A 45,213-nucleotide genomic window follows, 5' to 3' on the forward strand; every position below is an offset into this window, starting at 1 on the left:
TTGAGTTTCGCCTCTCAGCCGAGGATAAAGCGGTTATTGAGGCGGCTGCCAGCCTTTCAGGAACCAGCGTTTCGCAATTCATTGTCGATGCCTCCCGCGCTCGTGCCCGAACGCTGCTTGATGAACACCGCCGCATTCAGCTAACCGAGCAGGGCTGGCAGGATGTTATGGCTGCGCTGGATAATCCCCCTGCGCCCAATGAAAATCTTAAACGTGCTGTTGAAAACCTGAACAACGGCGAATTCTGGGAATGAAACTGAAAAAAGGTGTTTTTCCTTTTTCGCCGGAGCAGGGCTGGAAAACCGCCGCGTTCGACTGCGGTTGCCGCGCGCTTAATGATTTCTTACACCAGCGCCTGGCGCGCCAGCAACAGCGCAATGTCCTGCGCGCTTATGTTGTTATCACGAGCGAGCCAGAGCCAGCGGTAGTGGGTTATTACACGCTCTCTGGGGCATCTTTCGAAAAAGTGCTGCTGGGCGACCAGCAACGGCAGATCCCTTATGCGAGCGCCCCATGCGTTTTACTGGGCAGGTTGGCGGTGGATAAGACATTTGCAGGAAGGGGCATCGGATCGATGCTGGTGGCTGATGCAGCAAGGCGAGTTTATCAAGTCGCCCGAACCATAGGTGTCTATGCGATGTTCGTTGAGGCCAAAGATGAATACGCGGCTCAGTTTTATGAGCGCTTAGGCTTTTTGCCAGCGGAAGGCTCCGATGGACGTCAGCGGCTCTTTTTCCCGGTCAATGCCCTCGCCACATTATTCCCGACGGCAGAATAAAACAGCGGGCCGATCTCCTGCCCGCGTTTAAGTATCAAAACTCGCTTTTCGCAAAGCCGGTCATCTCTTTCAGGCCCATTTCACGGCCCAGCGCGGTCATCGGGTGAACGACCACCAGCCCGCGCACGCTTTTCTTCAGCTTGCCCATATCGGCCTGCTCTTTTTTGGTGATAGCGCGTTTAAACGGCATCGCCATCAGCTTCTGCGCTTCTTTGCTGAGCTTGTCCGTACGCACATCTTTCAGGCGCGCGATTTCCGCTTCCAGCGTGGCGATCTCCTGCTCCAGCTCCGCGTATTTATCGGCGGCTTCTGTCAGGGAAACGGCGGCCTGCTGGTGACGCAGGGCATCAAGGCGGTCGCTCAGGCGTTTAATTTCAGCTTTTTCGATCTCTTTCATTCACACAAACCATCAGAAAAGGGGGTATTGCTGCAAAGGATACACTAATTGCGGGGGACGAATGAAAAAAGCGGGAAAAGTCTCCCGCCCGAAGGCGGGAGAAAAGGGAGATACCAATGAGGTTAACGCTTACTCTTTGTCGTGCTCTTCCCAGGCCATGGCGCGTTTAACCGCCTTGCGCCAGCCTTCGTAGCGGTAGTTACGCTCGGTGGTTTCAATACCGGGGCGGAATTCACGCTCAATCACCGCTTTTTCCTGCAGTTCGTCCAGATTCTGCCAGTAGCCGACCGCAAGACCCGCCAGATAGGCTGCGCCCAGCGCGGTGACTTCACGGACTTCCGGGCGCTCCACGCGGGTGCCGAGAATGTCAGACTGGAACTGCATCAGGAAGTTGTTCGCCACCGCGCCGCCATCCACGCGCAGGGCATGCAGACGAATGCCGGAGTCCGCCTGCATCGCTTCCAGCACGTCGCGGGTCTGGTAGGCGATGGATTCCAGCGTGGCTCGAATGATGTGATTCGAGTTCACGCCGCGGGTGAGGCCGAAAATCGCGCCGCGGGCATACGGGTCCCAGTACGGTGCGCCGAGGCCGGTAAACGCCGGTACCACATAGACGCCGTTGGTGTCTTTCACTTTGGTGGCGAAATATTCGGAGTCAAACGCGTCGCTGATGAGCTTCATCTCGTCGCGCAGCCACTGGATTGACGCGCCCGCCATAAACACCGCGCCTTCCAGCGCATAGTTCACTTCACCGCGCGGGCCGCAGGCGATGGTGGTCAGCAGGCCGTGGGTGGACGCCACCGCTTTTTCGCCGGTGTTCATCAGCATAAAGCAGCCGGTGCCGTAGGTGTTTTTCGCCATCCCTTCTTTCACGCAGAGCTGGCCAAACAGCGCAGCCTGCTGGTCGCCCGCGATACCGGCGATAGGAATACGGGTGCCGCCTTTACCGCCAATGTTGGTCTGGCCGTACACTTCAGACGACTTACGCACCTGCGGCAGCATGGCGCGCGGAATATCCAGCGCCTCCAGCATTCTGTCATCCCAGTCAAGCTCATGGATGTTGAACAGCATGGTGCGCGAGGCGTTGGTATAGTCGGTCACATGCACGCGGCCCTGGGTCATTTTCCAGATAAGCCAGGTATCGACGGTGCCGAACAGCAGTTCGCCGCGCTTCGCGCGTTCACGGGCACCGTCGACGTGGTCAAGGATCCACTTCACTTTGGTGCCGGAGAAGTACGGGTCAATGACGAGGCCGGTCGCCTGGCGCACGTAATCTTCCATGCCGTCGCGTTTCAGTTTTTCGCAAATCTCTGAGGTACGGCGGCACTGCCAGACAATAGCGTTATGAATCGGTTTGCCGGTTTCACGCTCCCAGACCACCGCCGTTTCGCGCTGGTTGGTAATGCCGATAGCGGCAATCTGATCGGAACTGATATCTGCTTTCGCGAGGGCTTCTACCAGCGTGGAGCTCTGGGAGGCCCAGATTTCCATCGGGTCGTGTTCTACCCAGCCTGGACGCGGATAGATCTGTTCAAATTCACGCTGGGAGACGCTGACGATGTTGGCGTCATGATCCAGCACGACGGCGCGGGAGCTGGTCGTGCCCTGGTCGAGCGCAACGATATATTTTTTTTCTGTAGTCATCATTTTTATCCCGTAAATCGGTTACAGCGAAGCTTTCTGTTGTGCGCTGCTGGCAGAAGGTTTATCCGCTTCTGGCTCGCAGGTGTCGCACGGTAAATGGCGGCCAATCAGTTTGCGGTAGCCAAACGCGCCAAGCGCCGCGCCGACGACCGGGCCCAGGGCCGGCACCAGGAAGTAAGGAATGTCACGCCCGCCGGTAAAGGCCACGTTACCCCAGCCAGCGAGCCATGCGAACGCCTTCGGTCCTAAATCGCGCGCCGGGTTCATGGCGAAGCCGGTGAGCGGGCCCATTGACGCGCCAATAACCGCAATCAGCAGGCCAATCAGCAGCGGTGCCAGCGGACCACGCGGAATGCCGTTGCCGTCGTCGGTCAGCGCCAGGATAACGCCCATCAGAATGGCGGTAATGATCATTTCAACCGCAAACGCCTGAACCAAGTTGATATGCGGGTTTGGATAAGTCGAGAAAATACCGGCCAGATCGAGACTTTCGACGCTGCCGCGAACCATGTGGTGAGTCTGTTCGTAATCGAGGAAGAGATTGTAGTAAAGCCCGTAAACTAACGCCGCTGCGCAAAAGGCGCCGGCAAACTGAGAAATAATAAAAGGAACCACTTTGCGCCCGTCGAAACAGGCAAACAGCCACAACGCGATGGTTACCGCCGGGTTAAGATGCGCGCCGGAAACGCCTGCGGTCAGGTAGATGGCCATCGCCACGCCCAGACCCCAGATGATGCTGATTTCCCACTGACCGAAACTGGCTCCTGCCACTTTCAGCGCCGCCACGCAGCCCACACCGAAGAAAATCAACAACCCGGTACCGAGGAATTCGGCGATGCACTCGCCTTTTAAGGTTGATGTTTGACTCATAATCGGGTCCTGAAGGCTAATTGATGATTATTGTATGCATGGTGTCGAAGACGACCACGATGTCATGTAGACATGGTGTTAACTTATCGTTAGCGAACAAAAACGAGAAATATCGAAATTAAAATGTGTGTGTCACGTCAAGAAAATGAGCGTTTTCGCGCTCGATAGCGTGTTTTTCGGACAGGATGAAGTGAGAGCTGAATCATTTCATTAACGCATATGTTAACAATTTACCGTAGCGTGTCGTGAATACACTCGGTTTAGACTGAAAAAGCGCGCAAACCGCAATCCGTGCGGGTTGTCGCTGGACAGGGGCACAAGGGCTTCATACAATCGGGACTAGTGTTGTGCGCACAGATTAATTTAAGGCGTCGCCGGGCACCGGGACGAGGATAGTTATCCATCAACGCCTTGCAATTCAGGAGAGGTAGGACGATGTCATTTGAAGTGTTTGAGAAACTGGAAGCCAAAGTTCAGCAGGCTGTTGATACTATCACCCTGCTGCAGATGGAAATCGAAGAGCTGAAAGACAAGAACAATCAACTTGCTCAGGAAGTTCAGAACGCCCAGGGCAGCCGCGAAGCGCTGGAGCATGAAAACCACCAGCTGCGCGAACAGCAGCATGTCTGGCAGGAACGCCTGCAGGCGCTGCTGGGAAAAATGGAAGAAGTGTGATTACCGCACTTTGAACCAAAAAGAACGGGCGCTCAGGGCGCCCGTTTTTGTTACTCGATATCCAGCGGATCTTCAGAAAGGATAATACCGGTATTGTCAGCGTAAAGATGATCGCCGGAGAAGAAGGTCACCCCGCCGAAATTGACGCGCACGTCGCTTTCGCCGATGCCTTCGCCCGCAGCACCCACCGGGATCGCCGCCAGCGCCTGGATGCCGACATCCAGCTCCGCCAGATCGTCCACCTGACGCACCGCGCCGTAGACGACAAGCCCTTCCCATTCATTCTGCACCGCAAGGCGCGCCAGTTCCGCATCGATCAGGGCACGGCGTACCGAACCGCCGCCATCTACCAGTAAAACGCGTCCGCGGCCATTTTCTTCGAGCAGCTCATACAGCAACCCGTTGTCCTCGAAACATTTCACCGTGATGATTTGCCCGCCAAAAGAAGAGCGACCGCCGAAGTTGGAGAACAGAGGCTCCACAACGTTGACCTCTTCTTGGTAGATGTCACAAAGCTCAGAAGTATCGTATTTCATAGGTTTAACGTTCAGTTGCTGCAAGAACTGTCAGTATATCGCTTAACGCGCGCTGTTGGCAAAATCATCAATTGTTAATTGATGCGGGTCAGTTAACGCAGCTGCTGGCTGACGATAAGCCCGATGATAAACAGCAGATTAACCAGCAGCGCCGCTTTCACGGTGCGCTCAAGCATTGGGCGCATCGCGGCAGGCTCGGTTTCGCGCAGCACAAAGCGCGCCTGACGCGCCAGCAGCGGGCTAGAGAGCAGGAACAGCCAGCCCCACAGGCTGTGCAGCCACAGAAGATTAAACGCCGCGAGGCAGACCAGCGCGCCCGCCAGCAGTGCCACGTGGTAACGGCGGGCGACGACGGGGCCGAGGCGCACCGCCAGCGTGTTTTTGCCGTTGCGGCGATCGCTGTCGATATCGCGCAGGTTGTTGATATTAAGCACTGCCGCCGCCAGCAATCCGCAGGCGGTCGCAGGCAGCCAGACCGGCGCAATCAGCGTATGGGCCTGGAGATACCAGCTGCCGAGCACGCTCAGCCAGCCGAAGAAAATCAGCACCGAGACATCGCCAAGCCCCATATAACCGTAAGGACGCGTGCCGACGGTGTAGGTAATGGCGGCGAGGATAGAGAGCGCGCCAAGCGCCAGGAACCCGAGCACATCGGCCATGCTGTGACAGGCGACATAAACCAGCGCCAGCCCGGAGATGCAAATCAGCGCCACGGTGAGCTGAATGGCGCGCTTCATCTGCGGTGCGGTTATCGCGCCTTTCTGCATGCCGCGCAGCGGGCCGAGGCGGTCCGGCTGATCGCTGCCTTTGACGGCGTCGCCATAATCGTTGGCAAGGTTAGAGAGAATTTGCAGCAGCCCGGCGGTCAGCAGCGCCAGCAGCGTAATCACGGGATCGAAATAGCCCTGCCAGCTGGCGAGCGCGCTGCCGACGAGAATGGCGGAAAACGCCAGCGGCAGCGTGCGTGGCCGCAGGCTTTCAAGCCAGGCCTGAGTGCGATTTACTGCGTGTGTCGATGTATTCATAAGCGGATCTGAGCCAATAAAAATGAGGGCTTGCCTGCCTGACGAAGCTGCGGATGGCTGGCGTCGTCTGCATAACCCGGCGCAAACGCCGGGAACAGACTGACCGCCTTACCGCACCTCACATCGGCGGGCAAAAGCCCTCACCAAAAGTGATGAAAATGCGTTGAGCGCGATTATAAGATAAAACGGCTCAGATCTTCATCTGCGACCAGCGCATCCAGGTGTTTGCTCACATAATCCGCGTCGATAGTAATCGTCTGGCCGCCCAGATCGCTCGCGTCATAGGAGATATCTTCCATCAGACGCTCAAGCACCGTATGCAGACGGCGCGCGCCGATGTTTTCCGTGGTTTCATTCACCTGCCACGCCGCCTGCGCGATGCGCTTAATGCCGTCGTCGGTGAATTCAATATGCACGCCTTCGGTTTCCATCAGCGCTTTGTACTGCACGGTGACAGAAGCGTTCGGCTCGGTCAGGATGCGCTCGAAATCTTCCGCGGTCAGCGCCTGCAGCTCAACGCGGATCGGCAGACGACCCTGCAGTTCAGGGATCAGATCGGATGGGCTCGCCACCTGGAACGCGCCGGAGGCGATAAACAGGATGTGGTCGGTTTTCACCATGCCGTGTTTGGTGGAGACGGTGCAGCCTTCCACCAGCGGCAGCAGGTCGCGCTGTACACCTTCGCGGGAAACGTCCGGGCCGGAGACATTACCGCGCTTACAGATTTTATCGATCTCGTCGATAAACACGATGCCGTGCTGCTCAACGGCTTCGATAGCCTGCTCTTTCAGCTCTTCCGGGTTCACCAGTTTGGCGGCTTCTTCTTCCACCAGCAGTTTCATCGCGTCTTTGATTTTCAGCTTGCGCGGTTTTTGCTTCTGGCCGCCCAGGTTCTGGAACATAGACTGCAGCTGGCTGGTCATCTCTTCCATGCCCGGAGGCGCCATAATTTCGACGCCCATCGGCGCCGCGGCCAGATTGATTTCAATCTCTTTGTCGTCGAGCTCGCCTTCACGCAGTTTTTTGCGAAACGCCTGACGCGCCGCGGACGGCTCTTGCTGCTGCTCCGGCTGGCCCCAGTTGTTTTTAGCCGGCGGGATCAGCACGTCGAGAATGCGCTCTTCGGCCATCTCTTCGGCGCGGTAGCGGTTTTTCTCAATCGACTGCATGCGCACCATTTTAATGGCGGAATCGGTCAGATCGCGGATGATGGAATCCACTTCTTTACCGACATAACCGACTTCGGTGAATTTCGTCGCTTCCACTTTGATGAACGGCGCGTTGGCGAGTTTCGCCAGACGACGGGCGATTTCGGTTTTACCGACGCCGGTCGGGCCAATCATCAGGATGTTTTTCGGGGTCACTTCATGACGCAGCTCTTCGTTAAGCTGCATACGGCGCCAGCGGTTACGCAGCGCGATAGCAACAGAACGCTTCGCCGCGTCCTGGCCGATAATGTGTTTGTCGAGTTCGCTGACAATCTCGCGTGGGGTCATTTCAGACATGTGAGGTCCTTACGCTTTGGAGTTCAATTCTTCGATGGTGAGGAAGTGGTTGGTGTAGATGCAGATATCGCCTGCAATCCCCAGCGACTTCTCGACGATGTCACGAGCGCCAAGCTCGGTGTTTTCCAGCAGCGCGCGTGCCGCAGCCTGCGCGTAAGGCCCGCCGGAGCCAATGGCGATCAGATCGTTTTCCGGCTGCACGACGTCACCGTTGCCGGTAATAATCAGCGAGGCGTTTTCGTCGGCCACCGCCAGCAGCGCTTCGAGGCGGCGCAGCATACGGTCGGTACGCCAGTCTTTCGCCAGTTCCACGGCGGCTTTCACCAGATGGCCCTGGTGCATTTCGAGTTTACGTTCGAAGAGTTCGAAGAGGGTAAAGGCGTCGGCGGTGCCGCCCGCGAAGCCCGCGATAACTTTATCGTTATACAGACGGCGGACTTTTTTCACGTTGCCTTTCATTACGGTGTTGCCCAGGGTGGCCTGGCCGTCGCCACCGATCACTACCTGGCCGTTGCGGCGCACACTTACTATTGTTGTCACGAGCAAACCCCTTATTGCATAAGCTGAAGACAGCGCCCTGCGAGTGATGCAGGGCAGAATGCAATTATAGATGGGGGATGTTTCGGGGGTTTCAACCCCCGGAGGCGAGACGAATGCAGTTTGAGTGACCCGCCATCTTCAGGCGGTTGAGCGTGCCGTCGGCGTTGTCTTTGCCTTTGATAGGGCCAATGACCACACGGTTCCAGCCATTGTTGGACGTAATGCGTGAGTCGAACCCTTCAAACGCCAGCTGCGCGCGCACGGTTTCGGCCTGCTCTGTGCCTTTAAACGAACCGCACTGCACCATCCAGCGGCGCTCGTCTTTCTTCTCGGCGGGCTTCGCGGCTTCCGTCTCGCGCGTTACCGGCGCGGTTTGCGCGGGCTTGCTCTGGGCGGTTTCACGCTGCGTGGTATGCGGCGGCGTCTGGAGCAGATCCTGATACGGCGCGTTGGTTGTCTGCTGCTGGCGCGGCGGTTGAGCAGGCTGCGTGGTGGTACGCGCGGGCTGCTGCGTCTGCACGGTGCGGGTCTGCGGCTGCTGATATCGCGTTTCTGTGCGCGGGGCTTCCGTGCGCGGCGTTTCCACACGCGGCGCGGTGCGTACCGGCTGCTGCGCGGTGTTATTCCACTGCTGCATCTGCTGCTGTTGCTGAAGCTGCTTCTGGCGTTGCAGCGTCTGCTGGCGCTGCGCCGGGGTCTGTTCGTTCCACGGCACTTCGCTAAGCTGCGTCGGCTGACGACGCATATCTGCCTGCATCTGGTCGAGCAACTGACGCTGTTCGTCGGTCAGCTGATCCTGATTCATGATTTCGCCACCCGCGGATGGCTCGGTCGGCTTCAGCACGCCTGGCTGGCGGCTTTCCAGCTCTTTGATATAGCGCCAGCGCTCTTCGGGCTTGGGCGGCAGACCGTTGCCGGTGACTTTATGGCCCGGCAGGGTTTCCGACTCTTCTTTTTTATGATGCGTAATAAAGTACAGACCGCCAATAAAGGCGACCAGCGCCGCCGCTGCGATAGCGACCATCGCCGGTGAAACAGCAGGCAGGTTACGTTGCTTTTTGCGGGTGTTAGTTTTCTTGCGCCGCGCGGGCGTCGGCTGTCCGCGGCGTACATAATCTCGTTGTGCCACTATCGTTTCGCTGTATCCATTCGTTAACAGCCCGCCATGTTACTTAAGGGACGGGCCTTTGACCAGATAAGGAGTCTTAAAGGCGGTTAATTTCGCGGCTTCGGCGCGCGCGTGGTGCCGCGCAGCACCAGTTCGCAGTCCAGCAGACGCGAGCCGCTGCTGACGGTGTGTCCGTTGAGCTGGCTGAGCAACAGCAGCATCGCCTCCCGACCAATATCAAAACGCGGCTGCGCCACGGTGGTGAGCGGCGGATCGCAAAACTCGGCTAACGCAATGTTATCAAAGCCAATAATGGAGAGATCGTCAGGCACGCGAAAGCCGCGGCGTTTCGCCATCGACAACGCGCCAAGCGCCATCACGTCGCTGTGGCAGAAAATCGCCGTCGGCGGTTGCGGCAGGCTTAGCAACTGTTCCAGCGCGTTCGCGCCCGCTTCATAGGTAAAATCGCCGCGGGCGATATAGTGCGGATCGACCGTCATACCGCTGCGGCGCAGCGCCTGAACGTAGCCCTGCAGACGGTAATGACACAGCGGCATCTCTTCCGGCCCGGCGATACAGGCGATCCGCTGATGCCCCAGTTCATGCAAATAATTGACGGCGTTGAACGCGGCGGTGAGGTTGTCGATATGCACCGTCGGCAGCTCCAGTTCCGGCGCGAATTCGTTCGCCATGACCATGGGTGGCAGATTGCGCTGCTCTTCTTTGCTGGCGTCAAACGGCAGGCGCGAGCCCAGCAGCAGCATGCCGTCTATCTGTTTGGTGATGATGAGGTCGATGAAGGTTTTTTCCTGCTGATTCTGGTGCGCGCAGTCGCCAATCAGCACCAGATAGCCCTGGTCCGCCGCGGTGACTTCTATGCCGCGAATGATTTCGCTGAAAAACGGATCGCAGATGTCCGGGACAATCACCAGAATGGTGCGCGATTCGTTGCGCTTCAGGTTGCGGTTGAGCGAACCGGGCAGATAACCCACGTCAATGGCGGCCTGCTCCACACGGTTGCGGGTGGCCTGTGAGACTTTCTCGGGATTCATTAACGCACGGGATACCGTCGCCGTTGAAACCCTGGCACGAACGGCGACATCTTTCATGGTTGCGGCAGCAACCTGCTTTCTGGACTTCACTTCATCTCCTCGTAGCGGTCCGCGGGCGCAGACTCGTCCTGTAATCTGACACGCCTCACATTCTTATCAGATATTAGGCGTGTCGGTTACAAAAATTACATCGGAGATGTGACGGATATTAAATTTTACGATCCGTTTCGCAGAAGCGGGGCGCGGTTCAGCCTTCGGTCGGGTCGACGTCGAGCGTCCACTTCACTTTACGCGCGGCGGGCAGCGTACCTATCAGCGGCAGGCTGCCGGAGACAATACGCTGGAGCTGCAAACGAGACGGGTGTTGCAGCAGCAACTGCCAGCGATAGCGTCCGCCGCGTTTGGGCTGCAGCGCAGGCACCGGGCCGAGCAGCCAGAGTTTCTGATCCGCAAGCGGGCTTGCCTGGAGCAGATTGCGCAGTTGCTGGAGAAACGCGGGAGCGTCCTGGTTATGGTGATCTTCCGCGCGGATCAAAATATGGCTGCTGTAGGGCGGAAGCGAGACGCTGCCGCGTTCGGCGAGCGCCTGATCGGCAAAGGCGTCATAACCCTGATGCAGCAGCGTCTGCAATAAAGGATGTTCCGGGTGGTGCGTCTGGAGAACCACTTCGCCCTGTTTCCCTGCGCGTCCGGCGCGGCCCGCCACCTGCGTGTAGAGCTGGGCAAAACGCTCCGCCGAGCGGAAATCGGCGCAGAACAGCGCGCCGTCGACATCCAGCAGCGCCACCAGCGTCACATCCGGGAAGTGATGGCCTTTGGCGAGCATCTGGGTGCCGATAAGAATACGCGCGCCGCCACGGTGAACTTCCGCCAGTTGCTCTTCAAGCGCGCCTTTGCGGCTGGTGGTGTCGCGGTCGATACGCGACAGCGGCACGCCGGGGAACAGCGGCGCCAGGCTCTGTTCCAGCTGTTCGGTGCCAAGCCCTACCGGCACCAGATGCGTGGAGCCGCACTGCGGGCACTGGCGCGGCACGGGGCGCTGGCTGTCACAGTGGTGGCAGCGTAGCTGATGCTGGGACTGATGCAGCGTGTAGTAGTGATCGCAGCGGGGGCATTCGGCTATCCAGCCACAGTCGTGGCAGAGCAGCGCGGGCGCGAAGCCACGGCGGTTAAGAAACAGAATGACCTGATTATCCGCCTGCAAATGCTGGCGCATCCGGGCGACCAGCGCAGGCGCAAGGCCCGCTTGGAGCGGCTGGCCTTTCAGATCCAGCACGTGCTGCTGCGCCGGGCGCGCGTTGCCCGCCCGGTGCGTCAGCTTCAGCACGCGGTATTTACGCTGGCGCACGTTGTGCAGCGTTTCGAGGGCGGGCGTCGCGGAGCCTAAGATAATCGGGATCTGCTCGCTGTGCGCCCGGTAGACTGCCAGATCGCGCGCGTGATAGCGCCAGCCTTCCTGCTGTTTATAAGAGCTGTCGTGCTCTTCATCGATAACAATCACGCCGAGATTTTTAAAGGGCGTGAACAGCGCCGAGCGCGTGCCGATGACAATCGCCGCCTCGCCGCTTTTGGCTTTCAGCCAGGCCGCCAGCCGTTCGCTGTCGTTGAGCGCCGAGTGCAGCACTTCGACGGGCGCGTTGAAACGCTCGCGAAAGCGGGCGATGGTCTGGGGTGTCAGGCCGATTTCCGGCACCAGCACCAGCGCCTGTTTGCCCTGCGCGAGCGTGTTTTCGAGCACGCTTAAATAGACTTCGGTTTTGCCGGAGCCGGTCACGCCCGCCAGCAGCCAGGCGCAGAAGTTATCGGCTTCGCCGCGAATGGCACCGACCGCCGTCGCCTGCTCGGTGTTAAGCCGCAGCCTGTCGCCGGATACCGAAAACTGACCGCGCCAGTCGGCGACCGGCGGCAGCTCGCTGCCCAGTTCGCACAGCCCTTTGGCGCGCAGCGCCTGCAGCGCGGCGTCATTAAACGCCATCTGCGCCACTTCATGCCGCCAGAGTCTGCCCTGGCGCAGCGCCGCCAGCGCCTGCTGCTGCTTTGGCGAACGCTTCAGGCTGTTGAGATCGACCGCCTGGCCCTCTTCGGTGGCGAACCAGTACCAGAGCGGCGCATGGCTTGCGGGTTTGCCCTGGCGCAACAGTACCGGCAGCGCGTGGAACAGCACTTCGCCAATCGGGTGATGATAATAATCGGCCGCCCACAGCAGCATACGCCAGAGCACAGGCGGGTAGAGCGATTCGCTGTCCAGCACCTCCACCACGCTTTTCAGCTCATCAAGCGGCAGCTCGCTCTCATCGCCTACCGCCACGACCACACCGACGCGCTGCTGGCGACCGAACGGCACGCGCACGCGACAGCCTGCCGCCGCCGTCATGGCATCGGGCAGCAGATAGTCAAAGGTGCGGGCAAGCGGAACGGGCAGAGCGACGCGGGCGACAGGCATGAAGGCATCCGGGCTGATAAAAGTAGCGTGATAGTGTACACTGTGTGTTCATAAATTTGCGGATCAGTTTGCATGAGGCGGTTATTTTCTGTATGATTCGCCGCCTTTGATGCCCTTTAAAAGTATCAAACCGACTTTATCAACATCGCGTGGTGTCTGGCGTAAGGGCTGGAAGAGCGACGCGGCCTTAACTGAGGTTTCCCATGAAAAAAGATATTCACCCGAAATATGTTGAAATCACCGCTACCTGCTCTTGCGGTAACGTGATCAAAACTCGCTCCACCGTTGGCCACGACCTGAACCTGGACGTGTGCGGCAACTGCCACCCGTTCTTCACTGGTAAACAGCGTGTTGTTGATACCGGTGGTCGTGTTGAGCGTTTCAACAAACGCTTCAGCATCCCGGGCAGCAAATAAGTTTCCCGAAAAAAGGCGCCAGACGGCGCCTTTTTTGTTGCTCCCGAGCATAAAACAAAGGCGCCTGTGGGCGCCTTTGTCGTTGATGCGAATCAGTATTCCCAGGTATCCGGGTCGATACCCATTTCACGCATGATTACCTTGGCCTCTTCGGGGATCTCATCGCTGCGCTCTTTGCGCAGGTCATCGTCGTCCGGCAAGGGCTGGCCGGTAAAGGCGTGAAGGAAAGCCTCGCACAGCAGCTCGCTGTTAGTGGCATGGCGCAGGTTATTCACCTGACGACGGGTGCGTTCATCGGTGAGGATTTTTAACACCTTCAGAGGAATGGAAACCGTAATTTTTTTGACCTGTTCACTCTTCTTGCCGTGCTCAGCGTAGGGGCTGATATATTCGCCGTTCCATTCAGCCATGAGATACCTTTAATCCTCTCAGTCATTAGAAAAAGATTAAAACCGGATAGGTCTCACGGTCTTAACCCGATAGTCTGTTGTTCAGCAGCGTAGAATAATACCGTGACTTCCGTACCGATGCTGCATCACTACCCTATAAAACACATAATTTTAACGGCTAATCCTGTTTTGCTCAATCTATACGCAAAGAAGTTTAGATGTCCAGATGTATTGACGTCTATATTGGCAATGTTTACTCTGTCCCTCACTTTTCTCCGATAATGCCAGGAAACGACTCCTCATGACGCGTAAACAGGCCACCATCGCAGTGCGCAGCGGGCTCAATGACGACGAGCAGTACGGCTGCGTCGTTCCGCCGATTCACCTCTCCAGCACCTACAACTTCACCGGTTTTAATGAGCCGCGCGCGCATGACTACTCCCGTCGCGGCAACCCGACGCGCGATGTGGTTCAGCGCGCGCTGGCGGAGCTGGAAGGCGGCGCGGGTGCCGTGCTGACTAACACCGGCATGTCGGCAATCCATCTGGTGACGACCGTTTTCCTGAAGCCCGGCGATCTGCTGGTGGCCCCGCACGACTGCTACGGCGGTAGTTATCGCCTTTTTGACAGCCTCGCGAAACGCGGCTGTTATCGCGTCAAATTTGTCGATCAGGGTGATGAGGCGGCGCTGAAAGCGGCGCTTGCCGAACAACCGAAACTGGTGCTGGTGGAAAGCCCGAGCAATCCCTTGTTGCGCGTGGTGGATATTGCGAAAATTTGCGAACTTTCGCGCGCGGCCGGAGCCATAAGTGTGGTGGATAATACGTTCCTGAGTCCGGCTCTGCAGAATCCGCTGGCGCTGGGGGCCGATCTGGTTCTGCACTCCTGCACCAAATACCTCAACGGGCACTCCGATGTGGTGGCGGGCGTGGTGATTGCAAAAGATCCTGACACCGTTACCGAGCTTGCCTGGTGGGCCAATAACATCGGTGTGACCGGCGGCGCGTTCGACAGCTACCTGCTGCTGCGCGGCCTGCGTACATTGAGCCCGCGTATGGAAGTGGCACAGCGTAACGCCAGCGCGATTGTCGATTTCCTTAAGCAGCAGCCGCGGGTGAAAAAGTTGTATCATCCGTCGCTGCCGGAGAATGCGGGGCATGAGATAGCCGCACGTCAGCAAAAGGGCTTCGGCGCGATGCTGAGTTTTGAACTGGATGGCGACGAACAGACGCTGCGCCGTTTCCTCGGCGCGCTGGAGCTGTTCACGCTGGCAGAATCGCTGGGCGGCGTGGAGAGCCTGATTTCTCACGCCGCGACGATGACCCACGCGGGCATGGCACCGGAAGCGCGCGCCGCGGCGGGCATCTCCGAGACGCTGCTACGTATTTCGACCGGTATTGAAGATAGCGAAGATTTAATTGCCGACCTGGAAAAAGCATTCCAGGCGGCGGGCTAAGGGGTAAGCATGAGTGTTACAGCGCCTGCAGGGACGAACGGTCGTCAGCTGCACAAATTTGGCGGCAGCAGTCTCGCCGACGTGAAATGTTACCTGCGCGTGGCGGGTATCATGGCCGACTATTCCCGCGCCGGGGATATGATGGTGGTGTCCGCGGCGGGCAGCACGACCAACCAGCTGATTAGCTGGCTGAAGTTAAGCCAGAGCGATCGTCTCTCCGCGCATCAGGTGCAACAGGCGCTGCGCCGTTATCAGAGCGAGCTTATCGCCGGGCTGCTGCCTGCCGCGGTTGCCGACGGGCTTATCAGCGAATTTATTCACGATCTTGAGCGCCTGGCCGCGCTGCTGGACGGCACCATCACCGACGCGGTTTACGCGGAAGTGGTCGGCCACGGCGAAATATGGTCCGCGCGCCTCATGGCCGCCGTGCTCAATCAGCAGGGGATCGACGCCGCCTGGCTCGACGCGCGTGATTTCCTGCGTGCAGAGCGCGCCGCGCAGCCGCAGGTAAACGAAGGCCTTTCTTTCCCGCTGTTGCAGCAGTTGCTGGTGCAGCACCCGAATAAACGTTTAGTCGTCACCGGGTTTATCTGCCGTAACGACGCGGGCGAAACCGTGCTGCTCGGCCGTAACGGCTCCGACTATTCAGCGACGCAAATCGGTGCGCTAGCGGGTGTCTCGCGCGTCACCATCTGGAGCGACGTGGCGGGCGTTTACAGCGCCGACCCGCGCAAAGTCAAAGATGCCTGCCTGCTGCCGCTGCTGCGCCTTGACGAAGCGAGCGAGCTGGCGCGTCTGGCCGCGCCTGTGCTGCACGCCCGCACGTTGCAGCCGGTTTCCGGCAGCGATATCGATTTACAGCTGCGTTGCAGCTACAGCCCAGAGCAGGGTTCCACGCGCATTGAGCGCGTGCTGGCCTCCGGCACTGGCGCACGTATCGTCACCAGCCATGACGACGTTTGCCTTATCGAATTCGAAGTGCCGTCGCACCAGGATTTCAAACTGGCGCATAAAGAGGTTGATGCGCTCTTAAGACGCGCACAGCTGCGTCCGCTGTCGGTCGGCGTGCATCCCGACCGCCGCCTGCTGCAACTCTGCTATACCTCAGAAGTGGTTGGCAGCGCGCTCAAACTGCTGGAAGACGCCGCGCTGCCGGGCGAGCTGCGCCTGCGTGAAGGGCTGGCGCTCGTGGCGCTGGTAGGGGCGGGCGTGTGTCGCAACCCGTTGCACAGCCACCGTTTCTGGCAGCAACTCAAAGATCAGCCGGTAGAGTTTATCTGGCAGTCGGAAGAGGCCATTAGCCTGGTGGCGGTGCTGCGTACCGGCCCGACGGAGAGCCTGATCCAGGGGCTGCACCAGTCGCTGTTCCGCGCGGAAAAACGTATCGGGCTGATGCTGTTCGGCAAAGGGAATATCGGCTCGCGCTGGCTTGAACTGTTCGCACGCGAGCAGGAGACGCTCTCTGCCCGCACCGGCCTTGAGTTTGTGCTGGCGGGCGTGGTGGACAGCCGCCGCAGCCTGCTCAATTACGACGGTCTTGACGCGAGCCGAGCGCTGGCGTTCTTCAATGATGAAGCGGTGGAGCAGGATGAAGAGTCATTGTTCCTGTGGATGCGCGCGCACCCGTATGACGATTTAGTGGTGCTGGACGTAACCGCAAGCCAGGATCTGGCGGACCAGTATCTCGATTTCGCCAGCTACGGTTTCCACGTCATCAGCGCCAATAAACTGGCGGGCGCGAGTAACAGCCAGAACTACCGCCAGATCCGCGACGCGTTTGCGAAAACGGGCCGTCACTGGCTCTATAACGCGACCGTTGGCGCCGGGCTGCCGGTCAACCACACGGTGCGCGATCTGCGCGACAGCGGTGATTCGATTCTCTCCATCAGCGGGATTTTCTCCGGCACGCTGTCATGGCTGTTTTTGCAGTTCGACGGGACAGTGCCGTTTACCGAGCTGGTGGACCAGGCGTGGCAGCAGGGGCTGACGGAGCCAGATCCGCGCGTGGATCTCTCCGGTAAGGATGTGATGCGCAAGTTAGTTATCCTGGCGCGCGAGGCGGGCTACGATATCGAGCCCGATCAGGTGCGCGTGGAGTCGCTGGTGCCGGCCGGGTGCGAAGAGGGCTCGGTGGATCACTTCTTTGAATATGGCGACGCGCTGAACGAGCAGATGGTGCAACGTCTTGAGGCGGCGCGCGAGCTGGGCCTGGTGCTGCGTTATGTGGCGCGCTTTGACGCCAACGGCAAGGCGCGCGTCGGCGTCGAGGCGGTGCGTCCAGAGCATCCGCTGGCGTCATTGCTGCCGTGCGATAACGTGTTCGCCATTGAAAGCCGCTGGTATCGCGATAACCCGTTAGTTATCCGCGGGCCCGGTGCCGGGCGCGACGTGACCGCCGGGGCGATTCAGTCGGATCTTAACCGGCTGGCGCAGTTGCTCTGATTTTATTGTGGTGGGTGCGCTGCGCTTACCCACCCTACCTAACTCATACGTTTTGTTGTGTAGGGTGGGTAAGCGCAGCGCACCCGCCATGCCAGATAACACCCCATGCCTTTCTTCCGCTGTACAACCTTTGCGCATTTCCCCGTCATGAAGCTTTTTCAACTTCGCTGAAAAATACTCACATCAAGTGATGATTTACCTGTTGACGCCATCCGGCTTTTCCGTCATTTTTACATCTGGACGTCTAAACGTATAGAAGTCAACACACGCGACCACGACACAGCGATTGATGAGGTAAGGTATGAGCTTTTTTCACGCCAACCAGCGGGAGGCCCTGAATCAGAGCCTCGCAGAAGTGCAGGGACAGATTAACGTCTCCTTTGAGTTTTTCCCGCCGCGCACCAGTGAAATGGAGCAGACCCTCTGGTCCTCTATCGATCGCTTAAGCAGCCTGAAGCCGAAATTTGTGTCGGTCACCTACGGCGCTAACTCTGGCGAGCGCGACCGCACCCACAGCATCATCAAAGGCATTAAAGACCGCACCGGCCTTGAAGCCGCGCCGCACCTCACCTGCGTCGACGCGACGCCTGATGAGCTGCGTACCATCGCGCGCGACTACTGGAACAACGGCATTCGCCACATTGTCGCGCTGCGCGGCGACCTGCCTGCTGGCAGCGGCAAACCGGAAATGTACGCCAGCGATCTGGTGGCGCTGTTAAAAGAGGTGGCCGATTTCGATATCTCCGTCGCGGCGTACCCGGAAGTACACCCGGAGGCGAAAAGCGCGCAGGCGGATCTGCTGAATCTGCGCCGTAAAATCGACGCGGGCGCTAACCGCGCCATCACCCAGTTCTTCTTTGATGTCGAAAGCTATCTGCGCTTTCGCGACCGCTGCGCGGCTACAGGTATCGATGTGGAAATCATCCCTGGCATTCTGCCGGTCTCTAACTTTAAGCAGGCGAAAAAGTTTGCCGACATGACCAACGTGCGCATTCCGTCCTGGATGTCGCAAATGTTTGCCGGGCTTGATGACGACGCCGAAACCCGCAAGCTGGTTGGCGCTAACATTGCGATGGACATGGTGAAGATTCTAAGCCGCGAAGGCGTAAAAGATTTCCACTTCTATACGCTTAACCGCGCGGAAATGAGTTACGCCATCTGCCATACGCTGGGTGTAAGGCCGGCGCTGGAACTGAAAACAGCGTAATGCTATTGCGAGGATGACAAGGAGGCGCGAGCCTCCTTTTTTGTCTGGCGCTAACCAGAGTGTTACAAAATATATATTTCAGGGTTTTTATAAACCTGTACAAGAGAAATATGCATTGTACAGGTTATTTTTTCTTAAGCTAAATCACCGTGCTTTTTACCTTTGCGGGCAGGCGTTTTAAACCCGTCACTGCTATTTATGACGCTTAGCCTGCATATTATTATTGCTGGTTTTTTATTATTAAAAATACCAGGGCTGGTAGCTATCGTAGCGATATAAAAATACACGTTATGCCTTATTCATTATTGCCGATATGCTGTGTAAGAAACCTTCCTGGACAGCAATAATGATTAGCAAGATAACGAATATTTTAAAAAACGACGCGGCGTTCTCAGCGATAAAAGCGCATATGGCGGTTATTCTTTTCCGCCCCGACGGCACGATTGTGGAAGCGAATCCGGCTTTCCAGGCGGCTATGGGATATTCGCTTAATGAACTGGTGGGTAAGCATCATCGTATGTTCTGCGCGCCGGAATATGCCGCCAGCCCTGAATATAAGCAGTTCTGGCAACGGCTTGGGCGCGGCGAAACCTTCAGCGATAAATTCCAGCGCTATAAAAAAGATGGCAGCGAAATGTGGCTGGAGGCGAATTATATTCCGGTCCTCGGTAAAAATAACAACGTAGAGTATGTTCTTAAACTGGCGCGTGATATCTCAGGAAGGATCCATGACGCGCTGAACAAAGACGCCATCCTCAAGGCGGCGCACCGCTCTATGGCAATCATTGAATTTACGCCGGACGGACATATTGTCTCGGCGAACGAGAACTTCTGTAAGGCTTCCGGATACACGCTGAACGAAATTATCGGCAAGCATCACCGTATCTTCTGCGAGCGCGACTACGCGATGAGCGCAGAGTATGCCGATTTCTGGCGCAAACTGAACCACGGGGAATTCGCCTCCGGGGATTTTCGCCGCGTCACTAAACATCGTCATGAACTCTGGCTGCGCGCCAGTTACAGCCCCGTTTTTGACGATAAAGGCCGCCTTTATCGCGTGGTGAAATTCGCCTATGACGTGACGGCGGAAGTACAGAAAAGCCGCGATGAGCGTCAGGCGACGGAAAGAGCGGAAGCGGTCTCCCGCGAGACGCTGACCAAAACGGTTGAGATCAGAAAGACCTTAGATGACTGCGTCACGGCAATGGAGAATATCCAAAGCAATATGGAGCAGGTTATCGGCATCGTCACCAACCTGAAAAACGACTCGGAAAGCATTATGGACCTGTCATCGGTGATTGCGCAGATAGCGACGCAGACCAAATTGCTGTCACTCAACGCCTCGGTGGAGGCGGCGCGCGCGGGCGATTCCGGTAAAGGTTTTTCTGTGGTCGCAACCGAAGTGAAATCACTGGCTGACCGTATCGATGACGCGACCGGGAAAATAACGCGCATCACCGAGAAAAACGATAACCTGACGAAAAGCGCGCTGGATTCTATCTGCCGCAGCGGTAAAGAGGTGGCGTCCACGACGGCTATTTCGCGCGAGGCGCTGATGCTGACCAAAGAGATTGAAGGCTACGCTAAAAATATTCTCGAAGCCGTTAACGCGATTGGCAAAGTCATTAACGCCTAACGCCAGCCCGCGTCGTCGCGCATAACCGTCATGTCTGTCGTGGCATAACGACTTATTTTGTCAGTGCGAATCGTCAACATCTCGGTTCCGTTTATCACCGGAACCGGTTGTTTATTTTAACGAAATGATTCGTCGCTATTTGTGTATTTTTCTGCGAAACGTCTGATATAACCGCACGCTTTTTGCGGTTGTTAATTTTTTGTTTTAATAATTTTAAAAGTTTAATTGATGCGTTAAAATAATCAGCTAAATTTTCAATGATAGTTGATTGTGATGTCTAAAATAACGCTCAGCAGAAAGCACGCACCGGCTTTCTCGCTTATTGCTTTACTTGTCAGTTCAGCCGCTTATGCGGAAAACACCACGGAAAAAACCGATGTCCTGCTGATTGGCGGCGGCATCATGAGCGCGTCGCTCGGTACGGTCCTTCAGGAAATCCAGCCAGACTGGAAACAGCTGATGGTAGAAAAACTGGACGGCGTGGCGCTTGAATCCTCCAACGGCTGGAATAACGCAGGTACCGGCCACTCGGCGAACATGGAGCTGAACTACACGCCGGAGCGTGAAGACGGTTCGATTGACGTGACCAAAGCGCTGGAAATCAATGAAGCGTTTATGATTTCTCGTCAGTTCTGGTCTTCTCAGGTGAAACGCGGCGTACTTAACGATCCGCACTCCTTTATTAACTCCACGCCGCACATGAGCTTTGTCTGGGGCGATAAAAATGTGGAGTACCTGACCAAACGTTACCAGGCGTTGCAGCAGACCACGCTGTTCCAGGGGATGCAGTTCTCCACCGATCAGCAGCAAATCAAAAAATGGGCACCGCTGATTATTGAAGGCCGCGATCCGAAGCAGAAAGTCGCTGCGACCTGGACGCCGGTCGGCACCGACGTCAACTACGGCGAAATCACCCGTCAGCTGGTGGGCAGCCTGAAAAAAACCAGCAACTTCAAGCTGGAAACCTCTTCTGAAGTTACTGATTTCAAACGCAACGCCGATAACTCCTGGCACGTCACGATAACAGACGTGAAGAGCGGGAAAGAGCACGCCGTGGACGCGAAATATGTGTTCATCGGCGCCGGCGGCGGCGCGCTGAAGCTGCTGCAAAAAACCGGCATTCCTGAAGCGGATAACTACGCAGGCTTCCCGGTTGGCGGCTCGTTCCTGGTGTCTGAGAACCCGGAAATCGCCCGCCAGCATGGCGAAAAAGTCTATGGTCAGGCATCCGTTGGCGCGCCGCCGATGTCCGTGCCGCACCTCGACGCCCGTTTCCTGGATGGCAAACGCGTGGTGCTGTTCGGGCCATTCGCGACGTTCTCCACCAAATTCCTGAAAAACGGTTCGTTCTTCGATCTGCTGAGCACCACCACCACCAGCAACTTTATGCCGATGACCGATGTGGGCCTCGATAATTTCGATCTGGTGAAATACCTGATTGGTCAGGTCATGCTGAGCGATGAAGACCGCTTTGAAGCGCTGAAAGAGTACTACCCGACGGCGCGTAAAGAGGACTGGAAGCTTATCCAGGCGGGCCAGCGTGTCCAGATCATCAAAAAAGATCCGGAGAAAGGCGGCGTGCTGAAGCTTGGCACCGAAATCGTCACCGACCAGCAGAAAACCCTGGCGGCGCTGCTTGGCGCGTCTCCGGGCGCGTCCACGGCGGCCCCTATCTCTATCAACGTCATCAAGCAGCTGTTCCCGGAGCAGTTCAAATCTGAAGCCTGGCAGAGCAAACTGCGTGAGATCGTGCCGAGCTATGGTCAGAAGCTGAACGGCAACGTGGCGCTGACCCAGCAGGTATGGGACGAGACGGCAGCGACGCTGCAGCTCACCAAACCGCCGGTTATCCAGATGAAAGATGCGAAGCCCGCCACACCGGAAGCCAAACCGGCGCAGGCATCCAGCCCGCAGCACGATATGGCGCTGTAACCCTAAGCGTGTAATGCAAAAAAGGAGGCCACGGGCCTCCTTTTTTATGGTGCGCATGTTATTAGGGATTGTTGTTAGATAAACAACGAAAAGATTAACCCGCTATGCCTGGATTTTCTCATTTCTCGTTCTGACTTCTATTCAGAATAAAAATAATATGCTTTTGCTGGTGCGTTAATATTTTTAAATTTGCGCGTTATTGCCCGTGCATTCAGTGTTAATTCTGCTGTGTTTTATTTTTTTATGATTAATAAGGGTTGTGATTTCCTGGTATTTAGGAAATTGGCTCGGTATTTTTCATGCCGTTATTTTTAAAGATCTTTTTTAGCGTGACTGTATCTAATCATCGAACCTGTTATAGGTTCGTCTATTGTTGTTGGAAGTGGGCTTTTTATAATGCCACCATCATCGTAACGCGGTTAATAACGTTGCTTATTAGCATTGCCCTGACGCTCTAATGATAACGAATCCATTAATCGTCCAGGGCGGAATTTTATAGCAGATGATCACCAGCTTTGTCCTGATACGCAGGGCGCATTCGGGGCGAAAATTATATTCACAGGCTGTGAATATAGTCCGGCTATTTTGATAAATAGCTTAACTTTTAATGTAATTAGGATGATATATGAAAAAGTTAGCACTTGGCCTTTCTTTAGCTGCGGCAATGGGATTTGCCGTGACCGCGCAGGCTGCTTCCACCGGCACAATTACCTTTGAAGGAGAGCTGACCGCAACTTCATGCGACGTAAATGTTGATGGCCAGGGTTCTGATGCGACCATTACACTGCCAACCATGGGGATTAATCAGCTTGATGCGGCCGGTAAAACGGCGGGCCGCACCAATTTTGTGATGGATCTGACTAACTGTGCGGGCACGCTGAAAACCGTGGCGGCCTACTTTGAAGCAGGTGCGTCTGTCGATCCGGTCACGGGCCGTCTGAAAAACGCCACGGGTGCAGACAATGCCACCAAAGTCAGCCTCCAGCTGCGCGACGGCTCCAGCACTTCCTACGACGTGATTAAAGCGGGCGACGCCAGCCAGTCCACCAAAACCACCTTTGTCACGTATGACGCCACCGAAGGCACCGCCACGCTGCCTTACGCAGTGGAATATTACGCAGAAGACGCCACCACGGCCGGTAAGGTTAACAGCAGCGTCGTTTATTCACTGATGTATAAGTAAAAAATGCGACAGGAGGGGCATCCCTCCTGTATTTCTTCAAGGGAGTGAATCACATGGCGAATACCCTTTCCTGGAAAAGCGCATTCTTCATACTGGTGATGGGGTTTGCCTGCCCGGCGGCCATCGCCAGTATCGTTATTACCGGTACCCGCGTGATTTATCCGAGCGATGCGCCAGAGGTTAGCGTAAAACTCGATAATAAAGGCACCTCGCCCGTATTGATTCAAAGCTGGATCGATAACGGCAATGCCGACGCCGCGCCGGAAACCATACAGGTGCCGTTTATTTTAACCCCACCGATTAACCGGGTTGAGCCAGATAAAGGCCAGACGCTGCGTATTACGTTTACCGGTAAATTATTGCCCGCCGATCGCGAATCGGTTTACTGGCTTAACGTGCTGGAAATTCCTGCTAAAAAAGCGACGCTCAGCGATAACTATTTACAGGTCGCGTTTCGCTCGCGCATTAAATTATTCCTTCGCCCTGCAGGGCTTGAAGGCAATGCCAATGACTCTGTTAACCATGTCACCTGGCGCGCCAATGGACAGACTATCGAAGCGGCAAACCCCACGCCCTATTTTATTTCCCTGGTCAATCTGACAGTGAACGGGAAAACCCTCGATGCCGACATGATTGCGCCGAAATCGACCATGACAATAAAACTGCCTGGCAGTCCGGGAAATAAACTCGCAGGCGTCTTTGTTAATGATTATGGCGCGCTGAATGAATTCGAGGCGACGCTGAAATAAGCCGTCGCTCTGTTTATTCAACTATCACCGTAAAAGAGAAGCGCGATGAAAAACAGGTTTCGCCAGGGAGAGGCAGCGACGTTCTCTCCAGGCATAATGGCTGTGATTATTTGTCTGCTGGCGACGCCGGGGAAGGCACAGGAGTTGCCGGGAAAGTCTGAACAAGAACCGGTCGATATCGCTGAGCATGTCGAATTCGATAATATCTTCCTCAACCTGGAAAATAAAAATTCGGTAGATTTAAGCCGTTTCGCTAATGGCGCGGCGGCGCTGCCGGGACGCTATCGTGCGCTGGTTTATATCAACGGCCAGGCGACGCTCACCAGTGAAATCGATGTCGTGGCGCAGCCGGATAAAACCAGCCGGGTGTGCCTGACATCTGACCTCATTAAAACGATCCCGTTTCATTATGAAAAGCTGCCTAAGGATTTCCTGACGCCGTTTCAGCAGGGTGAACAGTGCCTTGATCTGGAGAAAAAGCTTCCGCATTCGGAAATCGCCTTTGATACCAGCGAACAGCGGCTCGATATTTCCGTGCCGCAAATCTACCTGCTGCATAACGCGCGCGGCAGCGTTAACCCGGAGCTATGGGACAGCGGTATTCCTGCGCTGATGCTCGGGTATAACATGAATGGTTATTCCAGCCACGCGAATGGCAAAACGCTCGATTCCTTTTATTCAAGCCTTGAAGGCGGCCTGAACGTCGGTGCCTGGTATCTTCGTCATAACGGCTATTACAGCTATATGGAAGAGGGCGAGCGGCAATACAGCAGCATCAGCACCTATTTGCAACGCGATATTCCGGTTATCAAAGGACGCGCGTTGATCGGGGAAACCAGCACCCAGGGGCAGGTGTTTGACACGCTGCCTTTCAAAGGCGTGCAGGTCGCGAGCGACGAGCGCATGCTGCCGGAATCGCAGCGCGGTTACGCGCCGGATATCCGCGGCGTCGCCCGTACTAACGCCCGCGTGACGGTGCGTCAGAGCGGGCAGACCATTTATGAAACCACCGTCGCGCCCGGCGAATTCGCGATTAACGATCTCTACCCGACCGGCTACGGCGGCAATCTTGACGTAACGGTTTATGAAGCCGACGGCAGCGAACAACATTTCCAGGTGCCTTATGCCTCGGTGGCGCAGCAGTTACGCCCCGGCGCGCTGCGTTATTCCGTGGTCGCAGGTGAATATCGCAACGATTCGCTGCGCACCAAACCGGCGCTGTATCAGGCCACTTACCAGTACGGGATCTCCAACCGCCTGACGAGTTACGGTGGCGTGCAGGTGAGCCAGGGCTATTACGCGCTGCTGTTCGGGATGGCTTTCGGTACGCCCATCGGCTCGCTGGCGCTGGACGTCACGCAGGCGCGCACGCATCTGGATAACGGCACCTCTTTCCTGGGCCAGCGTCGGGCCGACAGCCTGAGCGGGCAGAGCTATAAAATCAGCTTCAGCAAAGATATCACGGAGACGCGCAGCAACATTTCACTGGCGGCGTATCGCTTCGCGACCAGTCAGTATATGGATTTCCAGACCGCCATGCTGACGCGCGATGCGGTCGATCGCGGCGAGTCGCCAGACAATATCCTGCGCATGAAAAATCAGTTCGTGGCAACGGTCAGCCAGGGGCTCGATGACGGCTGGGGACAGTTTTATCTCAGCGGCTCGTTACAGGATTACTGGAATAAAGCGGGCTCCGATAAACAGTTCCAGGTCGGTTACAACAACAACTATAAAAGCCTGACGTATGGCGTGACGGTGAGCCGCACCTACAGCAAAGAGAACGAAGGGCAGACGAACTATTTGCTGACGATGAGCTTCCCGCTGGGCGAGGGCTTCGAACAGCATACGCCACACGCGCATATCGATTTGACGCGCGACAGCAACGGCCACGACGGGCAGCAGGTCGGCGTTTCCGGTTCGCTTGGCGATTATAACCAGATGAACTACAGCGTGACCGCGATGAACGGCGATCAGGGACAAGGCACCAGCGGTTCGTTTAACGCCGATTACCGCAGCCAGGTTACCTCAGTGAGTGGCGGCTACAGCGTGGGCGATCACTACAGTAGCGTGTCGCTTGGCGCGACCGGCACCATTCTTGGTCATTCCGGTGGGCTGACATTTACGCCCTATACCTCGGACACTTTCGCGCTGGTTGAGGCGAAAGGCGCGCGCGGCGCGGCGGTGTCGTCCTATCCTGGCGTGTTTGTGGATGGACGTGGCTATGCCGCTGTGCCGTATCTCGACCCGTACCAGTTCAACGACATTACGGTCGATCCGAAAACCGCGCCGGTGAATGTGGAGCTGGAGAACACGTCGCAGAAAGTAGCGCCGTATCTTGGGGCAGTGGTGAAGCTCACCTACAAAACCAATACCGGCACACCGGTACTTATCGCGTCGAACTATCAGGGCGAACCGGTGCCGTTCGGCGCGGTGGTGTTTGATGCCGAAGGCAATCAGGTGGGCTCGGCAGGACAGGGCGGGCTGGTTTATGCCCGCGTTGGCAACAACCAGGGCCAGCTTACGGTTAAGTGGGGCGAGAGCGTAGGGATGCAGTGTCTTATCAGCTATTTGCTGATGCCGCAGGCGGAGGGACAGCGCCAGTCGATTCAGCGTTTCGAGACGCCGTGTCTGCCGCCCTCAGGCGTGGCGTCGTCTTCATCGCCGCTGCAACTCTCCACCGACCGGCGGCGGCAGACGGCGCTCACGGCCGGATAACGTCGGCCTGACGGGCCGGCCAATCACCTATTTCCTGTGACGGGAATGATGCACTGTAAAGAGGGAATTATGGCTGTAAGGAAAACCGTTTTATCTCTCGGAGCCGGGATGCTTCTGCTGCTGCTATTCAGCAAAGACGCGTTGGCTTCTACCTCCTGTTCTTATCACACCGGATCGCACGCGGTGAACGTGACGCTGCCGATTAACGGGACGATTTCCGTCGGCTCTGACGCCTCTGACGGGCGCACGCTCTACCGGTTGCATTACATGCCCAGCGCGCCGGTCAAGATTGACTGTCTCTCGACCGACAGCATTCCGTACGACGTTTCGTATGATTATCACTGGACCAGCACGCCGCACGCGCTCTCACCGTGGAGCGGCTCGCCGTTCCCCAACAAAGTCTGGGACACTAACCTGCCGGGCGTGGGGGTCGCGGTATGGGCGCAGGGTGACAAAAACATCGCTATTCCGGGAATCTATTACATCGATACCATTCGACCTGAACCCAATCAGAACGTGAACCATACGGTGAACAGTGAGTTCTGGCTCTATCTCATCAAAACCGGCCCTATTCAGCCGGGATATGTGAACGGCCAGGATCTGCCGTCGATGGCGATTGACTTCATCGCGTCAGGCGCCGCTGGCAGTCCGCTTAACGCGCTGAAAATCAATTTTACTGGTTCGGTCAATATCGCCGCGCTCTCCTGTACCACGCCGGATGTGAATGTGAAGCTTGGCACCTGGAGCGCGGAGAATGATTTCAGCGGCGTAGGAAGCGGGACAGAGTGGCGCGATGCGTCGATTACCCTGACCAACTGCCCGCGCGCCTGGGGTATTCGTACCAATATTGACGCGAATGATAGCGGCATCACGACGATGGGTAACGCCTCGCCAAACCCGGTGTGGATCACGATGAAGCCTTCCACGACGGTGATTGATGCGAACAACGGTATCTTCTCCGTGACGCCTGGCAGCGACAGCGCCAGCGGGATCGGGATTCAGATAGCCAAAGGCAATGTGTCGGATGCGACGCATGAGCCAATGGCGCTGAACACCTATACCAATAACTACTGGAATCTGAGCACGGATGATGTCAACACGCACCGCATTCCGTTTGTGGCGCGTTATGTCCAAACGGAAGACCGTATGCGCCCTGGCAAAGCAAACGGCGCGATTACGTTTACGGTGCTCTATTACTGACGCTGACCGTTGCGCCCATAAAAAAAGCCCCGGCATGCCGGGGCTTTTTATCCTCTGAGGCGCGACATCAGCCCGTGTTGCGCATCCCTGCCGCGACGCCTGCGATGGTGACCATCAGCGCCTGTTCAACGCACGGATCGGCGGGTTTGCCTTCTTCTTCCGCCAGACGTGAACGGTGCAGCAGCTCTGCCTGAAGCACGTTCAGCGGGTCGGTGTAGATATTACGCAGCTGGATGGACTCGGCAATCCACGGCAGGTCCGCCATCAGATGCGAGTCGTTGGCGATATCCAGCACCACTTTGATGTCGGCTTCCAGCAACTGACGCAGCTCACGGCCGAGCGGCCAGAGTTCCTTTTTCACCAGACGCTGATCGTAGTATTCCGCCAGCCACAGATCCGCTTTGGCGAAGACCATCTCCAGCATGCCGAGGCGCGTGGAGAAGAACGGCCAGTCGCGGCACATGGTTTCCAGCTCGTCCTGTTTGCCATCTTCCACCACTTTTTGCAGCGCGGCGCCCGCGCCAAGCCAGGCGGGCAGCATCAGACGGTTTTGCGTCCAGGCGAAAATCCACGGAATGGCGCGCAGCGATTCCACGCCGCCGGTCGGGCGACGCTTGGCCGGACGTGAACCGAGCGGCAGTTTGCCAAGTTCTTGTTCTGGCGTTGCCGAGCGGAAGTACGGCACGAAATCGTTGTTTTCACGCACATAGCCGCGGTACATGGTGCAGGAGATGTTAGAAAGCTCATCCATGATGTGACGCCAGGCGGCTTTCGGCTCCGGCGGCGGCAGCAGGTTGGCTTCCAGAATGGCGCTGGTATAAAGCGACAGGCTGCTGATGGTGACTTCCGGCAGACCGTATTTAAAGCGGATCATCTCGCCCTGTTCGGTGACGCGCAGGCCGCCTTTCAGGCTGCCCGGCGGCTGGGAGAGCAGGGCAGCGTGCGCCGGCGCGCCGCCGCGGCCAATAGAGCCGCCGCGACCGTGGAACAACGTCAGTGCGATGCCTGCTTTCTCGCAGGTTTTGATCAGCGCGTCCTGCGCCTGGTACTGCGCCCAGGAGGCGGCCATCACGCCCGCGTCTTTCGCGGAGTCGGAATAGCCAATCATCACCATCTGTTTGCCCTGAATAAAGCCGCGATACCAGTCGATATTCAGCAACTGGGTCATCACGTCGTTGGCGTTGTTCAGGTCGTCGAGCGTTTCAAACAGCGGAGCCACCGGCAGCGCAAAGCCAATGCCCGCTTCTTTCAGCAGCAGGTGAACGGCCAGCACGTCGGATGGCGTTTTCGCCATGGAAATCACATAAGCGGCGATCGAGCCTTTCGGCGCTTCGGCGATGACTTTGCAGGTTTCCAGCACTTCGCGGGTGTTGTCGCTCGGCTCCCACTGGCGCGGCAGCAGCGGACGTTTGGAGTTCAGTTCGCGAATCAGGAACGCCTGTTTATCGGCTTCCGACCAGCTTTCGTAGTCGCCAATGCCGAGATAACGGGTCAGCTCGCCCAGCGCTTCGGTGTGGCGGGTGCTCTCCTGACGGATGTCGATACGCACCAGCGGCACGCCGAAGGCTTTCACGCGGCGCAGCGTGTCGAGCAGTTCGCCGTTGGCGATGATCCCAAGACCACAGGCGACGAGCGATTCATAACAGGCGTAGAGCGGCTCCCAGAGCTGTTCGTTCTGCGTCAGCAGGCCCTGCGGCTTCGGCAGCTTCTGGCCTTTCAGGCGCGCTTCGAGCCAGGCCTGGGTCGCGAGCAGCTGCGCGCGCAGCCCTTTCAGCAGGTAACGGTAAGGCTCCTGTGCGCCTTCGGTGCCGACATATTCACGCAGCGCGTCGCTGCACTCGACCATCGAGAGCTCGGAAATCAGCACCTGGATATCTTTCAGGAACAGGTCGGTCGCTTTCCAGCGGCTCAGCAGCAGGACGTGACGGGTGATATCCGCGGTGACGTTCGGGTTGCCGTCGCGGTCGCCGCCCATCCAGGAGGTGAAACGCACCGGCACAAAATCCACCGGCAGTTTGTAATCGAGATGCGCTTCCAGCTGTTCGTTCAGCTCGCGCAGATAATTCGGTACGCCTTCCCAGAGGCTGTTTTCCACCACGGCGAAGCCCCATTTGGCCTCGTCTACCGGGCTTGGGCGGTTTTTGCGAATTTCGTCGGTGTGCCAGGACTGCGCGATAAGCTGGCGCAGGCGACGCATGATCTGGTTGCGCTCGTAGTCGGCGATATCTTTATGGTCGAGCTGTTTTAAACAGTTGTTCACTTCGACCATTTTGTGGATCAGCGTGCGGCGGGTGATCTCGGTCGGGTGCGCGGTCAGCACCAGTTCCAGCGACAGCGATTCCACGGCCTGACGGATGGCGGTTTCGTTGATATCGGGCTGATCTTTAAGCTTGCGCAGGGTGCGGGCGATAATTTCCGGATTGCTGGCGGCTTCGCCTTTCGGCGAAATGCTGTGGTATTGCTCGGCGGTGTTGGCCAGGTTCAGGAACTGGCTGAACGCGCGGGCCACCGGCAGCAGTTCATCGTTGGAAAGGTTTTGCAGCGTGGTTAACAGCGCCTGGCGGTCTGCTTCATTGCCAGCACGGGACGACTTCGACAACTTGCGGATTGTTTCTACGCGGTCAAGGATGTTTTCTCCCAGCGCATCCTTGATGGTATCCCCGAGCAACTTGCCGAGCATACTGACATTGCTTCGCAAAGCGGAATATTGTTCGTTCATATAACCCCAGACACCCCATCTCACTTGTAAATGTCCTGTATCTTTCAAGCCGCAGCTGTGTTGGCTGCACTCGCCCACCCAGGTCACTTACTTATGTAAGCTCCCTGGGATGGGCTCGTTTGCCGCCTTGCTGCAACTTGAAATCTTTCGGACATAGCTCTTTGTCGTCTTTTATAAAGCCACGTGAAATCCCGTTCGTCAATTGCTGCGAAATCGCTTCAGCAGGTGAATAAAGTGCGGCAATTTATGAAAGTTAATTCACGTTATTGCAGATAAGTAACGCTTATGAAGATAGCGTGCAGGCGAGCGGCGCGATGTGCAGTCACACGCGCTGCGGCAGGGCGTAAAAGCAGTGAAATGGGCTGCATGTGACGAGCGGACTGGCGGGTGCGCATGGCTTACCCGCCCTACGGTGAAAGGGCGGCGCTACAACGGCGGGTGCGCTTTGCTTACCCGCCCTTGGGGATGAGATCTGGATTTTCGTAGGGTGGATAAGCGCAGCGCATCCACCGTGACATTCAGGGCATTCAGTGCCAGCAGAAGTGATGCACCACCTGCGAAATCAGCTCGCGGGTCGGCTTGATAAACCGCGTTTCCAGATATTCATCCGGCTGGTGAGCCTGATTAATCGAGCCGGGGCCTAACACCAGCGTCGGGCAAATCGTCTGAATAAACGGCGCTTCGGTGCAGTAGTTCACCACATCGGTTTGCGCGCCGAGCAGATTTTCCACCACCTGCACCAGCTTATGATCCGGCGGACATTCGTAGCCAGGGATTGGCGGATGCAGATCAAAAACCGTCAGACGGCCCGGCCAGCGCAGGCTTACCGGCTCCAGCGCCTCGTTCAGAAGCCCGCTTAAATCGTCAAGCGTCATGCCCGGCAGCGGACGAATATCCATATGCAGTTCGCAGCAGGCGCAAATACGGTTCGACGCATCACCGCCGTGGATATGGCCGAGGTTAAGCGTCGGGTAAGGCACCGTAAACGCGTCATAGTGATAGCGTTCTTTGAGCGAATCGCGCAGTTGCATAATGCGCCCGATGGCGTCATGCATCAGTTCAATAGCATTTACGCCGCGCTCCGGGTCGCTGGAGTGGCCGGATTGCCCCTGCACGCGGATCGCGCTGGAAATATGGCCTTTATGGGCGCGGATGGGCTGGAGCGACGTCGGCTCGCCAATAATGGCGCAGTCCGGGCGCAGGGCAGTGGTTTCGGCGAAATAGCGCGCCCCCGCCATGCTTGTCTCTTCATCAGCAGTCGCCAGGATGTAGAGCGGTTTTTTCAGCTGCGTCACATCCACGTCACGCAGCGCATCAAGAATAAACGCGAAAAAGCCTTTCATGTCGGCGGTGCCAAGCCCGAACAGTTTGTTGTCATGCTCGGTCAGCGTGAAAGGGTCGCGCGTCCAGCGTCCGTCGTCGAAAGGCACGGTATCGGTATGCCCGGCCAGCAACAGGCCGCCTGCGCCGCTGCCGGTGCTCGCCAGCATATTGAATTTATTGCGCGTACCGGGAACCGGCTGCACTTCGACCTGGAAGCCGAGACTGCCAAACCAGCCCGCCAACAAATTGATTAAAGTCGCATTACTCTGATCGAGCGCGCTGTCGGTGGCGCTGATGGAAGGTGTGGCGATAAGCGCGCGGTAAATCTCGATAAATGGCGGTAATTTCATTTTCACTGTTGACAGACCTCAGGTCGTGATAGTATCAATATTCATGCAGTATTTATGAATAAAAATACATTAACGTTGAGCGTAAGGGAACCGCCGGGTTCCGGTGAAGACGATACGCTCGCGGACGCGGCAACGGCCCGGAGGCCCGCGCCTGAAATACATGACGGTAGAAGGTATCCAGCCCCGATGTTGAACACGCTGATTGTTGGCGCCAGTGGTTATGCCGGCGCAGAGCTTGCGACCTACGTGAATCGCCATCCGCATATGAACATAACCGCATTGACGGTCTCAGCGCAAAGCAATGATGCGGGAAAGTTAATCTCCGATCTGCATCCGCAGCTGAAAGGCGTGCTTGACCTGCCGCTGCAGCCGATGAGCGACATTCGCGAGTTCACCGACGGCGTGGATGTGGTGTTTCTCGCCACCGCCCATGAGGTCAGCCACGATCTCGCGCCGCAGTTTCTCGATGCGGGCTGCGTGGTGTTTGACCTCTCCGGCGCCTTTCGCGTTAACGACGCCGCGTTCTACGACAAATTTTACGGATTCACGCACCAGCACCCGGAGCTGCTGGCGCAGGCGGTGTATGGCCTGGCGGAGTGGAATCGCGATGCGCTGAAGGAAGCGACGCTGGTGGCGGTGCCGGGATGCTACCCGACCGCGGCGCAGCTTTCGCTGAAACCGCTGATTGACGCGGGTTTGCTGGATCTCAACCAGTGGCCGGTGATTAACGCTACCAGCGGCGTGAGCGGCGCGGGGCGAAAAGCGGCTATCTCCAACAGCTTCTGCGAAGTGAGCCTTCAGCCTTACGGCATTTTTACGCATCGCCATCAGCCGGAAATCGCGAGCCATCTGGGCGCGGAGGTGATCTTCACGCCGCACCTCGGCAGCTTCCCGCGCGGCATTCTGGAAACTATCACCTGTCGCCTGAAGCCGGGGGTGAGCGCGCAGCAAGTCGCCGCCACCTTCCAGGACGCTTACGGCGACAAACCGCTGGTGCGGCTGTATGACAAAGGCGTGCCCGCGCTGAAAAACGTGGTGGGTCTGCCGTTTTGCGACATCGGTTTCGCCGTGCAGGGCGAACATCTGATCGTGGTCGCCACGGAAGATAACCTGCTGAAAGGGGCCGCCGCGCAGGCGGTGCAGTGTATGAATATTCGTTTTGGCTTCGCCGAAACGCAGTCACTTATTTAACCGAGTCAGGTGTGATGATGAACCCGTTAATCATTAAGTTAGGCGGTGTGTTGCTCGACAGCGAAGAGGCGCTGGAGCGTCTTTTTACCGCCCTCGTTAACTACCGCAAGGAGCATCAGCGCCCGTTGGTCATCGTTCACGGCGGCGGCTGCCTCGTTGACGACCTGATGAAGCAGCTCAACCTGCCGGTGAAAAAGAAAGACGGCCTGCGCGTCACGCCTGCCGATCAAATCGACATTATTACCGGCGCGCTGGCGGGCACCGCCAACAAGACGCTCCTCGCCTGGGCGAAAAAACACGGTATTGCCTCCGTCGGCCTGTTCCTGGGCGACGGCGACAGCGTCAGCGTGACGCCGCTGGATGAAGAACTGGGCCATGTGGGCCAGGCGCATCCGGGGTCGCCGAAGCTGATTAACACGCTGCTGGAAAACGGCTTTATGCCGGTGATTAGCTCGATTGGCGTCACCGATACTGGCGACCTGATGAACGTGAACGCCGACCAGGCGGCCACGGCACTTGCGGCGACGCTTGGCGCGGATCTGATTCTGCTCTCTGACGTCAGCGGCATTCTGGACGGCAAAGGCCAGCGCATCGCTGAGATGACCTCTGCGAAAGCCGAGCAGCTTATCGCGCAGGGCATCATCACCGACGGGATGATCGTTAAAGTGCATGCGGCGCTGGACGCCGCCCGCACGCTGGGCCGCCCGGTGGACATCGCCTCCTGGCGCCACGCGGAGCAGTTGCCCGCCCTGTTTAATGGCGTGTCCATCGGCACGCGCATTTTGGCCTGATTACAAATTTTTTAAAGGAAAAAGACAATGCAAAATCACGGCATCAAAAAAGTGGTTCTCGCTTACTCCGGCGGCCTCGACACCTCTGCCATCATTCCGTGGCTGAAAGAAAACTATGAAGGCTGCGACGTGGTCGCCTGCGTGGTCGATATCGGCCAGGATCGTGACGATCTGAAAGGCGTTGAGCAGAAAGCGCTGCGCTCCGGCGCGTCCGAGTGCTATGTGGTCGATGCGCGTGAAGAGTTCATCAAAGATTACGTGTACCCGGTGCTGCAAACCGGCGCGCTGTACGAAGGCAGCTATCTGCTGGGCACTTCAATGGCGCGTCCGCTGATCGCCAAAGCGCTGGTGGACGTGGCGAAGAAAGTGGGCGCCGATGCGCTGTGCCACGGCGCGACCGGTAAAGGCAACGACCAGGTGCGTTTTGAATCCGCCTGGGCGGCGCTGGCCCCGCACCTGAAAGTTATCGCCCCGTGGCGTGAGTGGAACCTGCGTTCCCGTGAGGCGCTGCTGGATTACCTGAAAGCGCGCGATATCCCGACCACCGCGTCGCTTGAGAAAATCTACAGCCGCGACGAGAACGCCTGGCATATCTCTACCGAAGGCGGCGTGCTGGAAAGCCCGTGGAATGCGCCGAACCAGGATTGCTGGGTCTGGACGGTCGATCCTAAAGACGCGCCGGATGAGGCGGAGCAGGTGACCGTGACCGTTGAGAAAGGCAACGTGGTTGCGGTTAACGGCGAGCATCTGACCCCGTTTGGCTGCCTGGAAGTGCTGAACAAAATCGGCGCGAAGCATGGCGTGGGCCGTATCGATATCGTGGAAAACCGTCTGGTGGGTATCAAATCCCGCGGCTGCTACGAAACCCCGGGGGGCACCATTATGATGGCGGCGCTGCGCGGCGTTGAGCAACTGGTGCTGGATCGTGACAGCTTTAAATGGCGCGAGCAGGTGGGCCTTGAGATGTCTTACGTGGTGTACGATGGCCGCTGGTTCGCCCCGCTGCGTCAGTCCCTGCAGGCGGCGGCGCAGTCGCTGGCTGAGCAGGTGAGCGGCGAAGTGGTGCTGGAGCTCTATAAAGGCCGTGTGACCGCGATTCAGAAGAAATCGACCAACAGCCTGTATAACGAAGAGTTCGCGACCTTCGGCGAAGACGAAGTGTATGACCACAGCCATGCGGGCGGCTTTATCCGTCTGTTCTCGCTCTCTTCACGCATCCGTGCGCTGAATGAGCTGAAGAAGTAATCTGCTGTTGCGTGGATGGCGGGTGCGCTGACGCTTACCCGCCCTACGCGCGGTAAGGGGAGCACAGGTAAGCGAAGCGCCTCATCGTAGTTTGTAGGGCGGGTAAGCGAAGCGCACCCGCCATTTAAGAGATAACCAGAACAGTCGTAGTGCGGGGAAAGCACCCCCGCCATTGCAAGACAGATAACGGAGCGGATTATGGCACTTTGGGGCGGACGTTTTACTCAGGCGGCAGACGGGCGGTTTAAACAATTTAATGACTCTCTGCGCTTTGACTACCGACTCGCCGAGCAGGACATTATCGGCTCCGTGGCCTGGTCTAAAGCGCTGGTTACGGTCGGCGTGCTGACCGCGCAGGAGCAGAGCCAGCTTGAAGGCGCGCTCAATACGCTGCTGGAAGAGGTGCTGGAAAACCCGCACGCGATTCTGGAAAGCGACGCGGAAGATATTCACAGCTGGGTGGAAGGCAAGCTTATCGACAAAGTCGGCCCGCTCGGCAAAAAACTGCATACCGGACGCAGCCGTAACGATCAGGTCGCGACTGACCTGAAGCTCTGGTGCAAAACCCAGGTGCATGCGCTGCTGAGCGCCACGCGTCAGCTCCAGCAGGCGCTGGTGGTCACCGCCGAGGAAAACCAGGATGCGGTGATGCCGGGTTACACCCATCTGCAACGCGCCCAGCCGGTGACGTTTGCGCACTGGTGCCTGGCGTATGTCGAAATGCTGGCGCGCGATGAAAGCCGCCTGAAAGATACGCTGAAACGTCTGGACGTCAGCCCGCTTGGCAGCGGCGCGCTCGCCGGTACGGCGTATGAGATCGACCGTGAACAACTGGCGGGCTGGCTCGGCTTCGCAAGCGCCACGCGCAACAGCCTGGACAGCGTTTCCGATCGCGACCATGTGCTGGAGCTGCTGTCGGACGCCGCCATCAGCATGGTGCATCTGTCGCGTTTCGCCGAAGACCTGATTTTCTTTAACTCCGGCGAAGCGGGGTTTGTCGAGCTGTCCGATCGCGTGACGTCTGGCTCCTCGTTAATGCCGCAGAAGAAAAACCCGGACGCGCTGGAGCTGATCCGCGGCAAGTGCGGCCGCGTGCAGGGCGCGCTCACCGGCATGATGATGACGCTGAAAGGCCTGCCGCTCGCGTACAACAAAGACATGCAGGAAGATAAAGAAGGGCTGTTCGACGCGCTCGACACCTGGCTTGACTGCCTGCATATGGCGGCGCTGGTGCTGGACGGCATTCAGGTGAAACGTCCGCGCTGCCAGGAAGCCGCGCAGCAGGGCTACGCTAACGCCACGGAACTGGCGGATTACCTGGTCGCTAAAGGCGTGCCGTTCCGCGAAGCGCACCACATTGTGGGCGAGGCGGTGGTGGAGGCGATTCGTCAGGGCAAACCGCTGGAAGATCTGGCGCTCGGCGACCTGCAAAAATTCAGCCCGGTAATCAGTGACGATGTGTACCCGGTGCTGTCGCTCCAGTCGTGTCTTGATAAGCGCGCGGCGCAGGGCGGCGTGTCGCCGGTGCAGGTGGCGCAGGCCATTAGCGCGGCGAAAGCGCGACTGGCATAATAGCGAATGGCAGAAGAAAGCCCGGCGGATGTCGGGCTTTTTTTATGCGTCCCGAAACGCAGGCAAAAAAAAGCGGACTTACTGTCCGCTAAATAGTTCACGTTGGCTTTAGTTATACGGCTAACAGAGAGACTCTGTGTGCGGGTTATCACTCAGTGAGGGTAAGGAGTGATGTTCTCCGCGGCTGAGGCTATTATTCACTTTCGTGCTTGATAGGGATAATCGTTGGTTGCTATGCTATCTATCGCCATGAACTATCATGGCGGCGGAGGATGAAGAATGAATATTCGTGATCTTGAATACCTGGTGGCCCTTGCCGAACATCGCCATTTCCGGCGTGCGGCGGACGCCTGCCACGTGAGTCAGCCAACCCTGAGCGGTCAAATCCGTAAGCTTGAAGATGAACTCGGCGTGATGCTGCTGGAACGCACCAGCCGCAAAGTGCTGTTCACGCAGGCGGGGCTGCTGCTGGTAGACCAGGCGCGTACCGTTTTACGTGAAGTTAAAGTGCTGAAGGAGATGGCGAGCCAGCAGGGCGAAACCATGTCCGGCCCGCTGCATATTGGCCTTATCCCGACCATCAGCCCTTATCTGCTGCCGCAAATCATCCCGATGCTGCACCAGACCTTCCCCAAACTCGAAATGTATCTGCATGAAGCGCAGACGCATCAACTGCTGGCCCAGCTCGACAGCGGCAAGCTCGACTGCGCTATCCTTGCGCTGGTCAAAGAGAGCGAAGCCTTTATCGAAGTGCCGCTGTTTGATGAGCCGATGCTGCTGGCGGTCTATGAAGATCACCCGTGGGCCGGACGCGACCGCGTGCCGATGGGCGAACTGGCGGGCGAAAAACTGCTGATGCTGGAAGACGGCCACTGCCTGCGCGATCAGGCGATGGGCTTTTGCTTCGAAGCGGGCGCGGATGAAGACACGCATTTCCGCGCGACCAGCCTTGAAACGCTGCGTAATATGGTGGCGGCAGGCAGCGGCATTACGCTTTTGCCTGCGCTCGCCGTACCGCCGGAACGTCATCGCGATGGCGTGGTTTATCTGCCCTGCGTGAAGCCGGAACCGCGACGCACCATTGGTCTGGTGTATCGTCCGGGCTCGCCGCTGCGCAGCCGCTATGAGCAGCTCGCAGAGGCCATCCGCAAACAGATGGATGGCCGCTTCGACAGCGCGTTAAAACAGGCGGTTTAAGCCGTTCAGCGCGGCGACCCGATAGGCTTCCGCCATCGTCGGGTAGTTAAAGGTGGTGTTAACGAAGTACTCAATGGTGTTACCGCCACCTTTCTGCTCCATAATCGCCTGGCCGATATGAATAATCTCGGCCGCGCGCTCCCCAAAGCAATGAATTCCCAGAATCTCTTTGGTTTCGCGGTGGAACAAAATCTTCAGCGTGCCCACGTTCATGCCCACAATTTGCGCGCGCGCCAGGTGTTTAAACTGCGCGCGTCCCACTTCGTAAGGCACTTTCATGGCGGTGAGCTGCTGTTCGGTTTTGCCGACGGAGCTGATTTCCGGAATGGTGTAGATGCCGGTTGGAATATCTTCCACCAGGTGCGCCGACGCCACGCCCTGCACCAGCGCCTGCGCGGCGATGCGGCCCTGATCGTAGGCGGCGGAAGCCAGGCTCGGATAACCGATCACATCGCCCACGGCATAGATGTGCGGCAGCGCGGTCTGGTACATGCTGTTGACTTTCAGCAGCCCGCGGCCATCGGCCTCAAGCCCGATATTCTCCAGCGCCAGCGAATCGGTGTTGCCGGTGCGTCCGTTGGCATAGAGCAGGCAGTCAGCTTTCACTTTCTTGCCTGATTTCAGGTGCACAATCACGCCGTCATCCACGCCTTCGATACGCTCATACTCTTCGTTGTGGCGAATCACCACGCCGCTGTTCCAGAAGTGGTATGAGAGCGAATCGGACATCTCCTGATCGAGGAACGCCAGCAGACGGTCGCGGGTGTTGATGAGATCCACCTTGACGTTCATCCCGCGAAAAATCGACGCATATTCACAGCCGATGACGCCCGCACCGTAAATAATCACGTGGCGCGGCTCATGATGCATGCTGAGGATGGAGTCGCTGTCGTAGATGCGCGAGTGAGTGAAATCCACATCGTCCGGATGATAAGGACGCGAGCCGCAGGCAATCACGAATTTCTCTGCGGTCAGGGTCTCTATCGAGCCGTCGTGACAGGTCAGCTCAATCGTATGCTCGTCAATAAAACGCGCGTCGCCTTGCAGGATCTGGCAGCGGTTGCGCTCATAAAAGCCCTGGCGCATGTTGGTCTGCTGATTGATCACGTTGTCGGCGTGGTTGAGGATGTCGGCGAAAGAGGAACGGAGAGGACGGGAGTGGGCGCTGTATAACGGGTTCTGGTTAAATTCAATGATACGGCTGACGGCGTGGCGTAGCGCTTTCGACGGGATGGTGCCCCAGTGGGTGCAACCGCCGCCGACATTATGGTAGCGCTCTATCACGGCTACCGTGGCGCCCTGTTTCACCAGGCCCATTGCAGCGCCTTCGCCGCCAGGGCCAGAGCCAATCACTATTACATCATAATCGTAGGTTTGTGGCATGGTAAGGCTTACCTTGTTCTTATACATAAAAGCAACAGAATAGTAACATCACCCAAAGAATAACCCAATTCTCCCTGTGCGTTTTGCCATCTCTGGTAGCCTCCGCTTCGTAAACAATCATTCACAATCCGTTATAAACCCGGTAGTTTTAAAACTGGTATAGTGCCGTTTCAACAGGAAGGAATCAGGCAACGTGATGGGCGTCAGAGCGCAACAAAAAGAACGAACCCGGCGGTCGCTGGTGGAAGCCGCGTTTAGTCAGCTAAGCGCGGAAAGAAGTTTTGCCAGCCTGAGCCTGCGCGAAGTGGCGCGCGAGGCCGGTATCGCGCCGACTTCGTTTTACCGGCATTTCCGCGATGTGGATGAGCTGGGTCTGACGATGGTGGATGAAAGCGGGCTGATGCTGCGCCAGCTGATGCGCCAGGCGCGCCAGCGCATCGCCAAAGGCGGCAGCGTGATCCGCACGTCGGTCTCCACCTTTATGGAGTTTATCGGCAATAACCCGAACGCCTTCCGGCTGCTGCTTCGCGAGCGCTCCGGCACGTCTGCGGCGTTTCGCGCCGCCGTGGCGCGTGAAATCCAGCATTTCATCGCGGAACTTGCCGATTATCTGGAACTCGAAAATCATATGCCGCGCGCGTTTACCGAGGCTCAGGCGGAGGCGATGGTGACCATCGTCTTTAGCGCTGGCGCTGAGGCGCTGGATGTGAGCCCGGAACAGCGCGGGCAATTAGAAGAGCGACTGGTCTTGCAGCTGCGCATGATTTCCAAAGGCGCTTACTACTGGTACCGTCGCGAACAAGAAAAGATGGCGCAAAATTCCGATAAGTGAAGGACGAGCAATGAGAACCACGACACAAGAAAAGGGTACGCTGCTGCTGGCGCTGTTAGCTGGCCTGTCAATTAACGGCACTTGCGCGGCGCTGTTTAGCTCCATCGTGCCTTTCTCGATTTTCCCGATTATTTCCCTGGCGCTGACGGTGTACTGTCTGCATCAGCGTTACCTTAACCGCACGATGCCGGTGGGCCTGCCTGGCATCGCCGCCGCCTGCTTTATTCTGGGCGTGCTGCTGTACAGCGCTGTGGTGCGCGCCGAATACCCGGCGATTGGTTCTAACTTCCTGCCGTCGGTGTTATCGGTGGTGCTGCTGTTCTGGATTGGTTTTCGCCTGCGTCAGCGCAAGGCGCGCTACGAAGAGTAAAGAAAGGGCGCCGCGGCGCCCTTTTTATTAGCGGCGCGTTAACAGCACGCCGCATTCCATGTGGTGGGTGTAAGGGAACTGATCGAACAGCGCGAGGCGCTCAACGCGGTGCGTCTGGCTTAGCGTGTCGAGGTTCTCGCAAAGTGTTTGCGGGTTGCAGGAGATATAAAGGATACGCGGATACGCCTGCACCATTTTGACCGTTTCCTGATCCAGCCCGCTGCGCGGCGGATCGACAAAGATCGTCTCGCACTGATAGCTTTTCAGGTCGATCCCCTGCAGGCGGTTAAATTCACGCACGCCATTCATCGCCTGGGTAAATTCTTCCGCCGCCATGCGGATAATCTGTACGTTGTCGATGTGGTTGGCCGCAATGTTGTATTGCGCGGCGGCGACGGACGGCTTGGCGATTTCTGTCGCCAGCACGCGGTTAAAGTTGCGCGCCAGCGCCAGCGAGAAATTGCCGTTACCGCAGTAAAGCTCCAGCAGATCGCCCTTTGAACCCTGCGTGACATCCAGCGCCCACTCCAGCATATGAATGTTCATCGCCGCGTTTGGCTGGGTAAAGCTGTTCTCCACCTGGCGGTAAATCATCTCTGTGCCCGCGACCGGCAGGCGCTCGTCGATGTAATCCTGATCGAGCATGATTTTGGTTTTCGTCGCGCGGCCAATGAAGTGGACGTCGAAGCCGTCGGCGCGCAGCGCGTCGCGAAGACGCGTCGCCTCTTCACGCCAGGCGTCATCCAGCGCGCGGTGATAGAGCAGCGAGACGACCGCCTGCTGGCTACGGGTGGTCAGGTAGTCAATCTGGAACAGCTTATGGCGCAGCGTGCGGTTGTCGCGAATGCCCGCGATCATGCGCGGCATCAGGGCGTTAATCAGCTCGCTCGCCGCCGGGAAACTGTCGACGCGAATACGGCTGCGCGTCTCCTGATCGAAAATGATGTGGTAGAGGTCGTCGCCGTCATGCCAGAGGCGGAACTCGGCGCGCATGCGGTAGTGGCTTACCGGCGAGCGGAACACCTCCGGCGCTGGCGCGGCGAAAGGCGCCATCATGCTTTGCAGGCGCTCTGTTTTTTCGGCCAGCTGTGCGTCGTATTGATCGATGGGGAGATGTTCGGGGGTCATCATGCGTCCTGGGGTGATAAAAATTTACGCCGGGATTGTAGGGAATGCGGGCGTGATGTCCAGCGTTGATTGTTTTTGCATCATCACAGATGGAAGTCTGGACTTCTGTCTGGCGCTCCATGTAGCATGCCGTTTCCGGTCTCCTGTGAGTGAAAAGGGAATCCAGTGCGAATCTGGAGCTGACGCGCAGCGGTAAAGACAGGTGGGATGAACGCGTTCGCAGACACTGCCGGCCCGCCGGTGGGAAGTCCTCATCCGTAACACACCTCCAAGCCCGAAGACCTGCCGGAGTCACGTCGCATCTCGCGCGCTTATCGCGTTCTATTAAGTGCGCCTGCGGCATCCTATACGTTAAGCGGATGCTTATATTAATGATGATAAAAAAAATCTCGCTGCTGACGGCGCTTTCCGTCACGGCGTTTTCTGGCTGGGCGCAGGATAGCGGCTCAGATTCTCTGGTGGTGACCGCCAACCGTTTTCAGCAACCGGTCAATACAGTGCTGGCGCCGACTGATGTCGTGACGCGTGAGCAAATCGATAAATGGCAGTCTAAGACAGTGCTGGATGTGCTGCGTCGTTTGCCTGGCGTGGATATTTCACAAAACGGGGGAATGGGGCAACTCGCTTCCGTTTATGTCCGCGGCACGGATTCACGCCACGCGCTCATCCTGATGGACGGCGTGCCAGTTTCTCGCCCAAACCTTTCCAATGACTCCAATCTTTATCAAATCCCGGTGTCGCTAATTCAGCGTATTGAGTTTATTCGCGGGCCGCGTTCGGCGGTATATGGCTCCGGAGCGATTGGGGGCGTGATTAATATCATCACGCAGAGTGATGATGAAGTGTTACGGATTGATGCTGGCGTCGGTTCTAAGGGCTATCAGGAATATTCGGGCACGCTGCGTCAGCGTTTTGGCGACACGGTGGTAACGGCGATAGGCGCGTATCAGACGACTCACGGGTTTAACGTTCAGCCGGGATCGACATGGAGCCATGACAGCGACCGCGACGGTTATCGTAATAAAACGTTTTTTGGCAGCCTTCAACATCATTTCTCTGACAACGTTGAGGGTTTCTTTCGCGGCTATGGTTATGCCAATAACGCCGATTTCGATGTGGGCAGCCCGCCGTTTTCTCCGGCATTCAGCGCGGATGAAAACCAGTATGACAATCAGTCCTGGGACACCGGATTACGCTATAACGCCGACATCTACTCTTCTCAGCTCATCGCCAGTTTCCAGAAGCTGAAAAGCTATAACTACAGCAGCCTTTATGGCCGTTACCAGGATGGCACGACGCTTGATCGCATGGAACAGCGTTATATTCAGTGGGGTAACAACCTTGTTGTCGGTCACGGTTCTGTCAGTGCCGGAGTGGACTGGAAGCAAGAAAAACTCACGTCAGTCACGCAGGCTGATACTGACCGCTATAAACGCGATACCACGGGGATTTACCTTACCGGCCAGCAACAGGTGCTTGATAATGTCACGCTCGAAGCGTCAGGTCGTGAAGATCATGATGAGCAGTTTGGCTGGCATGGCACCTGGCAGACCGCTGCTGGATGGGAGTTTGTGGATGGCTACCGCGCCACCCTTTCATATGGTACAGGGTTTCTGGCGCCGGGCCTGACCCAGCAGTTTGGGTCGCCGCAGTATCATATTGCGTCCAACCCGGATCTTCAGCCGGAAAAATCCAGACAGTGGGAAGCAGGCATTGAAGGGGTAACCGGTCCTCTGGACTGGCGCTTGTCGACGTGGCGATACAAGATTGACAACCTGATAAGCTATAACAATAACGCTTATTACAACGTCAAATCCGCCACGATTAAAGGAGTGGAGTGGACTGGCAATCTGACCACCGGGCCTGTAAGTCATCAGCTTACGTTGCAGTATATCGATCCGCGTGATGATGAAACTCATGAGCGTTTACAGCGCCGCGCCAGACAACAGGTGAAATACGATCTCAGCGGTGAAGTCTCAGACTTTGGGTGGGATGTCACTTACCAGTATATCGGCGAGCGTGACGATACTAATTTTAATGCTATCCCATCAAAAAAAGTGAAGCTCGGCGGCGTCAGCCTTTGGGATGTCGCGGTTTCGTATCCGGTCACCTCTCACCTTACAGTTCGTGGTAAAATAGCTAATCTGTTCGATAAAGATTACGAGACGGCTTATGGCTACGCGACTGCAGGACGAGAATACACGTTGTCAGGCAGCTACACCTTCTGAGGCCCGCCCAACCATTCTGGTTTTTGATTCCGGCGTGGGTGGGCTTTCTGTTTATGATGAGATCCGGCATCTCCTGCCGGATCTGCATTACATCTACGCTTTCGATAACGTTGCATTCCCCTATGGCGAGAAAAGCGAAGCGTTTATCGTTGAGCGTGTGGTCGAAATTGTGACTGCCGTTCAGGCGCGCTACCCCCTGGCGCTCGCCGTTATCGCCTGCAACTCTGCCAGTACGGTATCTCTCCCTGCCTTGCGTGAAAAATTCGCGTTTCCTGTGGTGGGCGTAGTGCCTGCTATCAAACCGGCTGCGCGTCTGACGGCGAACGGTGTGGTAGGGCTGCTCGCGACCCGTGGCACCGTTAAGCGTCCTTATACGCATGAGCTGATTGCGCGCTTCGCCAATGAATGCCAGATAGAAATGCTGGGCTCGGCGGAGCTGGTGGAAATTGCTGAGGCGAAACTGCACGGCGAACCGGTCTCTCTGGAGGCGCTGCGCCGCGTGCTGCGCCCGTGGCTGCGTATGCCGGAGCCGCCGGATACCGTTGTGCTCGGTTGTACGCACTTCCCGCTGCTGGCCGACGAGCTGTTGCAGGTGCTGCCGGAAGGCACACGGCTGGTGGATTCGGGCGCGGCGATTGCCAGACGCACCGCGTGGCTGCTGGAGCATGAAGCACCGGATGCGTCTTCTTCTGATGAGAATATTGCTTACTGTATGGCATTAACGCCGGAAGTTGCGCAGTTAATGTCCGTTTTGCAGCGTTACGGCTTCAATAAGCTCGAAAAACTGCCACTCTAAAGGTTTTTTGCACAAAAAAGAGACGGTTGAAAAGTTTTTTGAAATTAGGGGTTGTCAGGCGGAAAGAACTCCCTATAATGCGCCTCCACTGACACGGCACAACGGCAAACGAGCCGGCCCGTCAGGCAGACGAAAGCGAAAATAAACGCTTGACTCTGAAAGAGGAAAGCGTAATATACGCCACCTCGCG

General features: G+C 57.2%; 37 protein-coding genes and 1 riboswitch (1 of these 38 cut by a window edge). Of the genes, 22 read left to right on the forward strand and 15 right to left on the reverse strand.

Annotation, left to right across the window (positions count from 1 at the left end):
• Positions 1–254, forward strand: the 3' portion of a protein-coding gene (locus tag G9X48_RS21075; RefSeq protein ID WP_225805835.1) for a DUF1778 domain-containing protein. Its footprint begins 106 nt before the window's first position; only the last 254 of its 360 coding nucleotides appear in the window; the start codon falls outside the window, past its left edge; it ends in the stop codon at positions 252–254.
• Positions 251–778, forward strand: coding sequence for a GNAT family N-acetyltransferase (locus G9X48_RS21080; protein ID WP_097641705.1), 528 nt, complete (start codon positions 251–253; stop codon positions 776–778). Before G9X48_RS21075 ends, G9X48_RS21080 begins: the two co-directional genes overlap by 4 nt.
• Before the next feature lie 34 nt (positions 779–812).
• Here the strand turns inward: G9X48_RS21080 and G9X48_RS21085 are convergent, their stop codons facing one another.
• The 3 genes from G9X48_RS21085 to G9X48_RS21095 form a co-directional block, all read right to left on the reverse strand.
• On the reverse strand, positions 813–1,175 hold the full coding sequence (locus G9X48_RS21085) for a YibL family ribosome-associated protein (protein ID WP_004385739.1): 363 nt from the start codon (positions 1,173–1,175) through the stop codon (positions 813–815).
• Positions 1,176–1,304: 129 nt separating this feature from the next.
• On the reverse strand, positions 1,305–2,822 hold the full coding sequence (gene glpK / locus G9X48_RS21090; RefSeq protein ID WP_007798050.1) for a glycerol kinase GlpK: 1,518 nt from the start codon (positions 2,820–2,822) through the stop codon (positions 1,305–1,307).
• 18 nt (positions 2,823–2,840) lie between these two features.
• On the reverse strand, positions 2,841–3,689 hold the full coding sequence (locus tag G9X48_RS21095; protein ID WP_004385737.1) for an MIP/aquaporin family protein: 849 nt from the start codon (positions 3,687–3,689) through the stop codon (positions 2,841–2,843).
• Between the two features lie 435 nt (positions 3,690–4,124).
• On the opposite strand from G9X48_RS21095, the gene zapB reads away from it, so the two are divergent.
• Positions 4,125–4,364 carry a septal ring assembly protein ZapB gene (gene zapB, locus G9X48_RS21100; RefSeq protein ID WP_007779254.1) on the forward strand — a complete coding sequence of 80 codons (240 nt, stop codon included), beginning with the start codon at positions 4,125–4,127 and terminating at the stop codon, positions 4,362–4,364.
• A 50-nt stretch (positions 4,365–4,414) separates the two neighbouring features.
• Here zapB and rraA read toward each other — a convergent pair whose 3' ends face one another.
• The 7 genes from rraA to priA all read right to left on the reverse strand — a co-directional run bounded on the left by rraA (position 4,415) and on the right by priA (position 12,573).
• Positions 4,415–4,900 carry a ribonuclease E activity regulator RraA gene (gene rraA, locus G9X48_RS21105; protein WP_004385735.1) on the reverse strand — a complete coding sequence of 162 codons (486 nt, stop codon included), beginning with the start codon at positions 4,898–4,900 and terminating at the stop codon, positions 4,415–4,417.
• Positions 4,901–4,992: 92 nt separating this feature from the next.
• Positions 4,993–5,925 carry a 1,4-dihydroxy-2-naphthoate polyprenyltransferase gene (gene menA / locus G9X48_RS21110; protein WP_097641706.1) on the reverse strand — a complete coding sequence of 311 codons (933 nt, stop codon included), beginning with the start codon at positions 5,923–5,925 and terminating at the stop codon, positions 4,993–4,995.
• A gap of 173 nt (positions 5,926–6,098) precedes the next feature.
• Positions 6,099–7,430, reverse strand: a complete 1,332-nt coding sequence (gene hslU / locus G9X48_RS21115; protein WP_004385733.1) for an HslU--HslV peptidase ATPase subunit — start codon at positions 7,428–7,430, stop codon at positions 6,099–6,101.
• Positions 7,431–7,439: 9 nt separating this feature from the next.
• Complete coding sequence (hslV, locus tag G9X48_RS21120) at positions 7,440–7,970, reverse strand: ATP-dependent protease subunit HslV (protein WP_004385732.1); 531 nt, start codon at positions 7,968–7,970, stop codon at positions 7,440–7,442.
• Positions 7,971–8,061: 91 nt separating this feature from the next.
• Positions 8,062–9,099 carry a cell division protein FtsN gene (gene ftsN / locus G9X48_RS21125; RefSeq protein WP_004385731.1) on the reverse strand — a complete coding sequence of 346 codons (1,038 nt, stop codon included), beginning with the start codon at positions 9,097–9,099 and terminating at the stop codon, positions 8,062–8,064.
• An 86-nt stretch (positions 9,100–9,185) separates the two neighbouring features.
• Complete coding sequence (gene cytR / locus G9X48_RS21130) at positions 9,186–10,220, reverse strand: DNA-binding transcriptional regulator CytR (protein WP_007872118.1); 1,035 nt, start codon at positions 10,218–10,220, stop codon at positions 9,186–9,188.
• A gap of 157 nt (positions 10,221–10,377) precedes the next feature.
• Entirely contained in the window at positions 10,378–12,573 is a 2,196-nt protein-coding gene (gene priA / locus G9X48_RS21135; protein WP_087600925.1) for a primosomal protein N', read from the reverse strand.
• A gap of 203 nt (positions 12,574–12,776) precedes the next feature.
• Here priA and rpmE point away from each other — a divergent pair, with 203 nt between their 5' ends.
• Positions 12,777–12,989 (forward strand): 50S ribosomal protein L31, encoded by a 213-nt coding sequence (gene rpmE, locus G9X48_RS21140; protein ID WP_004385728.1) that lies wholly within the window; start codon positions 12,777–12,779, stop codon positions 12,987–12,989.
• A 92-nt stretch (positions 12,990–13,081) separates the two neighbouring features.
• On the opposite strand, the gene metJ is transcribed toward rpmE, so the two are convergent.
• The gene (gene metJ, locus G9X48_RS21145; RefSeq protein ID WP_004385727.1) at positions 13,082–13,399 is read right to left on the reverse strand and encodes a met regulon transcriptional regulator MetJ; all 318 of its coding nucleotides are present in this window, start codon (positions 13,397–13,399) and stop codon (positions 13,082–13,084) included.
• A 280-nt stretch (positions 13,400–13,679) separates the two neighbouring features.
• Between metJ and metB the strand changes: the two genes are divergently transcribed.
• From metB to G9X48_RS21190, 9 genes are all read left to right on the forward strand, one after another.
• Complete coding sequence (metB, locus tag G9X48_RS21150) at positions 13,680–14,834, forward strand: cystathionine gamma-synthase (protein ID WP_007892472.1); 1,155 nt, start codon at positions 13,680–13,682, stop codon at positions 14,832–14,834.
• Positions 14,835–14,843: 9 nt separating this feature from the next.
• Complete coding sequence (locus G9X48_RS21155; protein ID WP_097641707.1) at positions 14,844–17,276, forward strand: bifunctional aspartate kinase/homoserine dehydrogenase II; 2,433 nt, start codon at positions 14,844–14,846, stop codon at positions 17,274–17,276.
• A 301-nt stretch (positions 17,277–17,577) separates the two neighbouring features.
• The gene (gene metF / locus G9X48_RS21160; protein ID WP_004385723.1) at positions 17,578–18,483 is read left to right on the forward strand and encodes a methylenetetrahydrofolate reductase; all 906 of its coding nucleotides are present in this window, start codon (positions 17,578–17,580) and stop codon (positions 18,481–18,483) included.
• A gap of 346 nt (positions 18,484–18,829) precedes the next feature.
• Complete coding sequence (locus G9X48_RS21165) at positions 18,830–20,119, forward strand: PAS domain-containing methyl-accepting chemotaxis protein (protein WP_029039318.1); 1,290 nt, start codon at positions 18,830–18,832, stop codon at positions 20,117–20,119.
• Between the two features lie 273 nt (positions 20,120–20,392).
• Positions 20,393–22,051, forward strand: a complete 1,659-nt coding sequence (mqo, locus tag G9X48_RS21170) for a malate dehydrogenase (quinone) (RefSeq protein ID WP_012126077.1) — start codon at positions 20,393–20,395, stop codon at positions 22,049–22,051.
• Between the two features lie 625 nt (positions 22,052–22,676).
• Positions 22,677–23,234, forward strand: coding sequence for a fimbrial protein (locus tag G9X48_RS21175; RefSeq protein WP_007853740.1), 558 nt, complete (start codon positions 22,677–22,679; stop codon positions 23,232–23,234).
• 53 nt (positions 23,235–23,287) lie between these two features.
• Positions 23,288–23,983 (forward strand): fimbria/pilus periplasmic chaperone, encoded by a 696-nt coding sequence (locus G9X48_RS21180; protein WP_097641708.1) that lies wholly within the window; start codon positions 23,288–23,290, stop codon positions 23,981–23,983.
• Positions 23,984–24,028: 45 nt separating this feature from the next.
• Positions 24,029–26,698, forward strand: a complete 2,670-nt coding sequence (locus G9X48_RS21185) for a fimbria/pilus outer membrane usher protein (protein ID WP_105629589.1) — start codon at positions 24,029–24,031, stop codon at positions 26,696–26,698.
• Positions 26,699–26,806: 108 nt separating this feature from the next.
• Entirely contained in the window at positions 26,807–27,898 is a 1,092-nt protein-coding gene (locus G9X48_RS21190; RefSeq protein WP_097641709.1) for a fimbrial protein, read from the forward strand.
• A 67-nt stretch (positions 27,899–27,965) separates the two neighbouring features.
• On the opposite strand, the gene ppc is transcribed toward G9X48_RS21190, so the two are convergent.
• Together ppc and argE are read right to left on the reverse strand one after the other, a co-directional pair.
• Positions 27,966–30,617: a phosphoenolpyruvate carboxylase gene (gene ppc, locus G9X48_RS21195; RefSeq protein WP_097641710.1), complete on the reverse strand. Its 2,652-nt coding sequence runs from the start codon at positions 30,615–30,617 to the stop codon at positions 27,966–27,968.
• A gap of 527 nt (positions 30,618–31,144) precedes the next feature.
• The gene (argE, locus tag G9X48_RS21200; protein WP_007892500.1) at positions 31,145–32,296 is read right to left on the reverse strand and encodes an acetylornithine deacetylase; all 1,152 of its coding nucleotides are present in this window, start codon (positions 32,294–32,296) and stop codon (positions 31,145–31,147) included.
• Positions 32,297–32,476: 180 nt separating this feature from the next.
• On the opposite strand from argE, the gene argC reads away from it, so the two are divergent.
• The 5 genes from argC to oxyR all read left to right on the forward strand — a co-directional run bounded on the left by argC (position 32,477) and on the right by oxyR (position 38,286).
• Positions 32,477–33,481 carry an N-acetyl-gamma-glutamyl-phosphate reductase gene (gene argC, locus G9X48_RS21205; RefSeq protein ID WP_014729831.1) on the forward strand — a complete coding sequence of 335 codons (1,005 nt, stop codon included), beginning with the start codon at positions 32,477–32,479 and terminating at the stop codon, positions 33,479–33,481.
• Positions 33,482–33,495: 14 nt separating this feature from the next.
• Positions 33,496–34,272 (forward strand): acetylglutamate kinase, encoded by a 777-nt coding sequence (gene argB / locus G9X48_RS21210; RefSeq protein WP_085958993.1) that lies wholly within the window; start codon positions 33,496–33,498, stop codon positions 34,270–34,272.
• Between the two features lie 27 nt (positions 34,273–34,299).
• A complete protein-coding gene (locus tag G9X48_RS21215) occupies positions 34,300–35,517 on the forward strand; it encodes an argininosuccinate synthase (protein WP_004386940.1) in 1,218 nt (405 codons plus the stop codon).
• 198 nt (positions 35,518–35,715) lie between these two features.
• Positions 35,716–37,089 carry an argininosuccinate lyase gene (gene argH / locus G9X48_RS21220; RefSeq protein WP_007892504.1) on the forward strand — a complete coding sequence of 458 codons (1,374 nt, stop codon included), beginning with the start codon at positions 35,716–35,718 and terminating at the stop codon, positions 37,087–37,089.
• Positions 37,090–37,368: 279 nt separating this feature from the next.
• Positions 37,369–38,286: a DNA-binding transcriptional regulator OxyR gene (gene oxyR, locus G9X48_RS21225; RefSeq protein ID WP_004386937.1), complete on the forward strand. Its 918-nt coding sequence runs from the start codon at positions 37,369–37,371 to the stop codon at positions 38,284–38,286.
• Here the strand turns inward: oxyR and sthA are convergent.
• Positions 38,269–39,669: a Si-specific NAD(P)(+) transhydrogenase gene (gene sthA, locus G9X48_RS21230; protein WP_007779293.1), complete on the reverse strand. Its 1,401-nt coding sequence runs from the start codon at positions 39,667–39,669 to the stop codon at positions 38,269–38,271. The two genes, oxyR and sthA, sit on opposite strands and share 18 nt — an antisense overlap.
• 193 nt (positions 39,670–39,862) lie before the next feature.
• On the opposite strand from sthA, the gene fabR reads away from it, so the two are divergent.
• Together fabR and G9X48_RS21240 are read left to right on the forward strand one after the other, a co-directional pair.
• On the forward strand, positions 39,863–40,501 hold the full coding sequence (gene fabR / locus G9X48_RS21235; protein WP_007779290.1) for an HTH-type transcriptional repressor FabR: 639 nt from the start codon (positions 39,863–39,865) through the stop codon (positions 40,499–40,501).
• 10 nt (positions 40,502–40,511) lie between these two features.
• Entirely contained in the window at positions 40,512–40,871 is a 360-nt protein-coding gene (locus G9X48_RS21240; RefSeq protein ID WP_032988613.1) for a YijD family membrane protein, read from the forward strand.
• 27 nt (positions 40,872–40,898) lie between these two features.
• On the opposite strand, the gene trmA is transcribed toward G9X48_RS21240, so the two are convergent.
• Complete coding sequence (gene trmA, locus G9X48_RS21245; RefSeq protein ID WP_032973505.1) at positions 40,899–41,999, reverse strand: tRNA (uridine(54)-C5)-methyltransferase TrmA; 1,101 nt, start codon at positions 41,997–41,999, stop codon at positions 40,899–40,901.
• A 119-nt stretch (positions 42,000–42,118) separates the two neighbouring features.
• A riboswitch (cobalamin riboswitch) is annotated at positions 42,119–42,304 on the forward strand.
• A gap of 69 nt (positions 42,305–42,373) precedes the next feature.
• On the opposite strand from trmA, the gene btuB reads away from it, so the two are divergent.
• Both btuB and murI read left to right on the forward strand, forming a co-directional pair.
• On the forward strand, positions 42,374–44,227 hold the full coding sequence (btuB, locus tag G9X48_RS21250) for a TonB-dependent vitamin B12 receptor BtuB (protein ID WP_007892506.1): 1,854 nt from the start codon (positions 42,374–42,376) through the stop codon (positions 44,225–44,227).
• The gene (gene murI / locus G9X48_RS21255) at positions 44,172–45,023 is read left to right on the forward strand and encodes a glutamate racemase (protein ID WP_029039320.1); all 852 of its coding nucleotides are present in this window, start codon (positions 44,172–44,174) and stop codon (positions 45,021–45,023) included. The genes btuB and murI overlap by 56 nt, the downstream gene beginning before the upstream one ends.
• Positions 45,024–45,213: the final 190 nt, after the last annotated feature.

It is taken from the genome of Cronobacter sp. HA18006, assembly GCF_011605445.1.
Lineage (GTDB): Bacteria > Pseudomonadota > Gammaproteobacteria > Enterobacterales > Enterobacteriaceae > Cronobacter > Cronobacter sakazakii.

What these genes read in the sequence shown, in the direction of transcription:
- metJ (WP_004385727.1), bottom strand. Translation starts at nt 13,399, where the DNA reads ATGGCTGAATGGAACGGCGAATATATCAGCCCCTACGCTGAGCACGGC.
- trmA (WP_032973505.1), bottom strand. Translation starts at nt 41,999, where the DNA reads ATGACCCCCGAACATCTCCCCATCGATCAATACGACGCACAGCTGGCC.
- btuB (WP_007892506.1), top strand. Translation starts at nt 42,374, where the DNA reads ATGATAAAAAAAATCTCGCTGCTGACGGCGCTTTCCGTCACGGCGTTT.
- G9X48_RS21180 (WP_097641708.1), top strand. Translation starts at nt 23,288, where the DNA reads ATGGCGAATACCCTTTCCTGGAAAAGCGCATTCTTCATACTGGTGATG.
- G9X48_RS21190 (WP_097641709.1), top strand. Translation starts at nt 26,807, where the DNA reads ATGCTTCTGCTGCTGCTATTCAGCAAAGACGCGTTGGCTTCTACCTCC.
- G9X48_RS21240 (WP_032988613.1), top strand. Translation starts at nt 40,512, where the DNA reads ATGAGAACCACGACACAAGAAAAGGGTACGCTGCTGCTGGCGCTGTTA.
- priA (WP_087600925.1), bottom strand. Translation starts at nt 12,573, where the DNA reads ATGCCTGTCGCCCGCGTCGCTCTGCCCGTTCCGCTTGCCCGCACCTTT.
- argC (WP_014729831.1), top strand. Translation starts at nt 32,477, where the DNA reads ATGTTGAACACGCTGATTGTTGGCGCCAGTGGTTATGCCGGCGCAGAG.
- metB (WP_007892472.1), top strand. Translation starts at nt 13,680, where the DNA reads ATGACGCGTAAACAGGCCACCATCGCAGTGCGCAGCGGGCTCAATGAC.
- G9X48_RS21215 (WP_004386940.1), top strand. Translation starts at nt 34,300, where the DNA reads ATGCAAAATCACGGCATCAAAAAAGTGGTTCTCGCTTACTCCGGCGGC.
- hslU (WP_004385733.1), bottom strand. Translation starts at nt 7,430, where the DNA reads ATGTCTGAAATGACCCCACGCGAGATTGTCAGCGAACTCGACAAACAC.
- G9X48_RS21175 (WP_007853740.1), top strand. Translation starts at nt 22,677, where the DNA reads ATGAAAAAGTTAGCACTTGGCCTTTCTTTAGCTGCGGCAATGGGATTT.
- sthA (WP_007779293.1), bottom strand. Translation starts at nt 39,669, where the DNA reads ATGCCACAAACCTACGATTATGATGTAATAGTGATTGGCTCTGGCCCT.
- rraA (WP_004385735.1), bottom strand. Translation starts at nt 4,900, where the DNA reads ATGAAATACGATACTTCTGAGCTTTGTGACATCTACCAAGAAGAGGTC.
- murI (WP_029039320.1), top strand. Translation starts at nt 44,172, where the DNA reads ATGGCTACGCGACTGCAGGACGAGAATACACGTTGTCAGGCAGCTACA.
- rpmE (WP_004385728.1), top strand. Translation starts at nt 12,777, where the DNA reads ATGAAAAAAGATATTCACCCGAAATATGTTGAAATCACCGCTACCTGC.
- zapB (WP_007779254.1), top strand. Translation starts at nt 4,125, where the DNA reads ATGTCATTTGAAGTGTTTGAGAAACTGGAAGCCAAAGTTCAGCAGGCT.
- G9X48_RS21085 (WP_004385739.1), bottom strand. Translation starts at nt 1,175, where the DNA reads ATGAAAGAGATCGAAAAAGCTGAAATTAAACGCCTGAGCGACCGCCTT.
- G9X48_RS21165 (WP_029039318.1), top strand. Translation starts at nt 18,830, where the DNA reads ATGATTAGCAAGATAACGAATATTTTAAAAAACGACGCGGCGTTCTCA.
- oxyR (WP_004386937.1), top strand. Translation starts at nt 37,369, where the DNA reads ATGAATATTCGTGATCTTGAATACCTGGTGGCCCTTGCCGAACATCGC.
- argH (WP_007892504.1), top strand. Translation starts at nt 35,716, where the DNA reads ATGGCACTTTGGGGCGGACGTTTTACTCAGGCGGCAGACGGGCGGTTT.
- G9X48_RS21080 (WP_097641705.1), top strand. Translation starts at nt 251, where the DNA reads ATGAAACTGAAAAAAGGTGTTTTTCCTTTTTCGCCGGAGCAGGGCTGG.
- G9X48_RS21155 (WP_097641707.1), top strand. Translation starts at nt 14,844, where the DNA reads ATGAGTGTTACAGCGCCTGCAGGGACGAACGGTCGTCAGCTGCACAAA.
- metF (WP_004385723.1), top strand. Translation starts at nt 17,578, where the DNA reads ATGAGCTTTTTTCACGCCAACCAGCGGGAGGCCCTGAATCAGAGCCTC.
- ppc (WP_097641710.1), bottom strand. Translation starts at nt 30,617, where the DNA reads ATGAACGAACAATATTCCGCTTTGCGAAGCAATGTCAGTATGCTCGGC.
- glpK (WP_007798050.1), bottom strand. Translation starts at nt 2,822, where the DNA reads ATGATGACTACAGAAAAAAAATATATCGTTGCGCTCGACCAGGGCACG.
- menA (WP_097641706.1), bottom strand. Translation starts at nt 5,925, where the DNA reads ATGAATACATCGACACACGCAGTAAATCGCACTCAGGCCTGGCTTGAA.
- mqo (WP_012126077.1), top strand. Translation starts at nt 20,393, where the DNA reads ATGTCTAAAATAACGCTCAGCAGAAAGCACGCACCGGCTTTCTCGCTT.
- argB (WP_085958993.1), top strand. Translation starts at nt 33,496, where the DNA reads ATGATGAACCCGTTAATCATTAAGTTAGGCGGTGTGTTGCTCGACAGC.
- G9X48_RS21185 (WP_105629589.1), top strand. Translation starts at nt 24,029, where the DNA reads ATGAAAAACAGGTTTCGCCAGGGAGAGGCAGCGACGTTCTCTCCAGGC.
- G9X48_RS21095 (WP_004385737.1), bottom strand. Translation starts at nt 3,689, where the DNA reads ATGAGTCAAACATCAACCTTAAAAGGCGAGTGCATCGCCGAATTCCTC.